The organism is Mycetocola sp. Y171, from assembly GCF_056713165.1.
The window spans coordinates 672,994-730,664 of record NZ_JBWYGX010000002.1 but is presented as its reverse complement, the minus strand read 5'-3'; the positions used below and the strand labels follow the sequence as shown (position 1 = coordinate 730,664).

At 65.1% G+C, this 57,671-nt stretch carries 46 protein-coding genes and 1 tRNA gene (1 of these 47 running past the window's edge); 11 read left to right on the top strand and 36 right to left on the bottom strand.

Annotated elements, in window-relative coordinates; genetic code table 11:
* Positions 1 to 137: 137 nt before the first annotated feature.
* The 10 genes from AC1M2K_RS13180 to AC1M2K_RS13135 form a co-directional block, all read right to left on the bottom strand.
* A complete protein-coding gene (locus AC1M2K_RS13180) occupies positions 138 to 1,403 on the bottom strand; it encodes a multidrug effflux MFS transporter (RefSeq protein ID WP_480241325.1) in 1,266 nt (421 codons plus the stop codon).
* Positions 1,404 to 1,556: 153 nt separating this feature from the next.
* Positions 1,557 to 3,893 carry a DUF4982 domain-containing protein gene (locus tag AC1M2K_RS13175; RefSeq protein WP_480241324.1) on the bottom strand — a complete coding sequence of 779 codons (2,337 nt, stop codon included), beginning with the start codon at positions 3,891 to 3,893 and terminating at the stop codon, positions 1,557 to 1,559.
* Between the two features lie 492 nt (positions 3,894 to 4,385).
* Positions 4,386 to 5,108, bottom strand: coding sequence for an aldo/keto reductase (locus AC1M2K_RS13170; RefSeq protein ID WP_480241323.1), 723 nt, complete (start codon positions 5,106 to 5,108; stop codon positions 4,386 to 4,388).
* Between the two features lie 184 nt (positions 5,109 to 5,292).
* The gene (locus tag AC1M2K_RS13165; RefSeq protein ID WP_480241322.1) at positions 5,293 to 7,677 is read right to left on the bottom strand and encodes a glycoside hydrolase family 3 N-terminal domain-containing protein; all 2,385 of its coding nucleotides are present in this window, start codon (positions 7,675 to 7,677) and stop codon (positions 5,293 to 5,295) included.
* A gap of 123 nt (positions 7,678 to 7,800) precedes the next feature.
* Entirely contained in the window at positions 7,801 to 9,327 is a 1,527-nt protein-coding gene (locus AC1M2K_RS13160) for a glycoside hydrolase family 43 protein (protein ID WP_480241321.1), read from the bottom strand.
* 6 nt (positions 9,328 to 9,333) lie between these two features.
* Positions 9,334 to 12,159: a family 78 glycoside hydrolase catalytic domain gene (locus tag AC1M2K_RS13155; protein WP_480241320.1), complete on the bottom strand. Its 2,826-nt coding sequence runs from the start codon at positions 12,157 to 12,159 to the stop codon at positions 9,334 to 9,336.
* A 40-nt stretch (positions 12,160 to 12,199) separates the two neighbouring features.
* Complete coding sequence (locus AC1M2K_RS13150) at positions 12,200 to 13,051, bottom strand: ABC transporter ATP-binding protein (RefSeq protein ID WP_480241319.1); 852 nt, start codon at positions 13,049 to 13,051, stop codon at positions 12,200 to 12,202.
* Entirely contained in the window at positions 13,044 to 14,837 is a 1,794-nt protein-coding gene (locus AC1M2K_RS13145) for a dipeptide/oligopeptide/nickel ABC transporter permease/ATP-binding protein (protein ID WP_480241318.1), read from the bottom strand. The genes AC1M2K_RS13150 and AC1M2K_RS13145 overlap by 8 nt, the downstream gene beginning before the upstream one ends.
* Positions 14,834 to 15,775: an ABC transporter permease gene (locus AC1M2K_RS13140; RefSeq protein ID WP_480241317.1), complete on the bottom strand. Its 942-nt coding sequence runs from the start codon at positions 15,773 to 15,775 to the stop codon at positions 14,834 to 14,836. Before AC1M2K_RS13140 ends, AC1M2K_RS13145 begins: the two co-directional genes overlap by 4 nt.
* 19 nt (positions 15,776 to 15,794) lie before the next feature.
* Positions 15,795 to 17,318, bottom strand: a complete 1,524-nt coding sequence (locus tag AC1M2K_RS13135; RefSeq protein WP_480241316.1) for an ABC transporter substrate-binding protein — start codon at positions 17,316 to 17,318, stop codon at positions 15,795 to 15,797.
* Between the two features lie 341 nt (positions 17,319 to 17,659).
* Between AC1M2K_RS13135 and AC1M2K_RS13130 the strand changes: the two genes are divergently transcribed.
* Positions 17,660 to 18,682: a LacI family DNA-binding transcriptional regulator gene (locus AC1M2K_RS13130; RefSeq protein WP_480241315.1), complete on the top strand. Its 1,023-nt coding sequence runs from the start codon at positions 17,660 to 17,662 to the stop codon at positions 18,680 to 18,682.
* 49 nt (positions 18,683 to 18,731) lie between these two features.
* Here the strand turns inward: AC1M2K_RS13130 and AC1M2K_RS13125 are convergent, their stop codons facing one another.
* The 13 genes from AC1M2K_RS13125 to rplU all read right to left on the bottom strand — a co-directional run bounded on the left by AC1M2K_RS13125 (position 18,732) and on the right by rplU (position 30,197).
* Positions 18,732 to 20,474, bottom strand: coding sequence for a DUF5605 domain-containing protein (locus AC1M2K_RS13125; RefSeq protein ID WP_480241314.1), 1,743 nt, complete (start codon positions 20,472 to 20,474; stop codon positions 18,732 to 18,734).
* A gap of 232 nt (positions 20,475 to 20,706) precedes the next feature.
* Positions 20,707 to 22,560: a PKD domain-containing protein gene (locus AC1M2K_RS13120; protein WP_480241313.1), complete on the bottom strand. Its 1,854-nt coding sequence runs from the start codon at positions 22,558 to 22,560 to the stop codon at positions 20,707 to 20,709.
* A 315-nt stretch (positions 22,561 to 22,875) separates the two neighbouring features.
* Complete coding sequence (locus AC1M2K_RS13115) at positions 22,876 to 23,082, bottom strand: helix-turn-helix transcriptional regulator (RefSeq protein WP_480241312.1); 207 nt, start codon at positions 23,080 to 23,082, stop codon at positions 22,876 to 22,878.
* 155 nt (positions 23,083 to 23,237) lie between these two features.
* Positions 23,238 to 23,313: transfer RNA gene (locus tag AC1M2K_RS13110), tRNA-Ala, on the bottom strand.
* A gap of 94 nt (positions 23,314 to 23,407) precedes the next feature.
* The gene (gene rsfS, locus AC1M2K_RS13105) at positions 23,408 to 23,785 is read right to left on the bottom strand and encodes a ribosome silencing factor (RefSeq protein WP_480236696.1); all 378 of its coding nucleotides are present in this window, start codon (positions 23,783 to 23,785) and stop codon (positions 23,408 to 23,410) included.
* A 22-nt stretch (positions 23,786 to 23,807) separates the two neighbouring features.
* Positions 23,808 to 24,965, bottom strand: coding sequence for a hypothetical protein (locus AC1M2K_RS13100; RefSeq protein WP_480241311.1), 1,158 nt, complete (start codon positions 24,963 to 24,965; stop codon positions 23,808 to 23,810).
* Positions 24,962 to 25,561, bottom strand: coding sequence for a nicotinate-nucleotide adenylyltransferase (gene nadD, locus AC1M2K_RS13095; protein WP_480236698.1), 600 nt, complete (start codon positions 25,559 to 25,561; stop codon positions 24,962 to 24,964). Before nadD ends, AC1M2K_RS13100 begins: the two co-directional genes overlap by 4 nt.
* A 6-nt stretch (positions 25,562 to 25,567) precedes the next feature.
* Positions 25,568 to 25,771 carry a hypothetical protein gene (locus AC1M2K_RS13090; protein ID WP_480236699.1) on the bottom strand — a complete coding sequence of 68 codons (204 nt, stop codon included), beginning with the start codon at positions 25,769 to 25,771 and terminating at the stop codon, positions 25,568 to 25,570.
* Between the two features lie 52 nt (positions 25,772 to 25,823).
* Positions 25,824 to 27,122: a glutamate-5-semialdehyde dehydrogenase gene (locus AC1M2K_RS13085; protein ID WP_480241310.1), complete on the bottom strand. Its 1,299-nt coding sequence runs from the start codon at positions 27,120 to 27,122 to the stop codon at positions 25,824 to 25,826.
* Between the two features lie 41 nt (positions 27,123 to 27,163).
* On the bottom strand, positions 27,164 to 27,952 hold the full coding sequence (gene proB / locus AC1M2K_RS13080) for a glutamate 5-kinase (protein WP_480236701.1): 789 nt from the start codon (positions 27,950 to 27,952) through the stop codon (positions 27,164 to 27,166).
* A 3-nt stretch (positions 27,953 to 27,955) separates the two neighbouring features.
* On the bottom strand, positions 27,956 to 29,509 hold the full coding sequence (gene obgE / locus AC1M2K_RS13075) for a GTPase ObgE (protein WP_480236702.1): 1,554 nt from the start codon (positions 29,507 to 29,509) through the stop codon (positions 27,956 to 27,958).
* A gap of 99 nt (positions 29,510 to 29,608) precedes the next feature.
* Positions 29,609 to 29,869, bottom strand: coding sequence for a 50S ribosomal protein L27 (gene rpmA, locus AC1M2K_RS13070; RefSeq protein ID WP_121672712.1), 261 nt, complete (start codon positions 29,867 to 29,869; stop codon positions 29,609 to 29,611).
* A 19-nt stretch (positions 29,870 to 29,888) separates the two neighbouring features.
* Positions 29,889 to 30,197 carry a 50S ribosomal protein L21 gene (rplU, locus tag AC1M2K_RS13065; RefSeq protein ID WP_480236703.1) on the bottom strand — a complete coding sequence of 103 codons (309 nt, stop codon included), beginning with the start codon at positions 30,195 to 30,197 and terminating at the stop codon, positions 29,889 to 29,891.
* Between the two features lie 220 nt (positions 30,198 to 30,417).
* Between rplU and AC1M2K_RS13060 the strand changes: the two genes are divergently transcribed.
* Positions 30,418 to 30,690, top strand: coding sequence for a DUF4031 domain-containing protein (locus AC1M2K_RS13060; RefSeq protein ID WP_480236704.1), 273 nt, complete (start codon positions 30,418 to 30,420; stop codon positions 30,688 to 30,690).
* Between the two features lie 50 nt (positions 30,691 to 30,740).
* On the opposite strand, the gene AC1M2K_RS13055 is transcribed toward AC1M2K_RS13060, so the two are convergent.
* A complete protein-coding gene (locus tag AC1M2K_RS13055) occupies positions 30,741 to 33,203 on the bottom strand; it encodes an Rne/Rng family ribonuclease (protein ID WP_480241309.1) in 2,463 nt (820 codons plus the stop codon).
* Positions 33,204 to 33,541: 338 nt separating this feature from the next.
* On the opposite strand from AC1M2K_RS13055, the gene AC1M2K_RS13050 reads away from it, so the two are divergent.
* The gene (locus AC1M2K_RS13050; RefSeq protein ID WP_480241308.1) at positions 33,542 to 34,141 is read left to right on the top strand and encodes a vitamin K epoxide reductase family protein; all 600 of its coding nucleotides are present in this window, start codon (positions 33,542 to 33,544) and stop codon (positions 34,139 to 34,141) included.
* 472 nt (positions 34,142 to 34,613) lie between these two features.
* Here the strand turns inward: AC1M2K_RS13050 and ndk are convergent, their stop codons facing one another.
* The 7 genes from ndk to AC1M2K_RS13015 all read right to left on the bottom strand — a co-directional run bounded on the left by ndk (position 34,614) and on the right by AC1M2K_RS13015 (position 42,456).
* On the bottom strand, positions 34,614 to 35,027 hold the full coding sequence (gene ndk / locus AC1M2K_RS13045) for a nucleoside-diphosphate kinase (protein WP_480236707.1): 414 nt from the start codon (positions 35,025 to 35,027) through the stop codon (positions 34,614 to 34,616).
* 5 nt (positions 35,028 to 35,032) lie between these two features.
* Complete coding sequence (locus AC1M2K_RS13040; protein WP_480236708.1) at positions 35,033 to 35,401, bottom strand: DUF4233 domain-containing protein; 369 nt, start codon at positions 35,399 to 35,401, stop codon at positions 35,033 to 35,035.
* Complete coding sequence (locus AC1M2K_RS13035; protein WP_480241307.1) at positions 35,389 to 36,747, bottom strand: bifunctional folylpolyglutamate synthase/dihydrofolate synthase; 1,359 nt, start codon at positions 36,745 to 36,747, stop codon at positions 35,389 to 35,391. Before AC1M2K_RS13035 ends, AC1M2K_RS13040 begins: the two co-directional genes overlap by 13 nt.
* Entirely contained in the window at positions 36,740 to 40,150 is a 3,411-nt protein-coding gene (gene ileS, locus AC1M2K_RS13030; RefSeq protein WP_480236710.1) for an isoleucine--tRNA ligase, read from the bottom strand. The genes AC1M2K_RS13035 and ileS overlap by 8 nt, the downstream gene beginning before the upstream one ends.
* 293 nt (positions 40,151 to 40,443) lie before the next feature.
* Positions 40,444 to 41,448, bottom strand: coding sequence for a DUF1648 domain-containing protein (locus AC1M2K_RS13025; protein WP_480241306.1), 1,005 nt, complete (start codon positions 41,446 to 41,448; stop codon positions 40,444 to 40,446).
* Positions 41,445 to 41,795 (bottom strand): GntR family transcriptional regulator, encoded by a 351-nt coding sequence (locus AC1M2K_RS13020; RefSeq protein WP_480236712.1) that lies wholly within the window; start codon positions 41,793 to 41,795, stop codon positions 41,445 to 41,447. The genes AC1M2K_RS13025 and AC1M2K_RS13020 overlap by 4 nt, the downstream gene beginning before the upstream one ends.
* Before the next feature lie 58 nt (positions 41,796 to 41,853).
* Positions 41,854 to 42,456, bottom strand: a complete 603-nt coding sequence (locus AC1M2K_RS13015) for a TetR family transcriptional regulator (RefSeq protein ID WP_480236713.1) — start codon at positions 42,454 to 42,456, stop codon at positions 41,854 to 41,856.
* Positions 42,457 to 42,586: 130 nt separating this feature from the next.
* Between AC1M2K_RS13015 and AC1M2K_RS13010 the strand changes: the two genes are divergently transcribed.
* The 7 genes from AC1M2K_RS13010 (at position 42,587) to AC1M2K_RS12980 (ending at position 51,127) form a co-directional block, all read left to right on the top strand.
* A complete protein-coding gene (locus AC1M2K_RS13010) occupies positions 42,587 to 44,239 on the top strand; it encodes an ABC transporter substrate-binding protein (RefSeq protein ID WP_480241305.1) in 1,653 nt (550 codons plus the stop codon).
* On the top strand, positions 44,217 to 45,206 hold the full coding sequence (locus AC1M2K_RS13005) for an ABC transporter permease (protein ID WP_480241304.1): 990 nt from the start codon (positions 44,217 to 44,219) through the stop codon (positions 45,204 to 45,206). Before AC1M2K_RS13010 ends, AC1M2K_RS13005 begins: the two co-directional genes overlap by 23 nt.
* A complete protein-coding gene (locus tag AC1M2K_RS13000) occupies positions 45,203 to 46,060 on the top strand; it encodes an ABC transporter permease (RefSeq protein ID WP_480241303.1) in 858 nt (285 codons plus the stop codon). The genes AC1M2K_RS13005 and AC1M2K_RS13000 overlap by 4 nt, the downstream gene beginning before the upstream one ends.
* Positions 46,061 to 47,704 (top strand): dipeptide ABC transporter ATP-binding protein, encoded by a 1,644-nt coding sequence (locus AC1M2K_RS12995; RefSeq protein WP_480241302.1) that lies wholly within the window; start codon positions 46,061 to 46,063, stop codon positions 47,702 to 47,704.
* A gap of 98 nt (positions 47,705 to 47,802) precedes the next feature.
* On the top strand, positions 47,803 to 50,400 hold the full coding sequence (gene valS / locus AC1M2K_RS12990) for a valine--tRNA ligase (RefSeq protein WP_480241301.1): 2,598 nt from the start codon (positions 47,803 to 47,805) through the stop codon (positions 50,398 to 50,400).
* 9 nt (positions 50,401 to 50,409) lie between these two features.
* Positions 50,410 to 50,856, top strand: coding sequence for an N-acetyltransferase family protein (locus tag AC1M2K_RS12985; protein WP_480241300.1), 447 nt, complete (start codon positions 50,410 to 50,412; stop codon positions 50,854 to 50,856).
* A gap of 10 nt (positions 50,857 to 50,866) precedes the next feature.
* Positions 50,867 to 51,127 (top strand): hypothetical protein, encoded by a 261-nt coding sequence (locus AC1M2K_RS12980; RefSeq protein ID WP_480241299.1) that lies wholly within the window; start codon positions 50,867 to 50,869, stop codon positions 51,125 to 51,127.
* A 25-nt stretch (positions 51,128 to 51,152) separates the two neighbouring features.
* Here the strand turns inward: AC1M2K_RS12980 and AC1M2K_RS12975 are convergent, their stop codons facing one another.
* Positions 51,153 to 51,959, bottom strand: a complete 807-nt coding sequence (locus AC1M2K_RS12975) for a class I SAM-dependent methyltransferase (protein ID WP_480241298.1) — start codon at positions 51,957 to 51,959, stop codon at positions 51,153 to 51,155.
* Between the two features lie 62 nt (positions 51,960 to 52,021).
* Between AC1M2K_RS12975 and AC1M2K_RS12970 the strand changes: the two genes are divergently transcribed.
* A complete protein-coding gene (locus AC1M2K_RS12970) occupies positions 52,022 to 54,070 on the top strand; it encodes a M3 family metallopeptidase (protein ID WP_480241297.1) in 2,049 nt (682 codons plus the stop codon).
* Between the two features lie 151 nt (positions 54,071 to 54,221).
* On the opposite strand, the gene clpX is transcribed toward AC1M2K_RS12970, so the two are convergent.
* The 4 genes from clpX to tig form a co-directional block, all read right to left on the bottom strand.
* Entirely contained in the window at positions 54,222 to 55,499 is a 1,278-nt protein-coding gene (gene clpX / locus AC1M2K_RS12965; protein WP_480236723.1) for an ATP-dependent Clp protease ATP-binding subunit ClpX, read from the bottom strand.
* Positions 55,500 to 55,681: 182 nt separating this feature from the next.
* Entirely contained in the window at positions 55,682 to 56,386 is a 705-nt protein-coding gene (locus AC1M2K_RS12960) for an ATP-dependent Clp protease proteolytic subunit (protein WP_480236724.1), read from the bottom strand.
* 28 nt (positions 56,387 to 56,414) lie between these two features.
* Positions 56,415 to 57,002 (bottom strand): ATP-dependent Clp protease proteolytic subunit, encoded by a 588-nt coding sequence (locus AC1M2K_RS12955; RefSeq protein WP_480236725.1) that lies wholly within the window; start codon positions 57,000 to 57,002, stop codon positions 56,415 to 56,417.
* 155 nt (positions 57,003 to 57,157) lie between these two features.
* Positions 57,158 to 57,671, bottom strand: partial view of a trigger factor gene (tig, locus tag AC1M2K_RS12950; protein ID WP_480241296.1) — the end only. Its footprint extends 836 nt past the window's final position; 514 of the gene's 1,350 nt are visible here — the last part of the coding sequence; its start codon lies beyond the right edge, outside the window — the gene reads right to left on this strand; the stop codon is at positions 57,158 to 57,160.

Genomic DNA, 57,671 nt, shown 5'->3' with positions numbered 1-57,671 from the left:
CGTCCGTAGCGGTGTCCGTTCAGAGTTCTCGATGGGTACTAGACGCGGTCCTCCGATTATTGAGGTCGCCTCTCATGCCGGAGGCACCTGGGTGCCGATAACGCCTCATATGTCTCAGATGGAAGGCCCATCGCCAGTTAATCCTTGGTCAGTTCAGGCACCGATGACGGCCGCACGACAGCAAGCAGCGCCACCAGCGCGATCACTGCGGCTCCCGCAACGACTACTCCGAGGGAGAACGCGCTCACCCCGCCGAGCAACGCCGGCATGAGTGAGAGAACACCGCCGACGAGGGAGTTCACGAAACCGCTGAGCGCAACGGCAGTTCCGCTCTGCTGCTGGTGGCGGGCGAGTATCAGCACGTTCAGGCATGGGCCGCAGAAGCCGTGAAGCGCGACTAGGAGTGATGCCGCGGCTACTGCCCATCCCCATCCACCCTCGAGAATCCCCACCGCGACGAAACCCAACCCGCTCAGCATCATTGCGGGGAGCGCGACAATGAGCAGGCTCGCCGGCCGATACCGTCGCATGAGACGCGCCGACGCCTGAGTCGCCACGAAAAGGCCGATGGCGTTGACAGCGAAGATGAACCCGAAGGCCTGTTCGGAGAATCCGTAGCCGTCCTGGAAGATAAAGGGCGACGCTGATAGGTAGCTGATGATCGCCGCGAAGATCATGGCGCCGACGATCACTGCGCCGATGTAGACCCGGTCTCGGGCAAGCACAGCAACACGATCCGTCCATCGTCGATCGTCGGCGCTGCGAACTGAGCGCGGCAACGTCTCGGGAAGCAGGATCAGGACTGCCGCGAAGACGAGCGCACCGTAGCCAGCCAATAGCCAGAAGACGCCGCGCCAATCTGTTACCAGGAGGAGCTGAGACCCAATGATCGGTGCCACGATCGGCGCGAGACCACTGATCAAGGCGATTCGGGCGCCCATCTTCACCAAGCGTTTTCCCCCGAACAAATCGCGGATCATCGCCGCGGCCACCACAGCGCCTGCCGCGGCACCGAAGCCTTGCCCGAATCGTGCGACCGCAACGATCTCGATGCTCGGGGCGATCGCGATGACCACACTTGAGGCGATATGCAGCCCCGTTGCGAAAGCCACCGGCACCTTCCGGCCGATCGAATCACTCAGTGGGCCGACTACGAGTTGGCCGAGGCCAAGGCCGATGGCCGTCGCGGTGAGCGAGACCTGAACCATTATCGCCGTGGTGTGCAGGTCCGTCTCGATCAGCGGAAAGGCCGGCAGGTAGAGGTCCATCGTGAACGGGCCGAGGGCGGTAAGACCGCCGAGCACGAGGATGAACACGATCGGGTGCAATGGTCGACCGGCAACCACTGTGAGTATCGAGGCGGTCGACGTGCGCTCGCGGCGTGCGGCAGCGGTCTCGGGCATATGGATCTCCATGATGACGATGCATCACCGAGGGGATCGCGCGTGGCGCCCAACGCGTGAAAAGGGTGGGATGAACGTGTCACATTCCAACAGGTGTGCGGCTTCGCGCGCAACTGCGTTGCGCAAAAGGCCTCGCAGCTCGCGTCGATTAGGCTATGGCGAAGCGAGCAGCCGGGTGATCGACGGCGCGCATCCGTCGCATGTCACGGTGACGACGATTTCGCCCGGGCCAGATGGGCGGATGATCGCGATAGCTCGACCGTCGAATGTCGTGCATGAAGACGAGTCAAAGGGCTCATCGGTGGCGGGCCGAGCGCTCCCCAGTGCCTGTAGCACTCCGTCACCTTCGACCGTCACCTGCACAACCCGGTCGCATGAGGTGTCGCGGACACCTTCGACGTCGGCGAACTCGATGCTGACATAGGCCAGGTCGCTGCCGTCACTGCGCAGAACCGACCGGTCGGCTGTGGCCGTCAGCACCGCACCCACGGCTGTGTGCAATGTGCTGGTCTCCTTCGCGACGCCGCCACGATATGACACGGCGACGAGCTCCCCGGGTTCGTACCCGACCTCAAACCGAGCGCGATATTCCTCAGATGCTCCCGCGGGCTGACGCCCAAGCGAGGCCCCGTTGAGGATCAGTTCGACCTCGTCTGCGTCGCTGTACACCTCGACTTCGACCGGGTCGCCAGCAGACGCCTGCCATGTCCAACTAGACACCGCATCGCTCCATGCCCACTGCATCTCCAGACGCCTCCGCCCGTGATGCTCGGGACGCAGCACCGCGATGTACGGATCCCTCCGCAGTCCGAAGACTATCTCCCGGTAGTACGACTGCGGCCGGCGGAATCCGGTGATGTCGATATCACCCGCCCACGCAGTCCGCCACGGGAACTCGGGGTCACCGCCGCCCTTCTGCTCCATGTCGTCGGTGTAGTCGGTGCGACCAAGCCCCACTTCGCCCAGATAGTCCCACCCGGCCCACGTGAACCCGCCGATAACGTGATCGTGTGCGACCGTCTCCTTCCAGGACTGTGCAGTCATCCGCGGGTTGGTCTCTGTGCCCAGCACCACACGATTCGGGAAAGTGCGAGCGTCCCGTTCATAGCGAGGTTCGGCATAGTTGAGGCCAGCGATATCGACGGCAGCGTGCGACTCAGCCGTCTTCACACCGACCACATCGGAAACTGTCACCTCATCGAAGAACTCGGTGAGCTCGTTCATCACGTCGTTCACGCCGCGCGCGACGGCGTCGTCTAACCGCGTCCGCAGGTCGTCGATAACATCGCCGGCGACCGCCCAAAACCCGCTCACGGCGGTAGTGGTAAATCTCGTCCCATCCTGGCTTCGGATTCGCTGTGCGATGTCACGGGCGGTGGCACCACCGAATCCAGACCCGTACTCGTGGATCTCGTTTCCGACGCAGTACAGGATGACGCTCGGGTGGTTGAAGTCCTTGCGCACCATCGCGTCGACGTCGCGCTGCCACCACTCTGAGAAGTCGAGGGTGTAGTCGTACGGCTTGTTCATCTCGGTCCACGCGTCGAACGTCTCGTCGAAGACCAGCACCCCGAGACGGTCACAAGCGTCCAGCATCGCTGGGCTCAGAGGGTTGTGAGCACTGCGGATCGCATTGAAACCGGCATCCTTCAGCAGCTCTATCCGCCGCTCTTCCGCGCGACGGAACGTCGCCGCGCCCAGCGGGCCGTTGTCGTGATGGATGCACGCACCGCGCAGTTTGACGGTCTCGTCATTGATCCGCAGGCCCCGCCATGGATCGATGCGTATGGTGCGGATGCCTAGGGGCACCGCCACATCGTCTGAATCGTCGGCCTCGGCGGGCAGTTCGGGATCACGCAGCCGAGCGACGACCGTATAAAGATATGGGCTGTCGCAGCTCCACCGCTGAGGATCGCGGACGTAGAGGCGGTTGTGTACAGTCGTGCTGCCCCCCGGTCGCATCGTCACAGGACTGCTGTCCTGAGCGACGAGACCGCCCGCATGGTCGCGCACTTCGACATCCAGGATGAGTCGCCTAGTGACCGCACCCTCGTTTGAGATCGGAACCGACGACTCGATCACCGCGCGCTCGTCGTCCACGTCCGGTGTCGTCAGTTTGATCTCGTCATCGACGATGTGTGCGAGCGGCGAGACAACAAGATGGACATCGCGATAGATGCCCAGACCGGAATACCACCGGGAATCTTGATGGGCCCGCGCCTCTACTCGGACGACGTTCTCGACGCCGTAGCGAAGATGAGCGTCGAGTCGCACCCGGAAGACGCTGTACCCGTACCGCCATTGCCCCGCGAATTCGTCGTTCACGTAAACCATCGCGTCGCGATACACGCCCTCGAACTCAAGAGCTACGCGCCTCTCGCGCCAATCGTCACTCACGTGGAACCGTTTCGTGTACTCGACCTCTCCGCCTGGGAAGAATGCGGCGGACGCGCCGCCCACCGCATCCGGCGAGCGCGTGAAGCTGATCATTGCGTCATGCGGGAGTGTGACGGGTTTCCACTCAGCGTCACCTAGGAGGTCGACAAAGCCGCTGATCTTGCGCCGAACGTTCCACTCCGCGTTGAACAGCGTCTTCGACATGGGTGTTCCAATCCGATCGACCACGCTCGGCTGTCTCATCGAAACAGTGCGCGGGCAGGGTACGAATCTACTCGGTGGGAAAGCGGGCAAAGCGGCATTTGCGCAAAAGAATCACCATCTCCCCGCCACGATCGCAGGCATTGGTACAGTCATCGCCAGGCCGTGTGGATGTCAAGCCGATCGAACATTGACTCCCACAGTTCGCTGGGTATCGCTATGGCCTCGTTGTGCTCGAGCGCGTCAACCCGCTCTGGCGTCGAGACCCCGACGACAGTCGTAGTGATCCGGGGATCGCGCGTGGAGAACTGCAGTGCCAGGGCGGCCAGCGGCAATTCGAATCGGGCGCACTCCGCGTGGAGCCATCTCGTAATCTCTATGATCTCAGCCGAGGGCCGGCCGTATTGGAACCGTGGGGCCTCGGTGGAACCGTGGGGCCTCGGCCAGAGACTTGGCGAACATCCCACTCGCATACGGTGCGGCGTTGAAGTAGTTCAGTCCGGCCGTGACCGCGTGGGCGATCAGGTCATTGGCGCTTCGATCGAGGAGGTTGTACTGGCTGTGGTTGAGCAGGATGTCGAACGCACCGGTGTCGACGTACCGGTACATCTGCGAAATGTCACCGCCTGCGACGCCGATGAGTCCCACCAACCCCTCTTCCTTGAGTTGCACCATGCCCTCGATAGCGCCACCGGGCGCGCACATCGACTCGAAGTCAAAGCGTTCCGGGTCGTGCAGGTGATACACGGGGATGTGCGTAACGCCGAGCCGCGCCACGCTCTCTTCGAAGGAGGCACGGACGCGATTCGCGTCAAAGGTCGTTGCGCCGCGCTCTGGGTCCGCCTTTGTGGCGATGAGAATTTCGCGAGCATCGGGTTCAGACTGGGCGAGAGCGACACCGATGCGCCGGTCGCTTTCGCCCCCGCTGTACTCGTTCGACGTATCGATGAGGTTCATCGCCGAGTGGACGAACCGCTTCACGGTCGCAATTGCTTGATCCGCGGCGACATTGTAGCCATATGCCTCTGGCATCCCGCCAAGAGGGCTGGTGCCCACAGAGACTACCGACACGCTCGGACCGGTCTGTGTGAGGTGGTTCCCCCGCATGGTTCCGCCTATCGTCGTGCCACCGAGACGACCTGGTGTGCTTTCTCGCGAAGTGTCATCTCGGCGAGTAAGGACGGCACCGCGCCTTCGGCGCTCGGGCGCTCGATGCGGTGCATGTTTCCATGGGCCATGCCGGACTTTCTTTCACTCTTTCGGATGGGGAGGCGCTGGGGATCGGCTCAGCTCAGTCGAGGATTGATGACGTCGAGAAGAACGCGCGCGAGTCCCGTTCGACAACGCGACTTGGTCCGGTGATCGTCACGCGACAAGAGTGAGCGCGGTCTTCGGCGTGCTGGCCGATGACGACGTCGAGCGTGCCCGGTTCCACTCGCAATTGCATGTCGACACCCGTCGCGGCGAGTTGCGTGGCATCCAGTTCGAACTGGACGCGCACCGATCCGCCGGCGTCGACCTCCACGTGCTGGAAACCTGCAAGCTTCTGGAACGGTCGCGTGATTCCGCTGACTCGATGGCGCAGATACAGCTGGATAACGGTCGCACCGTGGCGCTGACTCGTATTCATCACCCGCGCTGAGACCGTGAGGCGGTCGCTGGTGCTCACCTGCTCCGGTGCGATCAGGTCATCAATCGCGAAGGTCGAGTATCCAAGGCCGAAGCCGAACGGGTACTTCGGCGTAGTGGGGATGTCGAGGTAGTTGACCTCCGGATGATCCTCGCTCGACGCCGTCCCTCCGCTGCCGGTAGATCGGTGGTGGTAGATAGGGAGCTGTCCGGTGTGACGCGGTATCGAGTAGGGAAGCCGACCGGTCGGCTCCGCAACGCCGGACATCACGTCAACCAGCGCTCTGCCCGCGTGAGGCCCCGCGAACGACGTAACGATAACTGCCCTGGCCGCCCCTGCACTTTCGGGAAGCGGGTAAGGCCGTCCCTGCACGAGGACTATGACGAACGGGGTGCCCGTCGCGGCGATTGCGTCAACCAGTTTCGCTTGAGCCGCAGGCAGGGCGATATCGGCAGTGTCGCTCGCTTCACCTTCGGTGCGCTCTCCGCTGAACCAGAGGCTGGCGCCACCGACTGCAACGATCACGAGCTCGGCCCCCGCCGCGGCGTTGATGGCCTCGGTGATGGCGTCGTCGCCCAGATCTTCGGTCAGCCCCGAACCTCGGGCGACCGTTACGATCGCGCCCCGATCGGCCAGCTCGTCAGCGAATGTGGTGGTTCCATATCGCTCGCGCGAGAGCGACGTGGCACGGCCCGCCGGCAGATGGGCTTGGTGCCAGGCATCGGCATCGCTATCCACTCCCACCATGGTCATCTCGCCGCCAAAGTGAATTGCGTCGACGGCCAGGCGCCACGAGACATAGCTGTAGGCCGCGAACTGGAGGTCCGGTGCGTCAGCGTGAGGGCCCACCACAGCAATTCGCTTGCCCCGAGGCTCGAGGGGCAGAATCCCATCGTTTTCCAGGAGGGTGACGGATCGCTGCGCGAGGGTGCGCGACAACTCATCGCCGTCCGTTGCCATTCGCGCAAGATCGATGCGTTCGCGCGGGTAGGGATTTTCGAACAGTCCGACGCCGAACTTCGCCGCCAGCACGCGGTGAACTGACACATCGACCTCGTCGATCGGCACCCGCCCCGACTCGACTTCTTCGGCTAGACGTCGCCCGTATGCCATCGGCTTGGGAAACTCGACGTCGAGACCTGCCGCGAGTGCCAAACGGCCAGCCTCACTGATGTCGCGGGCGACACCCTGCCGAGTCACGAGTTGTTCGATGCTGCTGTAGTCGGCAGAGACGAATCCCGTGAACCCGAATACTCCGCGCAGCAGGTCGCTCAGGAGTTCGCGCGAGGCTGCAACCGGGATTCCGTCGATCTCGCCGTAGGAGTTCATGATCGAGCCCAGACCCGCCTCTCTGATGGCGGCCTCAAACGGAAAGCCGAACAGGTCGCGGACGCGCCTCGGCCCAGCCGGCACCGTCGATGAGTTCAGCCCGGCTTCGGAGGCGGCATATCCGAGGAAATGTTTTCCCGTGGCAATGACGCCCTGCAGCAGGTCCGTGCCCTGCATCCCCTTCGTATAAGCAACCGAGTGACTGGCGACAAGATAAGGGTCCTCGCCGTAGGTCTCGTGCACTCGACCCCAACGCGGATCCAGCGCGACATCCATCACGGGGGAAAGTACGTGACGAATACCAAGATCGATGAGTTGTTCACGCATGATCGCAGCCATCTCGCCGACCAGGTCGGGTCGCCACGTCGCGGAGAGAGCGATAGGAGTGGGGAACGCCATATGGCCGCCGGCCAAAAGTCCGTTCAGCGCCTCTGCGTGAAACAACGCAGGGATACCCAAGCGAGTTCGCTCCACGAACGTGCGTTGGATGCTGCCGAGGGTTTCGGCCAACAGCTGGGGATTGTCACGGATGAGCTGGGCCACGTGACCAGGCGGGCCGGCGAGGACTTCCGCAATATCGGAGACGTCGGTTCCGTCGGGCTCGAGGATCTGCCAAGCCATCACTCCAGTCAATTGGTTGACCTTCTCAGGCAGGGTCATCCTCGAGAGAAGCTCCGTCGCGCGCTCCTCGGGGCTCAGTTGTTCAGGCCTGGGCATTTGTGGCTCCCATCAAGTTGGTCACGGATCGCCTATGCGAGCCGGGTTCGCTTCGCACCGGCCTCGAAGCTGACGCCACGGCCGTGGGCGGCTTTAGCGGCAGGCAACAATGCAGGCAAGTCGTCAGACCTCCTTGGAGAGCGACGGCCGGTATGTGACGGACAGGAGACGACCGTCGCTGCGCGGAGATCCGAACGCGAGCATTCGGCCGGTGAAACCCGCCGCCACTTCAGTCGAGAAATAGCGCCCGTCGAGCCGCGCAAGCTCCGTGTATCCTGTTCCGTCGTTCACAGAGAGTGCGATGTCGTCGGGCCCGGCATACCCGAATGGCACCGGTGCCGACCGCGGTGGGGTTGCCTCGAGCCGCAACGTGACGGTGGAGTTCGCGGTCGTCATCGTGTTGACTTCGTGCCGGATGTCACCGATTTGAACCATGACGCGCACCCGTCCGTCCTCAAAGATGAGAGCGCACCAGTGCCGATCGTCGAGGCGTAAACGGAACTCTCCGGCGAACTCGATCCGGGCGTCAGCGGCCCAGGCAAAGTCCCTGACGCGAGCGCAGAGCAGGTCTTTCGCGCGTCCGGACGAGCGGAATGTCAATCCACCGGCTGGGTGGCGTTTGATCACGGCTTCCGGTTCCCCGTCGGGAACGACCCAACGAGCATCGAGTATTTGTGAATCGAACGAGTCGGTGAATGCGGTGTCAGGTTCGGGGATTTCAAAACGGGTTTCGTCGAACACGGGCCAGCCGTCGACCCAGTCGATACCCGCGATGAAGGTTTCGCGCCCGAGCACGTGGAAACCTGGTGTGGAGCCGCGCGGGCGGGAGCCGAGATAGACAACGGCCCATCGCCCGTCCGGGCCCTCGACAAGATCCGCGTGGCCGACGCTTTGAACCGGGTGCGAGCTGCTTCGGTGAGTGAACACCGGGTTCCAGGGGCACGGTTCGTACGGTCCTTCGGGAGTGGACGCACGGGCGGCGGTGACGCAGTGCCCGCGTTCGGTCCCTCCCTCGGCCAGGAGGATGTACCAGAAGTCACCGATCCGATAAAGGTGCGGACCCTCCGCGGCAGTCATTCCACTGCCCGGCCAGACGGGGTACGAATCTGCCGTCAGCCGTCCGGTGGCGAGATCGATCGGTGCTTGCCTGATGCCCTGCCCGCCGACCGAGAAGTCGAGGAGATGCCAGGTGAGGTAGCACTGGCCATCGTCGTCCCAGCAAAGGTCCGGGTCGATACCGACTGCCTCCGGCACGAATACCGGATCGCTCCACGGACCGGCCGGGTCGTCGGCGTGGACAATCACCTGCCCTGCGTCGAACTCGCTCACGTTTGTCGTAATGAACCAGAACCGGCCGTCGTGATGCCGGAGCGTCGACCCGTACACGCCGGTGGACGGGCCTGTGGTTTCTTTGCGGAATTGTTCCCGGCTGGTGAGGATGTTGCCGATCTGCGTCCAGGTCACGAGGTCCCGGCTGTGGAAGATGGGTGCGCCGGGGAAGTATTCGAAGCTCGAGGTGGCGAGATAGTAGTCGTCGCCCACCCGGCAGACGGTGGGGTCGGGGTAGAAGCCGGGGATGATGGGCTGGACGGCGCCGCTCGAGGTGCGTACAACTTCTGTGGTCTCGATCGTGCTTGTCGGGTCAAACATGCTCGTTCACCGCCTCCGGGCTGCGTCGTCGATGGAGAAGGCAGCGCGCGAGGCCGCCACGACGGCGGCCAGCGCAGCCTTTGTCGTATCCGAGGGCCAGCCTTTCGTCCAAACCCCTTCGGGTAGTTCGTCAATCGCATGGTCGAAGTACGGTGCCAGAAGCTGCGCGATCCGCGTCTCCGCGGGTGAAACGCCGCTGGAGATCGCGGCCTCCACAAATTGGTCCCAGCGCTTTTCATCGTCGACCAGGTCCCTCACCGTGACGATGGGTGACCTGGCAACAGGGGGTTCGGTGACCTGCCAGCTATGGTCTCCGTGTCCAACGGTTTCCGATCCGGAATCCCAGGGCAAATCCACATTGGCGCGGACGCCGACGGGCACTCGAACGGAGAGAGTGAGAGTCCCCTCCGATCGTGACCAGGACACGGATGCCTCGCCATATGGCGTGTCATGTCGCGCGCTCGCGTGGTCGAGCTGAGGCATCGGAAAGGGCCGCACGGAGATCGTTTTGTACCCAGGCGATGACGGGGCTAGTCCAACCACGCGCCGGTGAACCCAATCAACGACACTGCCGAGGGCGTAGTGGTTGAACGAGGTCATGCCGCTCGGGTTGATGGTGCCGTCGGGGAGAAGACTGTCCCAGCGCTCCCACACCGTGGTCGCGCCCATCGTCACCGGGTAAAGCCACGACGGCGCTTCGGTCTGCAGCAGCAGCCGGAAAGCAACATGCGCGTATCCGGCGTTCATCAGCGCATCACAGATGATGGGTGTGCCCACGAAACCGGTAGCGATCCGGAATCCTGCGCCACGCACCAGATCGGCGAGGCGCCGGCCGGCTTCTTCTCTCTGGGAGGCGCTCTCAAGGAGCCCCCACTCCAGTCCGATCGCATAGACGGTCTGGGCGTCGGAGAGGATTCGGCCCGATGGCGTTACGAAGGCGCTCTGGAAGGCGCGACGCACGCGGTCGGCGAGGTCGCGGTAGTGCGTGGCCTGAGCGTGCTGGCCGATCACTTCAGCGGCACGGGCAACAAGATCTGCGGACCGGTAGAAGTGAGCAGTGGCCACGACGTCGGGGTCGGCCTTCGCCGCCGCGGCGTCGTCGTGCGGTGCCGTCGGGTCCAGCCAGTCGCCGTATTGGAACCCTCCCCTCCAGATGAGGTCGCCGCCGGCGACGGACTGCACTTTGTCGACCCATCCGCGCATGCTCTCGAATTGACGGCGCAGGATACCGACGTCGCCGGTGCGCTCCCACAACGTCCACGGGACGATTACGGCTGCGTCACCCCAGGCTGCGGCGGGCGCCGAGGTCAGGGGGGTGCGGAGGATGTCTGGGACGACATGGGGAACGCTGCCGTCGGGTTCCTGCTCTGCGGCGAGGTCCGCGAGCCAGGAGGCGAGGAAACCGGACGAGTCGAACAGGTACGTCGCGGTCGGCGCGAAGATCTGGATGTCTCCGGTCCACCCGAGTCGTTCGTCGCGCTGGGGGCAGTCGGTGGGCACGTCGAGGAAGTTGCCCCTCATCCCCCACACGACGTTCTCGTGGAATCTATTGAGCAGGTCATGTGAGGACGTGAACCATCCGGTGCGTTCCAGATCGCTGCCGATGACGATGGCTTCGAGGTCTGACGGAACGAGGCCGTCGGACCCTGAGATTTCGGCGTAACGGAATCCATGGAAGGTGAGGGACGGCTCGAGCGTTTCGCCCTCGTCGCCGCAAACGAAATAGACGTCGGTCGCGCGGGCGCTCCGCAGCGGCTCAATGCCGAGTTCGCCGGCCTCGAGCACTTCGGCGTGGCGCACGGCGATTTCTGTACCCGGAACGGCGGCACGCGAGCGAAGCCGGACCCAGCCGACCACGTTCTGGCCGAAATCCGCCAGTGTCTTGCCGCTCGGCGACTGCCACACTCGGAGGGCCGGGATCGTCTCCGTCACGCGCATCGGCGGACCGTCCTCGCCGACCAGTTTCTCGAGATCGGCGACTACCTCCTCGACGGGCGCATCAAACCGTGCGTCAGGGTCGCCGCGCATGTCGGTTGTCTGGCCGTCATAGATGTCATCGGCGAGGATGCCGGTCGGTCGCGCATGCCAGGTCTTGTCGGTTGACAGAAGGTAGACAGCACCGTCGGTTGTTGTGACTTCCAGCTGGGCGAGCAGGGCAAGTCGATCGCCGTAGATGGCGCGTTTGCCGAGGAATCCGAAGCGGCCCCGCCACCACCCATTCCCCAGGACGACGTCTAACCGGTTTGTGCCTTCGTGGACGAGGTGGGTGACATCGTAGGCGCGGAAGCGAAGGCGGTGCTGGTACGCGGTCCATCCGGGCGCCAGGACCGTGTCATCGACCGGGCTGCCATTCAGTTGTGCTGTGAAGATTCCGTGGGCGGTCGCGTAGAGCCGAGCGCGCGCGATCGTGCCGGGAACGTCGAGCGTCCCGCGCAGTTCTGGTGCGGCCTGGCGTACTCCCCCGATCCCTACCGGGCTGACGAACCGTGCAGACCAGTCATCGGCCGACAGCAGACCGGCCTCGACAACCGATGGTTCACTCCATGGGCCCCACTCGTCGCCGCGGCGGACCCTCACCCGGACGGACGCCTTTTCACGGGAGCGCAGGGGCTCATCCGGCCAGGGCACGAGGACCTGCTCATCAGACTCGACGGCAATGGTCGTCGTCTCGCCCCCGCGCCTGATTTCCAGTTCGTATCCGTGCTGAACGTACTCGGCGGGTGCGGTCGGGATCGACCAGGAAAGACGCGGGGTCGGCTCGGTGAGACCGAGAGCGGCACCCGGCGCACGATGTTCGAAGCGCACAGGCGTTGGGGCAGAGGAGAGCGTCATATGTTTCCAGACGGGGATAGTGAGATCGGTGGGCGCTGAGTCAGGCGGTCTGCGAATCCAGGGGGGCGGCGGACGCCGCTTCGGCGGCAAGGACGCGGAGTCGCTCGGCTCGGCGAGCACGCTGTCGGGGCGGATCTGCGATCGGCGCCGACATCTGGAGGCGGCGCGTGTACGGATGCTGCGGGTTCGTCGCGACCTGATGTGCGTCGCCGAGCTCGACGATGCGACCGTCCTTCAGGACCGCAATCCGGTCGCTGATGGCGTGCACGACACCGAGATCGTGGCTGATGAAGAGGTAAGCCACACCGGTCGCCTTCTGGAGATCGCTGAGCAGGGCAAGAACACGGGACTGAGTGGTGACGTCGAGTGCGCTGGTGGGCTCGTCACAGACGATGACGGACGGGTTCATCGCCAGAGCACGCGCGATGGCGATGCGCTGACGCTGGCCGCCGGAGAATTCTCTCGGATAACGTGTGCCTGAGTCCGACGGCATGCCGACGGCATCCAGCAGTTCCCGTACCCTCGTTCGCCCCTCACTGACGCCTGCCGCGCGAAGCGGTTCGACAAGAATGCTCTCCACCGTCATGGACGGGTTCAACGACGAGTAGGGGTCCTGGAAGATCACCTGGATTTCTCGCGCGATCTGGCGTCGTCGGGCGCGCGTGATGTTGCTGATCTCCTGTCCCCGGAACGAGATTGTGCCGCCGGTGACCGGAGCGAGACCGAGAATGGCGCGTCCGATCGTGGTCTTGCCTGATCCGGATTCCCCGACCAGGCTGACCGTCTCACCGGCTTTCAGGTCGAGTGACACGTTCTCGATGACGGTCTTGCCGCCTCGCCGGCCCCCGTAACGCACGACAAGATCCTTGATCTGCAGGAGTTGTTCACTCATTGCCGGCCTCCATCAGTTCCACCTTGCGTGATGAGACCAGAAGGTCTCGGGTGTATGAGTTCTGCGGTGATGCGAACAGAGTGTCGACGTCGTTGTGTTCTACGATGCGGCCGTCTTTCATCACACTGACGGAGTCGCAAATGTCGGCGACCACCCCCAGGTTGTGGGTGACGATGATCATGGCGAGGCCGCGTTCGGCGCTGAGTTCGCGGAGCAACTCAAGAACTTCGGCCTGCACGGTTACGTCAAGAGCTGTAGTGGGCTCGTCGGCCACGATAAGTTCCGGCTCTGCAGCGACCGCGCCGCAGATGAGGACGCGCTGCGCCATGCCGCCGGAAATCTCGTGCGGATAGAGCCGCATCACCCGTTGCGGATCGTCGATGCCAACCCGCTCGAGAAGACCGAGGAGTTGCTTCTGAGCGACAGATTTCGAGACGCCGGTCGCGGCGCGCAGGCCATAAGTGAGTTGTGCGCCAATCGTGAACGACGGGTCCAGGTTCGACATAGGTTCCTGCGGAACGTAGGCAATTCGACGACCGCGAGCCTTGCGCATGCGTGCGGTGTCTGCCAGCAGATCACGCCCTTCGAAGAAGACGCTCCCGCCAAGGATCACGGCCTCTCGGGGAAGAATGCCGAGAACAGAAAAGGCGAGCTGCGACTTGCCGGATCCTGACTCGCCCACGAGCCCGTGGATCTCACCTCTGCGCACGTCAAGGTCGACGCCGTGGACGACGGGGCGCACATCCTCTGCAGACGTCGGGTACCCGATGCGCAGATTTCGAATCGAGAGGACGATGTCCTGGGCGGGGGTGAGGTCGTTGACCCCGGCGACTCGTTCGTCCTGAGCGGCGCTGGCGAGTGCTCGTCGCCGAGACGGTTTGAGTGCCGCGCTCCGATTGGATGCCTGCAGGGTGTCACGCAGAGCATTGCCCAATAAGACGAAAGCAAGAATCGTCAGGGAGATCAGCAGTGACGGCCAGATGACGTTTGCGGGGTTCACGTAGATGTTCTCGAATGCATCTCTGAGCACTCGTCCCCATGAGGGCTGGGACGGGTCTCCGAGCCCAAGGAAATCGATTCCGGCGAGGATGGCTACCGCGGTCGCCAGAACGAAGGAACTCTGCACAACGACGGGAGCCCGGACGGCTGAGAGGACGTGCCGCCCGACGATGCGTGCGTCAGACAGCCCGACGACTTTTGCCGCATCGATGTACAGCTCTGAGCGGACTGCTATCACCACCGATCGCACAAGGCGATAGAAAGATGGTGCGACGATGACGCCGAACACGGTCATCGACGCCGTGACATTCGGGCCAGTGAGTGCGTACAGCGCGATCAGCATGACGATGCCGGGAAGGGACATGGTCACATCTGCCACGAAGTTAGAGATGGCCTCGAGACGACCGCGGTAGAAGCCGGCCAGCAAGCCGAAAGTCAATCCGAGAATCACGGACACGCCCAACACCAGAACGCAGGCGATGAGTGTTTGCTGTGTGCCCCACATCAACCGCGACAGAATGTCACGGCCCGATGCATCTGCGCCGAGAAGGTGCCCCTCACTGAACGGCGGCGCGTTCGTCGCTGCAAGGTCTGTAGCGTTCGGCGGGTAAGGCGCAAGCCACGGGGTGACGATAGCGACAATCACGATGAAGAGCAGAAAGACGAGACCAAAGACGGCCAGCGGATTCTTCAGCAACGACCGGAAGGTCGAACGTCGCACGCCGCGGCGGGTCAGTGCGGCCGTGCCGTCGGCGTCCGGGTCGAGTTCGTGCTGGTCGATGGTCATCGGATCCTCGATTTCGGGTTGAGCAGACCGGCGACGAAGTCCGCCAGGAAGTTGACGATAAGGACGAGGACAATCGTGAAGATCACGGTGCCCATAACCATCGGTACGTCCCCAGCCAGAGCCGACAGGATGGCGAGCTGTCCCACGCCCGGCAGCGCGAAAGCGTCTTCGACGAAAAGTGCGCCGCCGAGTAGTCCCAGGGTGGTGAGGCTCAGCACAACGAGCCCGGGGCCGGCTGCGTTTCGAAGGACGTGGCGGAAGAGGAGTTGCCACTCTGGAATTCCGCGGGCACGGAGGGTGCGGACGTAGTCCTGTGAAAGGGCGTCTAGCACCGACCCGCGGAACTGGGCGGAGGCGTTTGCGATTGCTCCGATAAGAAGGGCGGTCACAGGGAGTGTCAGCGACCAAATCCACCCCTGGGGATCGTCCGTAGCCCGGATGTACCCGGTGGCGGGGTAGAGCGGCACCGCGATGGCGAATGCGAAGATGAGGCCAATCGCGAGGATGAACGGTGGCACCGCAGCGCCGAGGACGGCGATGAACTGCACGACGCGGTCGAACCATCCCCCATAGAGTGCCGCGGTCACTCCGAGGACAACGCTGATGACAGTTGTGAGAATCATTGTCAGGATGATTAGCGACAAGGTCACCGGCACCCGAGACGACAGCGCGTCCGTGACGGGCTGGCCTGTCGCAAATGACGCGCCGAGGTCGCCCTGGACGACGCCGGCGAGCCAGTTGGAGTATTGAACGATGAGGGGTTGATCGAGCCCCAGCTCTGTAGCGTACGCTGCCACCTGCTCGTCAGTGGCGGTGACTCCGAGGACCGTGCGAGCGATCCCGGTGCCGTCGCTATACATGAGGCAGAAGGTGAGGAAGCTCACGACGAGCAGCACACCGACGGCGCGGACGAGGTTGATAAGAAGAGTGCGTAACATTGCTGGGGCCCGTCAGTGGTTATTTCTGGAAGTCCCGCAGAAGCGGGTGGAGAGCCGCGAAGTCAGACATGGTGGGGACCTTGACATCCGGGTTGTGTGCGTAGAAGCCGTCCGGGTATGCCATCGGGACAAACCAGGCCTGGTCGATCACGTACTGGTTGATCTCACGCTCAGCTGCGATTCGCTCATCACCGCTGGTGGTGAGGACCGTCTGCCAGAGGGCATCGATGGTCGGGTCCGGCTGGTGTGAGACATTCCAGATACCGTCGGTGAGGATGTAGTCCTTGATGTCCTGCAGCGACTCGCCGTAGTTGCCCAGCTGCCAGAGCGGTACGGGGTATTTGCCGCTGAGCAGGTTGGTGATGGCGTCGGGTCCGGTCAGGTTCACCTGCTCAACTTGGATGTTGAGCTGAGCGAGCTGCTCTGTGATGTATGGGAAGAGGAGGTCGTGGTTCTGGCCTTCCATGAACGGGATTTGCAGGGTGAAACCATCTGCAAAGCCGGCCTCTTCCATCAATGCTTTCGCGCCCTCGACGTCGTACGCGTAGGGGTCCTCCGTGATGTCTTCGAGGTAAGCGTCGCTGCCCACTCGGAAGATCTGGTAGGCCGGGTCAGCGAATCCACGATACAGCTCCTTGGCGATCGAATCTCGGTCGAAGACCATGTTCATCGCCTGTCGCACCCGGACGTCGCCGAGCGCAGGGATCTTCTCACCGTTGTGGTCGGTGATGAGGAGACGAGTCGTGACCCCGCGAAGCGTCACGACGTCCTGCCCTGACTTCTGAGCTTCCTCGACATTCGAGGCGTCCGCGAGGGTCCCATCGATCTGACCCGTCTTCAGCGCATTGAGGCCAGCAGTCGAGTCCTTGAACACCTTGAGCTCGAGCGTGTCGTACGGGTACGTGTCCGCGTCCCAGTAGTCGGGGTTCTTCGTCAGCTTGTACGTCGAGCCCTGGGTGCTCGCCTTGGCGTCGTAGATGTACGGTCCCGATCCGACGACCTCTGTGTCGAGCTTGCCTCCCTCGTACGCCTCGGACGACGAGATGTTGGCCTCGCACAGTTGGAGATCCATTGTCGGGACGGGTGCAGGGAACGTGATCGTGATGTTGTTCGCATCCGATGACTCGAATGTCAGGCCCTCGAATCGCGCGTTCACTTCAGCAGCAGCAGTGAGTGCGGCCTCTACGTCGGCTGCGTCGAATTCGCTGCCATCAGAGAACTTCACTCCCTCGCGAAGCTTCAGCGTCGCGGACGTGTAGTCATCGCTGTACTCCCATTCCTCGGCGAGCTGAGGCGAAGGTTTGCCGAACTCATCGCAGATCAGCAGTGTGTCCCACACCGCATCGGCGAACCATCCCTGGTAGCTCGGCTGGATGGTGACGCTCAGTCCCTGCAGGTCAGCTGTCATGCCGAGAACGAGATTGCTCTTTTCCGCGTTTCCGTCGGAACCGGAACGGCCTGCAGGCGCGCAGGCGCTGAGGACCGTGACTGCAGCAAGTGGGATCGCCATTGCGGCGAGCGCGTGCCGTCTGGTGAAACTCATTTCAACTCCTTTGTTGTGACTCTCTTGGTCGGGCGTGCTGTGCCCGGACGAACAATCCGGATTCGAGTGTGGAACGTTCTGGCTTGAGATTAGGCACGGTCAATCCGATAACCAACGGCGACGCCAATTTTTGCGCAACTGCGCCCAGCAGTGCTCGCTCCAGAAGTCTCGCAGTTGAGTCGGTTCCCGTCTGTCCCTGAGTAGGGAATCGCGTTCGCGGTCCCCAAATTTCGCCCTCTGCGCCGCTAATCCCTCTTCCTCGGGCGAGTGTCGGCGGGACGATGGATGGGTTAGCTTGGGGCTGTCGGATTTGCGCAAAAGATTCAAAGGCGGTCGAAGCGATGAGCACTCGAGATGTAAACGTCACCCTCCGCGAGGTCGCCGAGGCGGCCGGAGTTTCCGTGGCGACGGCCTCGCGGGCGCTCTCGGGTCGAGGTGATCTGTCGCGGTCGACTCGAGAGCGTGTCGTCTCGGCCGCCGAGTCGTTGAAGTACGACCGCGGCTCCGTTTCGCGTGGGCGCCCCACAACCCTGGATCCGCGGCTGATCGAGTTCGTTTTGGGAAGCTTCGATGACGCGTGGACGGATGCGATGACGACCGGCGCACGGGAGGCGGCCTTCCGGCTGGGTTTCGACCTGGTTCTGACGCTCGAGCGCTCCGACCCGAGCGACGATTGGCCGACGCGCGTTGCAACTCGCCGGCCCTCCGGCGTCGTGATCGGCATCATCCGTCCGACAACTCGGCAGCTGGACGAAATTCGGGGCCTTCAGATTCCCATTGTCCTCCTCGAGCCCCGCTCCGACCCGGAAGGGGCGCTGGTCAGCGTGGGGACGACGGACTGGCAGGGAGGTTACGACGCCGGTCGCCATCTCGCGGCCTCCGATGTCTCGCGATTCGTTGTGGTGACTGGGGTCCCCCATTATCGCTTTGGGCGCGCACGCGAACAGGGGTTCCGTCAAGCGATCAAGGAGCACCGGCCCGGCGCGGACGTGATACGCGTCGACTCAGAGTGGACACACGCACCACTGACGGAGCAACTTATGCGTTCACTCACGATCGACCCGACGCCGGTCGGGATTTTCGCATGCAATGACGAGATGGCCCTGGCGGTGTACCGCGCGGCGGCCCGGCTGGGTCGACGCATCCCTGATGACGTCAGTGTGATCGGCTTCAACGATGAACCCCGGGCGGCGGCCGCAAACCCGCCGTTGACATCGGTGCGTCAACCGCTACGGGCGATGGCCGCCCGGGCGGTGGAACTGGTCCATGAGCTCCGCCTGCACGACGACAACCGCCATGAGCGCGTCGAGCTTCCGAGCGAACTCATCGTGCGCGGCTCCACGTTGCCGGCTTCCAAGCGGTAGGGAGCCGTGGGGCTGAACCTATGGACGTCCGATTTCAGCGGGCTGGCGATCAAGCCTCCGACGATGTGACGACGCGGATTGCCGTGTAGGCGCGCGCGGGCAAGTCCACCCGGACAACGCCAGAGTGTGTTCCGGGCACCCGGTCGATCGTCATTGCCCAGGTGTCGATCACGTCGATAACCGCCGTCTGCCCGGCCGTGACACGTATGTCCCGGTATCGCGGGCGATGGCCTCCGTAGTAGGTCACGACATAGCCGTCGGCGCCGCCCGACGGGAAGTCCCAGTCGCTCGGGAGCGGGTCAATCCGTCCCGTCGGTGACGCGTCGACGATCTCGCGGAGGAACGCCAGCCGCGGGAGGCTGTCGCCCTGCAGCGTTCCTCCTTTGGACCACCACAAGATGTCGTCCTCGGAGTAGTAGGTTTCGCCGTGGGTGAGGTATCCCCCGTACATGGTCGCGTCCCAGAATCGTCGGACCATCTCCTCAGCCGGGAGGTTCCCCCAGCCCTGGTCGATGTCGCCTTCGTAGCCGGATTCGTCGATGACAACGGGCTTCCCCCACTGGCGCTTCCAGCGTGCGACGGACTTGCCGATCGTGTAATCGCCGCGCTGGATGCTGCAATGTGTCGCCCAGTCGGCGGAGTAGTCGAAGAGGTCCACCCAGTTGTGGATCGACAGGGGGTGGCCGCTCGGATCGTTCGCGCGGACCAGCCGCGCGAGGCGGTCCCAGTCGTCCCGGTTCTTAGTGGTGATCAAGTCGTACTCGTTGGCCATCGACCACCAGACGTTCGGGAACGCCGAGAGGCGCCGCGTGACGTAGGTGACGTAGCGGTCATCCGCGGTGGCGCCCAGGGTGGCGAAGCCCCACCGGTCGTAGGGGTGGAACAGGATCAGGTCCGCTTCGATGCCGAGCTCGTCGAGTTGATCGATGCGCCGTTCCAAGTTGGCGAAGTAGTCCAGGTCGAACCGCGTCGTATCCCATGTCCCCGACTCGTCCCTGGGAAAGACAAAACGGTCGGGTTCGTTCGCGTTGAACATGAACGATTTGGGGAACAGACCCATGCGGATCTTATTGAACGGTGCGTCGGCGAGTGACTTGAGGGTCTGATCCTGGAGTGTGTCCTCCTGGTGTGTCCAGGCGTACGCGGTGGTCCCGACCGGGATGTGTGGCGTGCCGTCCGCGTAGGCGAAGTGGCCACTCTCAACGACACGGACAGGACCCCGCGTCGACGATGGCCCAATGTCGACCCCGCCCGTTACCCCATCGAGCGAACGCGCATTGGATGCCGTCGTGAACTCCCAGTGTCCCGGTACGGGTGGGAGGAAGCGCAGGCGGTATCTGCCGTCGCCGTCGTAGAAGCCGCCCACGGTCATCGCGTCGTCGCCAAGGCGGAAGGTGGCGCTCAGGTCCACGTCGACGAACGGGTTGCCGTGCGACGGGCCGTGCAAAACGACTTCGGCGCGACGGTGCAGCGGCGTCTCGGCTACCGGCGTGACGACGGCACTGCCACGGGCGATCGTTTCGGGCTCGTAGTCGTCGGCCGGCACGATGACCGGCTCCACCACGGGTCGAGGACTGAGATCCTCGTATCCGACGACCGCGTCCATAATCTGCTGCACGCGCGGGTCATCGTCACCGAGGATGAGCGAAAGAATCGGCGCGGACGGGAAGTCTGCGAGATTGACCACCATCGGCGAGTCAAGCACCTCCGGCGCGATGGAGCGCAAAACGGCAACAGCATCGCCGTGTGCGAGCACGGCAGAGATGGGTGTGGATCGCTCGATCGTGCGCAAGGGGATACTCCTCGGGTGTGGGTCATTTCTTCGCCGCCCGGGCCGGACGTCATCGTTCTGTCCAAGGCTGTCAAACGCGCGGGCTGGTCGCCACTGCTTGCGCAAAAAGCGTCATCGGCCGCCGATCGCCCACGATCCGCTCTTCTGCGGACTCCCGTGGGAGCTCGACGCCCGCGAACCGCGGATGGACAAACGCCTCGCGGTGAGACATCCGTCCATCCGTCGTCAGCGACTACTGAGTTACAACGACCCGCACACGGTCGATGTTCTGCAGCAGCGCGTAGTCCGCGTCTACGTCGCCGTTGCGCTCCGCCGTCACCCTGACGCCCACGAAGTAGGTGCCAGGCTCGGTGAAGGTGTGTTTCGTCGACACGGTCGCGTTCTTCTTCGGCTTCACGGCCGCACCCGTGACGTACGAGCCGTCACTCTCGAAGTCCCACTCCGCCGCGGTGATCTGGCCGCCACCCTCCGGGGTGCGCGCGGCCGCGACGAGCGGTACCGCCCGACCGACCTTCGCCGAGATCACCTCGCCCCCGCCCGAGGTGATGTCGACCGACGGCTGGAGGCCGTCACGCTTCTGCGCCTTGTCGGTGATGACGATCTGGGAGTCCTTGATCGTATATGCGGTGGACGCCGGTGCCGGCACGCCCTCCTCGACCCACGCCGCGACATCACGCAGCGCCTGCTCGACCATGCCGTACCAGTCGACCAGGTACGTCGCTCGTTCACCGGCGGGTATAGCGTCCTGATGGTCGGCATGGTCGGTGAAGTAGACGCGGTATGCGTCGGACGCCGCCGAGCCCAGACTGGCCTCGACCTGCTTGCGGTACCAGTCGGTGTGGATTGGCAACGCGTCCGTGTCGTAGAGGTTCGAAACGGCGATTACCTTGCCGTTGACCGATCCGTCGAAGGCTGCGAAACCCGAGACGAAGCCAGAGAAGCCGGGCTCGCTGACTGGGCGCTGCGGGTAGATCGGGGTTCCGTCGGCGTTGCGGAACTGGTCGAGCGCGATCCATCCCGTGCCGTCCGCCGGCAGTTGGTACCGGTAAGCGAAGCGCTTGGCGATGTTCCAGCGATGTCCGACGGTGTCGCCCATTTCGGCGAGCTCAGCGCGCACGCGCTCGCCGAGCGGAGTGTCCTCGGTGCCGAGGTAGCCGGGAGTGTTCCAGAAGTCGTCGACGTAGGTCGGGTCGTAGGACAGCGGTTGATCGTTGTTGAGCCCGGCGGTGCCGTAGAACTGCTTGTCATAGCCGAGCAGGTAGTCCGGGTTCTCCCAGGCTTTGACGGGGACGCCGAGTTTCGATACTTCGGTGAAGGCTGCGCTCTCGGCCTCATCGAGAACCGCGTAGGGGTTTCCGGTCCCGCCGGGCATCAGCGCGTCGCGGATGGCGTCAGCCTTGTCGGCGAGAATGAGCTCCGCGACGGCCCGTCCGTTGAAGTTGTAGCTGTTCGGCGTGGGCACGGCCTGCACCATCGGCACGAAGCCCTGCCACACACCGTCGGTGTTCTCAGCCGCGCCGACTGTCTGGAAGGACCCGCCACTCGGGCCGTAGAGGTAGCCGAAGATCTCGCCATCGCTGCCGTAGTACTCCGCCGCGACGGTCTCGGCGAATTTCGCCGCCGCTGCCGCATGACGATAGCCAAGCGAAAGCGAGGTGTTGCCGGCCTGCACGGCGTAGCCACCGCTGCCGAGCGCGAAACCGATCGCCCGGTCGGTCGCCTCGGCCAGGTTCACGCCCGGTGTAAAGACGGCCGGGTAGGTGTATTGGAAGAACCTTCCGTCCCACTCGGCCTTATCCGCCTCGGCGTGGAGGTAAATCGTAAATTGGATGTTGGTTCCCTCGAAGTGGCCGGACACCCTGCGGTGGGGCACCGGCGAGGTCTGGTCAGTCTCAGCGTCGATGACCGGGTGCGCGTAGGTGGGGTCGACGCAATCAGCGGTCACCTGCATCGGTTTGCCGAAGCCGGGGTCGGTGCACGTTGCCGGCTGAGCCATGGCAGGGACGGCGGGCAGCAGCGCGGCCGAAAGCGCAAGGGCGGCGCCGAACGCGATCGGCGCGCGGCGCATGAGGTGGGTTTTGGGCACGGGGGCTCCTCCAGCATCTTTGATGGTTGGCCGCCACGCATTCGTTGGCGGCAGGTCCCGGCATCCCGACTGCTTCGAAGAGATGCCGAACAGCGACCGACACTATGGGCGGCGCGATGGCGAAGCAATGAAAAGGCGGCCTTTTGCGCAACACCGAGGCGCTGGCACAGACGGCAGGCAGCGCGAACGGTTGCCGTGTTCGAAAGGTGATCTTGCCGTGTGAGCCCAGCTCTATCTTGCTTCGTACCAGGGGATCGTCCTCAGTCCGAGGAACAGGGCACAGCCGACCGGGTCACCGTCGGTCTGTTCGCGACTTCAACCAGGCTTCGACGTTCGCTCGGCTGTAGCGCAAGTGCTTGCCAAGCTGGTCGCCTTCGGGCCGGTGCCCTCGAGACGCCAGTGATAGATCGTCTCCGTGGACAGCTGCAGATACTCTGCGAGCTCGTCGACGGTGAGATAGTCCCCGAGCCTCTCGATGAACCGAGCGGGCGGATACGTGGTCGGAACTGATGAGGTGCTCATATTCTTTATGAGTGCGGCACGAACCCTGGTTCGCCGCTGTCCGACATGATCGCGTGTGGATCGCTGTGGATCGCGGGGGGATTTCAAAAAAGGCCCCAAAAAGGCCCCAAAATTGAAGAAAAAACCCCTGAGAACTTTAGGTTCATCAGGGGTTTTGGTGGATCTGAGGGGATTCGAACCCCTGACCCCCTGCATGCCATGCAGGTGCGCTACCAGCTGCGCCACAGACCCATTCGGTTGCTCTGATCTCTCGGAGCAACCTGATTAGATTACTACAAAATCCGCCCGGTCACGAATCGGCACTGCCGATCGGCGAGCCGTGTCGCTATTCCGCTACGGCGGGCGCTGCGACCGCGATCGGAACGACGGGGCAGTCCTTCCAGAGGCGTTCGAGCGAGTAGTACAGGCGCTCTTCCTCGTGGAAGACATGCACGACGAGGTCGCCAAAATCGAGGAGGATCCAGCGGCCTTCGGAACGTCCTTCACGGCGGAGAGTCTTGTGCCCGGCCTCGTTGAGCTTGTCTTCGATCTCACCGGCGACGGCGACGACGTTGCGCTCGCTCCGGCCTGTGGCGATGAGGAAGATGTCGACGAAGGGCAGTGGCCCTGACACATCGAGGGCGACGAGATCTTCTGCGCTCTTGTCCAGGGCTGCTGATGCAGCGATGTTGAGCTGCTCGATGGTTGATTCGCGTGCTGTCACGTGATGGATACCTTTCCGTTGATTATCGCGACTGGAATGCGCCGGCCGCGATACCGACGATGATGACAGCCAGCACTGCGACGGCGAGGACGCCGGCGGTGATGGCCAGGATGAGGAGCAGCCTGTTGCTGCGCGCTGGAGCCGGAGGCGTGATGACGTCACGCGTCGCGGTGTGGGTGCTGACCGCCTTGCTGGCCGAAACCGGGGTTCCGGCGGTGGCAGGACGAGCCTCGTCTTCGGCGTCGAACATCGCATCGATGTCGCTCTTGTCGAAGTGGTCGGGATGACCGCCGTTGGATCCCATCCCCGACGGCAGATCGATGGAACCGGTCACGACGACGTTCCCGTTCGCCGAGAGCGGGCCGGTCAACGGGTGCGAGTTGGGCATGATCGGGAGGATGATCGAGCTCGTGCTGACGCCGCTTCCGGCCTCCTCGAGCCCGCGTGCGATGATCTGGTCGAACGGTTCGTCCGTGCGCGGCGCTGCCGTCTCGGCCGGAGCGACACCGTCGAGAACGCCCTGTCCGAAGTTGCTGGCCAGCTGCGGCGCGTCGTCGTCCTTCTTCGACGCCTGCGCTGTCACCGCGGGGCCGAAGGCGGATTCGGGGTGAGGGGCGAGAATGAGGTCGATCGGTTCCTGCGCCGGGCCGTGGTCATCGCCCGGAACGACCTCCGCGTCGACGATTTCAGGTTCCGCGACGGCTTTCTGCGCCGACGACGGTACGAATGAAGGCATTCGGCTGACCGACGGCGTCTGGCCGCCGTTCTTTCTACCCTGTCGTGGGGTCGCAGGCTGGGTCGCCTCGGTGATTCCTGCGTCGGCCTCAGGATCCTGCTCGACGGTCTCGTTCACGGCCGGTTCCGCCGCGGCATCCGACTCAGGGCTTTCCGGGGTGATGACGCCGACGGATGCCGTTCGCACGCGCTCGAGGTCTCGCGCCTGGCGGCGCGTGAGCGGCCTGCCCTCCGCCTCGGCTTCTTCGAGCGCGGCGACCTCGCGGGTCGACAAGCCCGGTTCCGGCGGTGCCGGGTTGACCTCGGGAATGTCTCCCCCGGCGACCGGGGACGTCGTCGACACACGCCTGGAGCGCGTCTCGGTGGGTGCACTGGGCTCGGTCGTTCGCTGCTGCTCACGCAGCTGGCGACGAGAGAGCGGTTGCTCGTCGGGCAGCGGGGTCATGCATTACTCCGATATAGGTGGTGTTTGGTGATGTACTGAACGACACCGTCGGGAACCAAATACCAGACCGGGAATCCCCGGCTCACCCGGCTCCGACAGTCTGTGGACGAAATCGCCAGGGCCGGAACTTCCAACAAGCTTACGTCCTGCTTCGGCAATCCTGAAACGCTCAAGGCGTGTCCCGGACGACTCACAGCCACGAAATGGGCGAGGGACCAGAGCTCCTCGACGTCTTTCCAGCTGAGGATCTGTTCGATGGCGTCCGCACCGGTGATGAAGAAGAGCTCGGCGTCCGGCCTCGCCTGGTGCAGGTCGCGCAGCGTGTCGATCGTGTATGTCGTTCCCTGCCGGTCGACGTCGACCCTGCTGACGGTGAACCTGGGGTTCGATGCCGTGGCGATGACGGTCATCAGGTAACGGTGTTCTGCCGAGGTCACGACGTTCTTGTGCCAGGGCTGGCCGGTGGGCACGAAGAGGACCTCGTCGAGGTCGAACGACTGCGCCACTTCGCTGGCTGCCACGAGGTGGCCGTGGTGGATGGGATCGAAGGTACCGCCCATCACTCCCACCCGAGGTGGGCGCGGCAGATCTGCCATTGGGGGCTAGTGGCCGGTTCCTCGGGTGGAGCCGGTACGCTCGCGCGCGGCAACACGGCCGCCGTGGCGGTTCGCGACATCACGGTAGCTGAAGGTCGCCACGCCCAGGAACAGGAAGACGATGAGCGCGATCACACCGAACATCCAGGCCGGCATCGGCAGTTCCGCGTGCTGCGTCGCTTCGGCGATCAGGATTGTCGCAAACGACATGTGTACTCCATTCGGTTCTCTGCGCTCGTCGGCGCCATGACAAGTCTACCGACTATGCACGTACCTGGCCTGTACCCCGAACGGTCCACTTCGTACTTGTCAGCTCGGAAACACCCATCGGACCCCGCGCATGCAGTTTCTGCGTCGAGATCCCGACCTCAGCGCCAAACCCGAACTCACCCCCGTCAGTGAACCGCGTGGACGCGTTCACCATCACGACGGCTGAATCGACCTCGGCCAGGAACCGCTCGGCTGTTGCGACGTCCTCGGTGATGATCGACTCGGTGTGCCCGGTCGAGTACCGGCGGATGTGGTTGAGGGCGTCGTCGAGTCCGTCGACGACGCGTACCGAGATGTCGAGGCTCATGTGCTCGGTCGACCAGTCGTCGTCTGTCGCGGGGACGGTCCCTGCGACGAGACCGGCTGCCGCATCGTCGGCGTGGATCGTGACACCGGATGCCGCGAGCCGGCCGAGCACGGACGGCAGCAGCCGTTCGGCGGCGGCGCGGTGCACAAGCACGGTCTCGACCGCGTTGCAGACGCTGGGGCGTTGCACCTTCGCGTTGTGCACGATTTCGGTGGCCCAGTCGAGTCTGGCGGATTCGTCCAGGTAGATGTGGACGACGCCGGCGCCGGTCTCGATCACAGGAACCTTCGACTCGGTGACGACGGCCTGGATGAGGGATGCACTCCCGCGTGGCACGAGTACGTCGACGAGACCGCGAGCCTGCATGAGCTGTGTCGCACCTTCTCGCCCGAAATCATCCACGGTCTGTACGGCGTCGGCAGGCAGCCCGACGGCCTCGAGTGCGTCGCGGATGACCGCGATGAGCTCACGGTTGGTGTTCTCTGCCGCCGTACCGCCGCGGAGGACGACGGAGTTGCCGCTCTTCAGCGCGAGTGCTGCGATGTCGATGGTGACGTTCGGCCGGGCTTCGTAGATCGCGCCGACGACACCGAACGGAACCCGTACCTGGTCGATCTTGACGCCGTTGGGGAGCTTCGATCCCCGGACAGTCTGCCCGATCGGGTCGGTCAGGGCGGAGATCTCCCGCACAGCGGCGGCCAGCGCCGCCACTCTGGCTTCGTCGAGGCGCAGTCGGTCGAGCAGTCCGGGTGCGAGTCCTGACTGCTGGCCGTTCTCCAGGTCGACGGCGTTCGCGGCGAGAACACGCCCTGTTGCGGCGACGACGCCGACGGCGAGTGCTTCGAGCGCGGCGTTCTTGAGGTCGCCATTCGCTGTCGCAAGGGCTCGGGACGCAACCCGTGCGCGTTCCAGTCGCGCCCGGACGCCGGCGGCGACGTCGCCAGGAGTGGTCGAGGCGGGCGATGACGGCAGAGTTGTGGTCATGCCTTCGATTTTAGCCAGCGCCGCGCGCGAAGCGTGACCGGTCAGCCTCGAGGGGTGGGCTCGAACCAGGTTCCGATGTCGTCACCGTTGAGGGCGCGGGCGACCAGGCCTGTAGACGTGATCAGCACACCGGCTCCCGCTTCGGCGGCGAGCCGCGCAGCAGACACCTTGGTCGACGCTCCCCCGGTGCCGACCCCTGCAGCGCCGATGTCGCCGAAGGTGACCTGACTGAGGGCGTCACCGGCGGCGACCGTCGGGATCAGTTCGGCCCCGGGTTCGGACGGAGGTTTCGTGTACAGGGCGTCGACGTCGCTCAGCAGTACAAGAGCATCGGCGCCGACGAGGACCGAGACGAGCGCGGCGAGCCTGTCGTTGTCGCCGAAGCGGATCTCATGCGTCGCGACCGTGTCGTTCTCATTGACGATGGGCAGGATGCGCAGGGCGAGAAGACGTTCCATCGCACGCTGCGCGTTGCTCCTGTGCGCGTCGATCTCGAGGTCACCGGCCGTGAGGAGCACCTGCCCGGCGACGATGTCGAACCGGTCGAGGCTGTCCTGGTAGCGGTAGATCAGCACGTTCTGCCCCACCGCCGCAGCGGCCTGCTGCGTGGCGAGGTCGACCGGCCGTGAGGTCAGCTGAAGATACGGCATCCCGATCGCGATCGCACCGGATGACACGAGGATGATCTCAGTGCCACGCCCATGCGCCTCGGCGAGAGCGTCGACGAGGTGGGTGATCTGACCGGCGTTCTTCCCGCTGATCGACGACGAACCCACCTTGACGACGACACGACGTGCTGAACGGATGCCGTCACGACCGGTGAGCGCCATGTCCTACTTTTCCTCGTCAGCGCCTGCTGCTGCGGCGGCCTGCTCGTCTGCCTCGTACTGGTCCCGCCACAGCCCGGCTTCGCGCTCGCGGACGAGCTCGGCCCTGGCTTCGGTCTTCGCATCCATGCGCTCGAAGTACTCCTCGCGGCGCTGGTTGCGCGTGGGACGGTTGTTGGCGTCGAGCCTGGCGTCCAGACCACGCGGTGTGGTGATGAGCTCCGCAGACGACGTGAGAGTCGGCTCCCAGTCGAAGACGACGCCGTTGTCCCGGCCGATGATGACCGTCGAACCGCCGACGGCGCCCGCCTTGAACAGGCCGTCCTCGACGCCGAGCTTCGCGAGCCGGTCGGCGAGGAAGCCGATGGCTTCTTCGTTGGTGAAGTCGGTCTGCTGAACCCAGCGCTCCGGCTTGGCACCGAGCACGCGGTAGATGTTGCCGTAGCTTCCACCCTCGACGAGGACAGTGAACTTCGACTCGTCGACGGCCTTCGGGCGAATGACGATGCGCGGACGCTCGGCGGCTTCGACGCGGCGCGCCTCACGCTCGGTGGCGACAAGGTCGCCGAGGGCGTAGGAGAGCTGGCGGAGGCCTTCGTGGCTCACAGTGGAGATCTCGAAGACGCGGTACCCGCGCGCCTCGAGGTCTGGTTTCACGAGCTCAGCGAGCTCACGTCCCTCAGGGACGTCGATCTTGTTGAGGGCGACGAACTGCGGCCGATCGAGCAGGGGCAACTGGCCCTCGGGGACCGGGTAAGCGCCGAGCTCGCCGAGGATGATGTCGAGGTCGGTGAGCGGATCGCGACCGGACTCGAGGGTTGCACAGTCCAGGACGTGGACGAGGGCGGAGCAGCGCTCGACGTGGCGGAGGAACTCGAGGCCGAGTCCCTTGCCTTCGCTCGCGCCTTCGATCAGGCCGGGAACGTCAGCGACGGTGTACCGGTTGTCGCCGGCCTGGACCACGCCGAGGTTCGGGTGGAGGGTCGTGAACGGGTAGTCGGCGATCTTCGGCTTCGCGGCGGACATCGCGGCGATGAGGCTGGACTTTCCTGCGGACGGGTAGCCCACGAGAGCGACGTCTGCCACGACCTTGAGTTCGAGGGTGACATCACCCTCCCAGCCGAGCGTTCCGAGAAGCGCGAACCCGGGCGCCTTGCGCTTCGTGGTGGACAGCGCGGCGTTGCCGAGTCCGCCCTGCCCGGCCTGGCCGACGACGTATCTGACGCCAGGTTCGGTGAAGTCGATGAGTTCGTTGCCGTCGGCATCCTTGACGACGGTCCCGACGGGGACGGGGAGTTCGAGCTCTTCACCGGTCGTACCGCTGCGGTGGTCGCCCATGCCCGGGCCGCCGTTCTGCGAGCTGCGGTGCGGCGAACGGTGGTAGTTGAGGAGCGTGGTGACCTGAGCGTCGGAGACGAGGACGATGTCGCCACCGTTGCCTCCATTGCCGCCATCAGGACCGGCCAGCGGCTTGAACTTCTCTCGACGAACAGACACACATCCGTTACCGCCGTTTCCAGCACGCAGGTGCAGTGTCACCTGATCGACGAATGTGGCCACGAGAGCCCTCCAAATACCTTGTACTTCACGAAAATCGCTGCTTGATAAAAAACTCAGGGGCGAGCCGAAGCTCGCCCCTGAGATGAAACCAACGGATGCCTATTCGGCAGCTGCCGTCACAATGTTGATGACCTTGCGGCCGCCCTTGGCGCCGAACTCGACCGAACCGGCCGAGAGAGCGAACAGGGTGTCGTCGCCGCCGCGTCCGACGTTGACGCCGGGGTGGAAGTGCGTGCCGCGCTGACGGACGATGATCTCGCCCGCAGAGACAACCTGACCACCGAAGCGCTTCACGCCGAGGCGCTGTGCGTTCGAGTCGCGACCGTTGCGAGTGGAACTCGCGCCCTTTTTGTGTGCCATGTCTGTTCTCCCTCAGGCTCTACTTGATGCCGGTGATCTTGACGCGGGTGAGCTCCTGGCGGTGCCCCTGACGCTTCTTGTAACCGGTCTTGTTCTTGAACTTCTGGATGTGGATCTTGGGGCCGCGCAGGTTCTCGATGAACTCGGCGGTGACCTTGACCTTCGCAAGCTTCTCGGCGTCGGTGGTGATGTTGTCACCGTCGACGAGCAGGACGGCAGCCAGCTGGACCTTGCCGTCCTTGATGTTCTTGACCCGGTCCATCGTCACAATGGTGCCGACCTCAACCTTTTCCTGCCGACCACCGGCGCGCACTACTGCGTAAACCACTTCACGTACTCACTTCTCTGGGGAGCTCTCGCTCCGAGCTCAATCTGTCAAAGGAAAATTCACTGTGCGGTAGACCCCAGCGGGAAGGGAGGTCAAGCTGACAGAAAACCATGGGCAAAACGCGGGATAAGCCAACGTGCACCAACAGGCAACTTTACTTCATCCCACCCAATCCCACAAATGCAGCGGATGCCGTGTCGCGCCTTCCTAGAATTCTCCCATGACAGTCCTCATCGACCCGCCACGCTGGCCGGCCCACGACACTCTCTGGAGCCACCTGGTCAGCGACGCGTCGCTCGAGGAACTGCATGATTTCGCCGGTGCCAATGCGATCCCCGAACGTGGATTCGACCTCGACCACTATGACGTCCCGGCCTCACGGTACGACGCTCTGGTCGCCGCGGGGGCTGTCCCGGTCGACGGCCATGAACTCGTTCGGCGCCTGATCCGGAGCGGACTTCGCGTCACGGCCAGGGAGCGACGGTCGTTGTGATGCAGAACGACGGCCGCCCCGTCCAGGAGCGGCCGCCGTTCGTGTGAGTGCTACTCGCCCTGTGAGCGGTTCGCGTCCGCGTCGTACGCGACAGGAGTTCCGGTCAGCGCAGCCGTCGTCACACGACGGCGACGTGCCCGGCCCTTGCCTGGCTGCTTGGGCTCGGGGAGCGCGTCCAGCACCGAGCCGAGAAGGTCCTCGGCTGCGCGGGCGGTGACCCGCTGCTGCGGCTGGCGGGCCGGTTCGATCGGGATGTCCAGGATCGCGAGCGACGGGGCATCCGTCGACTCGGTGCGCTCAGGAGTCTCCGTCTGCTGGTCGGCCGTTTGTGCCGGCTGCCCCTGCTGGGACTTCTGCGACCGGCGACGATCGTTGCGACGGTCGTTGCGCGACTCGTTCCTGTCGTTCCTGTCGTTGCGCGAATCGTTGCGTGAATCATTGCGGCGTTCGGCGGCGGGAGCGACCGGTGCCTCTGCGGCCACCTCGTCGTCGACGTGGTGAGCGATAGTCGACGCAGCGATCTTGGCCAGCGCGTTCTTCGCGTCATCCGTGATGGCGTGCGTGGGGACCTTCGGCGCGTTCGAGTTTCCGTTCGACCCATTTCCGTTCGACCCGGATGAGTTCCTGGAGTCTCCGCCGCCTGAGGCCTTGCCCCGGCGTTTGGTCTCCGGCTGCGGGCTCTGGCGGTGCTTCACGACCGGGTCGTGGTGGATCACGACGCCGCGACCTGCACAGACCTCACACGGCTCGCTGAAGGATTCGAGCAGGCCGAGGCCGAGCTTCTTCCTGGTCATCTGCACGAGACCGAGAGAGGTGACCTCTGCCACCTGGTGCTTCGTCCTGTCGCGGCTGAGGCACTCGATCAGGCGTCGAAGCACGAGGTCGCGGTTGGATTCGAGCACCATGTCGATGAAGTCGACGACGATGATCCCTCCGATGTCGCGCAACCGGAGCTGACGGACGATCTCTTCTGCGGACTCGAGGTTGTTCTTCGTGACGGTCTCTTCGAGGTTTCCGCCGGAACCGACGAACTTGCCGGTGTTGACGTCGACCACGGTCATGGCCTCTGTGCGGTCGATGACGAGGGAACCACCGGACGGCAGCCAGACCTTGCGGTCCAGCGCCTTCTCGATCTGCTCGGTGATGCGGTACTCGTCGAACGCGTCTCGCGTTCCCTCGTACCGTTCGACCCGTTCGAGCAGGTCGGGGGCGACACTGCGGAGGTAGCTCTCGATGACTTCCTGGGCCTCGTCGCCTGCGATCAGCATCTTCTGGAAGTCTTCGTTGAAGACGTCACGGACGATCTTGATCAACAGGTCCGGCTCGCTGTGCAGCAGTGCGGGCGCCTGGACGCTCTCCATCTGCTTGCTGATCTCGGCCCACTGGCTGATCAGGCGGTTCACGTCGAGCGTGAGCTGCTCTTCGGTCGCACCCTCAGCAGCGGTACGCACGATGACGCCGACGTTGTCCGGGAGGACTTCCTTGAGGATCTTCTTCAGGCGGGCACGCTCGGTGTCGGGAAGCTTGCGTGAGATCCCGTTCATCGAGCCGTTCGGCACGTAGACCAGGTAGCGGCCAGGAAGCGAGACCTGGCTCGTGAGGCGTGCACCCTTGTGGCCGATCGGGTCCTTGGTGACCTGGACGAGAACGCGGTCGCCCGGCTTGAGCGCCAGTTCGATCCGGCGGGGCTGGTTGCCGGTCTCGGCGGCATCCCAGTCGACCTCGCCTGAGTACAGCACGGCGTTACGGCCACGGCCGATGTCGACGAACGCGGCTTCCATGCTCGGGAGCACGTTCTGCACGCGACCGAGGTACACGTTGCCGATGAGCGAAGCTTCCTGGTTGCGGGCGACGTAGTGCTCGACGAGGACACCGTCTTCGAGGACGCCGATCTGGATGCGCCCGTTCTTGGAACGGACGACCATCTTGCGGTCGACGGACTCGCGTCGGGCGAGGAACTCGGCCTCGGTGACGACGGGACGGCGGCGGCCGGCATCGCGACCGTCACGGCGGCGCTGCTTTTTGGCCTCGAGCCGAGTCGAACCCTTGATCCGCTGCGGTTCTGTGATCAGTTCCGCTTCGCGCGGCTCGCGCGGCTGGCGTACCTTGACGACGGTGTTGGCCGGGTCGTTCTGGTTCGAGCGGCGGTCGTCGTTGGATCGGCGACGGGCACGACGGCGGACCGTCGAAGGCTCATCGGCGTCCTCGTCCTCGTCGTCTTCGTCGTCCTGCCGTGCGCGGGGCGGGAGCGGCTTGACGTCGGGGGCCTGGAAGAAGAGGGCCGTGGTCGGGGCGCCGGTGAAGACCGGGAGGGCCGGTTCGGCCGGGGTCTCTTCGGCGGCCTGCTCAGCGGCATCCGTGTCGTCAGCAGGCGTCGCATCCGAAGACGGCGCCTCAGTGGTCTCGACGGCTTCTGCAGCCGTGTCTGGAGTGTCAGCACCGGTTCCGGTGGTCACCGGCTCCGTCTCGTCTGTCACCTGGTCATTGTTGCTGTCTGAATTTTTATTCACCATTTCTGGTGGACTCCTCATCCGGCGGGGCGACCGCGCCGCCCTTCCGGGAATTATCGAGCGGATGGCCGCTTCCGCGTGCCTCCCGCAAATCCTGTATGTGAGCGGCCGGCCCTCTGGCTCTAGCCCCACACCTTCTGTGTCGATCGTTCTGATCGACGAAACACTGTTTCCATCGAACACCGGTTCTGTGCCGTTTCGTTACGAGCACTGACCCGATAAGCCTTCTGTTGTACGAGCCCAGGGCGCGGCCCTGTCCTCGTCCTGCCATTATCGCACGGACCGGCCGTCGGGGCGCGACCACGCGCTCGACACGAACGGTGTCGTGCGATAATCCGAGGGTGAGCCCCCGTGAAACCGCACAACGCCCCGTGGGCCTCGGGATCTTCCTCATCGTCGCCGGCGTCATCGGCTGGATGGCCGCATTCGCGCTCACCATGGAGAAGTTCCACCTCCTCGAATTCCCGGATGCGTCACTGTCGTGCGATTTCAGCGTGCTGGTGCAGTGTGGTGCGAACCTCGCCTCCTGGCAGGGTTCTGTCTTCGGGTTCCCCAACCCGATCCTCGGACTCACCGGCTGGGTGGCGCCCATCGTCGTGGGGGCGGCGCTCCTCGCCGGCGCCCGTTTCGATCGCTGGTTCTGGCTCCTGTTCAACGCCGGAGTGGCGGCGGCGCTCGTGTTCGTGATCTGGCTGATCTCGCAGAGCATCTTCGTGCTCGGGACGCTGTGCCCGTGGTGCATGGTCACCTGGGCCGTGACGATTCCCGTGTTCTGGGCGGTGACGCTGCGGAACCTTGCCGCGGGGACTATCCCGGCTTCGCGGCGGATTCGGCGGGCCGCCAGCGCCCTCAACGGCTGGATCGTCATCCTCACGCTCGCCTGCTACGTCGTCGTCGCCGTGCTCGCGCAGCTGCGGCTGGACGTGCTCGCGACCCTCTGACGCCGGCTCGCCGCGTGTGTGGGCCGCCGCCGGCATCCGGTCGTTGGGCGCGACGATTCATCCGTCGCGTGTGCAGACTTTCCACCCACGAAACCGACAAACGCGACGGATGAAACGGATGCAACCAGCCGGCCGCGCGGTTCATCCGTCGCATGTGCAGGGTTTTCGCACCAGAAACCGACAAACGCGACGGATGAACCCTCGGTGGCTTCTAGCCGATCGTTCGCTGCACGCAAAGTGCGGATTCGCGACCGCATGCCGTCCGTTTGTGACACGCGAACCGCATGCCGTCCGTTTGTGACACACGAACGGATGCCGCGACGCCGCATCCCCACTGCTTCATCCGTCGCGTATGCAGGGTTTTCGAGAACGAATCCGACATACGCGACGGACGAACGGGGCCAGCCGGAGCATAAACGCAAACGGCGGCACCCGGAAAACTCCGGATGCCGCCGTCGGAAAAGCGTGGACGCTACTTGAACCAGAGCGAGAGCTCGCGCGCCGCTGACTCGGGGCTGTCCGAGCCGTGCACGAGGTTCTGCTGAACCTTGAGGCCCCAGTCCCTGCCGAAGTCTCCGCGGATGGTCCCCGGGGCGGCCAGCGTCGGGTCTGTGGTGCCTGCGAGCACACGGAAGCCCTCGATGACACGATTCCCAGCGACACGGATCGCGACGATCGGCCCGGAGAGCATGAACTCGACGAGGGGCTCGTAGAACGGCTTGCCCTCGTGCTCCGCGTAGTGCTCGGCGAGAACCGAGCGATCGGGCTGGACGAGGCGGATGTCGACGAGCGAGTATCCCTTCGCCTCGATGCGCCGGAGGATTTCACCGGTGAGATTGCGTGCGACGCCGTCCGGCTTGATCAGGACGAGTGTTTCTTCAACCATGTGTTCTAACTTCCCATTTCTTCTGCGGCGGCTTTCTGGCGGTCGATCCGGCCCCCGACGACCATGCAGTACACCCACATGCCGGCGAAGATGAGGCCGATGACCCACATCACCGGGACGAAGATGCCCGTGGCAACGATAACGCCTTGCAGCACCCAGCCGAGCGCGAAGCTCCACTCGTAGCGCAGAAGAGCGAGGGTGGCGAGGAGCGCGAGGCAGATCACTCCCCCACCGATCAGCGCGACGGGACCCGGTTGAACCTTGAGTCCGAACGCGACGAGGGAGGCGAGGAACACGACGATGACCTCGAAGGCCAGCACGATCGACGCGAGGGACTGCCGGACGCTCCGTTTGCCGCCCCTCACTTCTTCCACCCGCTCTCCTCGGCCAGTTCGACTACTTCGCCGGCAAGAACCACTGACCCGGTGACGACGACGAGCCTGCTCTCGCCCTCGTTGGCCCACTCCCGAGCCTCGAAGACGGCATCCTCGAGGCTGTCGTAGCTGTGCACAAGCCCGGGCTCGACCGTCGCTCTCGCACGGTCGGCGAGCTCATCGACCGGCACCGAACGTGACGACGTCGACGCCGTGAGGTGGATGCGAGCGGCCAGCGGCGCGAGGACGGAGAGGATGCCTTCGGCATCCTTGTCACCCAGCACGCCGAGGACGAAGACGATCTCCTGGAAATCGAAGTACTTGCCGAGAGCCGCCGCGAGCGACCGGGCGCCGTGCGGGTTGTGCGCGGCGTCGACGAGCACGGTCGGCTCGATGCCGACCAGCTGGAGCCTGCCGGGCGATTCGACCTCGGTCAGCCCCTCGGTGAGCGGATCGGTCGACAGGCGCTGCAGTCCGTTACCCAGGAACGTCTCGACGGCAGCGATCGCCACCGCCGCGTTCTGGCCCTGGTGGTCGCCGTACAACGGCAGGTAGAGGTCGGAGTACTCCCCGGCACGTCCCCGCACGCTGATCACCTGACCGCCGACGGCGACGACATCGCTCGTGAGCGCGAAGTCGACGCCCTGCGCGATCACAGGCGCCTCGGAGAGCTCGGCGGCGTGAACGAGAGCCGCCATGGCATCCGGATGCTGTGCAGCGGTCACGACAGTGGCCGCCGGCTTGATGATCCCGGCCTTGGTCCGCGCGATCTCGGCGATGGTCTTGCCGAGGCGGTTGGTGTGGTCGAGGTCGATCGGCGTGAAGACGGCGATCTGCGCATCGGCGACGTTCGTGGAATCCCACTCGCCGCCCATACCCACCTCGACGACCGCGACGTCCACAGGCGCGTCGGCGAAGACGGCGAACCCGAGGACTGTCAGCACTTCGAAGAAGGTGAGCGTCGGCTCGCCCGCGTCCTCGAGCTCGAGGTCGACCATGTTCACGTACGGCTGGATGTCGTCCCAGTTGCGCACGAGGGTCTCGTTGGAGATCGGTTCTCCGTCGACGACGATCCGCTCGTTGAAGTGCACGAGGTGCGGGCTCGTGAACAATCCGGTCCTCAGGCCGTATGACCGAAGGATGCCCTCGATCATCCGGCTGGTGCTCGTCTTGCCGTTCGTCCCGGCGAGCTGGATGATCGGAAACGCCCTCTGGGGGTCGCCGAGCAGGTCGAGCGCGCGCCGTGTCGGTTCGAGACGCGGCTGTGGCGCCCCTTCGCCGGTGCGGGACAGCAGCGCCTCATAGACGGCGCGACCCTGCTCGCTGAATTCGTCGTTCTCAGACATCGATTCTCCTGGTTGCGCGGCTCACGGCCACGATGAACGATCCGGTGTTGGCGAACGCGCCTGCGGCGAACTCCTGGTAGAACTCGACGGGTCCGCCGAACAGGCCCGGCAGCCACTCGGACGGCGTGCCGGCGCGCGTGGCCTCGCTGACCTCGTCGAGCACGTGGATGGACGAGCTTGTCGCGAGGGTCTCTGCGGCGATGTCGACGTCGGTGACGAACGACACGGCATCCGCGTCACCTGCGTCTGAGAAGACGAGGCCGAGCACGATCCGGTCGCTGACGTCGAAGCCGGCGGCCTTGCGGGTGTCCTGCACCGACCGGACGACGTCCCGTGCGAGCCCTTCGGCTTCGAGTGCGGGCGTGGTCGCCGTGTCGAGAAGGACGAATCCACCCCCGGCGAGGAGCGCCAGGGCCGTGTCCGACCCGCCCTCGGCCGCGGCGGTTTCGAGCACGAGCTCGTATTCGCCTTCCTCCAGCGGGATCCCGCCTGCGGTGACGACGCCGCCCTGCTCGGACCAATCCCCTGCGCGGGCCGCCTTGATGACGGTCTGCACGTTCTTGCCGAGGCGCGGACCGGCGGCGCGGGCGTTGACGGTGAGGCGTGAGGTGATTCCATAGTCGGCTGCGCTCGACTCCGACAGCTGTACGAACCTCACCTCCTTGACGTTGAGCTCGTCGCGGAGGATGTCCTCGAACGGCGCGAGCACAGCAGGGTCCGGCGCCACGACGGTGAGACTCGCCAGAGGGAGACGGACCCGGCGTCCGGCCTGCTTGCGCAGCGACAACACGGTGGAACTGATCACGCGGATCGAGTCCATCGCGGTGACGAGGACGTCGTCCTCGGGGAACTCGGCAGCATCGGGCCAGTCGGCGAGGTGGATGCTGCGCCCGCCGGTGAGGTCCTTCCAGATCCGCTCGGAGACGAGCGGGAGGAGTGGCGCAGCGGCGCGGGTCAGCGTCTCGAGGACCGTGTAGAGCGTGTCGAACGCTTCGCTGCCGCTTCCGTCGTCGGCAACGCCGACCCAGAAGCGGTCGCGGGATCGCCGGACGTACCAGTTGGTGAGCACGTCGGCGAAGTCACGCAGCGTCGCCGCTGCGAGGGTCGAGTCGAGCGCCTCGAGGTGCGCGGTGACCTCGGTGAGCATGACCCGGCTCTTGGCGAGGATGTAGCGGTCGAGGACGTCTGTGGAGTCGGTGCGACGGGTCGCGTCGTACCCGCCGTCGCGCGCCGAGTTGGCGTAAAGGCTGAAGAAGTACCAGGTGTTCCAGAGTGGCAGCAGCATCTGGCGGACGCCCTCGCGGATGCCTTCCTCGGTGACGACGAGGTTGCCACCGCGGAGGACGGAACTCGACATGAGGAACCAGCGCATGGCATCCGAGCCGTCACGGTCGAAGACCTCGTTGACGTCCGGGTAGTTGCGCAGTGACTTCGACATCTTCTGTCCGTCGCTGCCGAGGACGATGCCATGGCTGACCACGTTCTTGAACGCCGGGCGGTCGAACAACGCCGTCGACAGGACGTGCAGGGTGTAGAACCAGCCGCGCGTCTGGCCGATGTACTCGACGATGAAGTCGGCCGGGTTGTGGGAGTCGAACCATTCGCGGTTCTCGAACGGGTAGTGCACCTGGGCGAACGGCATCGACCCGGAGTCGAACCACACGTCGAGGACGTCGGTGATGCGGCGCATCGTCGACGCTCCTGTGGGGTCGTCAGGGTTCGGCCGGGTGAGCTCGTCGATGAACGGACGGTGCAGGTCGGTCGGGCGCACGCCGAAGTCGCGTTCGAGCTCGTCGAGTGAGCCGTAGACGTCGACACGCGGGTAGTCGGGGTTGTCGCTCTTCCACACCGGGATCGGTGAGCCCCAGTAGCGGTTGCGGCTGATCGACCAGTCGCGCGCGTTGCCGATCCATTTGCCGAACTGGCCGTGCTTGACGTTCTCGGGCACCCAGTTGATCTGTTCGTTGAGGTCGACCATGGAGTCGCGGAACTCGGGCACGCGGATGAACCAGCTGGAGACGGCCTTGTAGATCAGCGGGTTGCGGCAGCGCCAGCAGTGCGGGTACGAGTGCTCGTAGCTCGCCTGCCGGAGCAGACGTCCCTCCTCGCGGATCAGCTGGGTCAGCGGCTTGTTCGCCTCAGACCAGAGCAGGCCGGCCACATCGGTCACCTCGGGGAGGAATTTGCCGCCGTCGTCGACCGAGATGACGACGGGGATGCCGGCCGCCTCACAGATCTTTTGGTCCTCTTCACCGTACGCGGGTGCCTGGTGCACGATCCCCGTGCCGTCCTCGAGCGTGACGTAATCGGCGACGAGGACACGCCAGGCATCCTGCAGACCGAACTCGTCGACGTCCGAGTAGTAGTCGAACAGGCGGTCGTATGTGACGTCCTGGAGCTCGGCGCCGAGCACAGTGCGGGAAACCGCCGCGAGAGCGTCGGCCGCGGACTCGTAGCCCAGGTCCTTGGCGTAGTTGCCGACGAGCGCCGTCGCGAGCAGGTATTCCCCACCGAGCACCTCGGTGGTTCCACCGCCGCCGTGCTTCTCGCGCAGCACGGTGGCATCCGGAGTGCCGTTCGGTCCGGCGGGGACGACGGCGTACTCGATGTCGGGGCCGACAGCCAGGGCAAAGTTGGTCGGGAGGGTCCACGGTGTGGTCGTCCAGGCGAGGGCACGGACGGCGGTGAGACCGAGCGACTCCGCCTTCGCGCCTGTGAGCGGGAAGGTGACGGTGACGGTCTGGTCCTGACGCATCTTGTAGACGTCGTCGTCCATCCGCAGTTCATGGTTGGAGAGTGGAGTCTGGTCGCGCCAGCAGTACGGCAGCACCCGGTAGCCCTCGTAGGCGAGGCCCTTCGAGTGCAGCTGCTTGAACGCCCAGATGACGCTCTCCATGAAGGTGATGTCGAGGGTCTTGTAGTCGTTCTCGAAGTCGACCCAGCGGGCCTGGCGCGTGACGTAACGCTCCCAGTCCTCGGTGTACTTGAGGACGGAGTCCTTCGCTGCCTGGTTGAAGGCCGCGATCCCCATCTCTTCGATCTGGCTCTTGTCGGTGATGCCGAGCTGACGTTCGGCCTCGAGCTCTGCCGGGAGACCGTGGGTGTCCCACCCGAAGCGGCGGTGCACCTGCTTGCCGCGCATTGTCTGGAACCGCGGGAACACGTCCTTGGCATAGCCGGTGAGGAGATGTCCGTAGTGCGGAAGGCCGTTGGCGAAGGGCGGGCCGTCGTAGAACACCCACTCGTCAGCGCCTTCGCGCTGCGAGACGGATGTCTCGAAGGTCGCGTCGTCCTTCCAGAACGCCAGGACGTCCTGTTCGATCGCCGGGAACTTCGGCGACGGCGTCACGCCGAACGCGGCTCCTGACTGGAGCGAGTCGTCATGGGACTTGGGGTACGGCATATTTCTCCCGGCAGGTTTCAGTGATCACCTGCGAGGGCGGATCAGGTTCGATCCGCGGTACCACCTCGCTTGCCGCACGCGTCGGCCGCTCGTTCTTTGGCTGTGACGGGCCAGACCCGCCCGGTTCTACTGGGCGACACAGGTTCATGTCGCTGTTCTTCCGGAGACTCCCCGGTGATGGCCGGATCGATGTCGTTGTTACAAGGATAGCGTCTCGACCGGAGTCAGGCGTCGAGTTGCCAGGATCGACGGGTTCGCGGAGCGCGACACCCACCGATCCGGGCAACTCACCATCAGGATGCCGCGGCGCGGCTCGTGAGCGTCTTGATCACGCCGGCGCCGGTTTCCGCATCGTCGACGGTGACGACGAGCCGCCGGCCATCCGTCCGGGTGATCTCGATTCCGGGTCCGCGACGCATGATGATTCCGGTGCGACGGCCGGATGCCATCCGCCAGCCCCAGCCGCCGAAGTCCGCCGTCGGGTTCACCTCGATGACACGCACCTCGGCGATGTCCGTGTTCGGGATGCTCACCCGCGGCCAGCCGAGTGCGCCCCTCACGAGGAATCCCCGGCGGTCAGCCCTCACTCGCCAGAACGACATCCCGATCGTCAGCACGATCACGAAGCCCGCGATGGCCGCGGCGAACGGCACGGCTGTGGCCGAACTCAGAGACGCAAGGATGGCGACACCCACCGAGAAGACGAGGATGACGACGATCAACGTGACGACCGCCCCCGAGATGTGGACCGTACGCTCCCAGAACACGCGTTCGCCGGGGGCGAGGTCGATCGGTCTGGCTTCCGCGGCGTCCTCAAAGCGCGCCGGAACGGCTTTCGGAAGGATGAACCACACCGCGGCAGCGAGCAGGACACCGCCGATGGCGCCGACGAACAGCTGACCGGCGATGTCCGGAGCGTCGTGCGCGTCATCGAGACCGCGCTGAACGGCGAGCGAGCCGATCGTCCCCACTGTCAGCAGGACGCTGAGGAAGTGACGAGTGACGATCAGGATCTTGTCGTTGATCGTCAGGGTTCCGCTGCGTCTCGCCTCAGTGAGGGCGAGGCCGGTGATGACCGTGAAGACAACGGTGATCCCGACGGGAATGAGGATCAGCGTCCAGGCGCTGCCGAAGCCGTCTGCGCCGCCCCTCCCCCAATGGATCGCTACAGGATCAGGGAGGTCGGGCAGCCAGGTGATTGCGAGAGCGGCGCCGACGAGGGTGAGCAGGATGGGCAGCACGGTACCGATGAGCAAGTACCGTCTCCGGCCGGGAACCCGTGTCTGGTTGTCGATCATTTGAATGCCTCCCGGAGTAGTGAGTTGACCGTGTCCGGCCCGATGCCGAGGGTCTTCGCCTCGGCGACGACCGTGTCGATGGCCGCGCTGAGCTGGGCGTAGCGCCCGGCTGTGTTCGTGATGATCGCTCCCCTACCCCGGCGCAATTCGACCAGCCCTTCGTCGCGCAGCACCTGGTAGGCACGGAGCACCGTGTGGACATTGACGTCGAGTGACTCTGCGAGGTCACGGGCGGTCGGCAGTCGTTCCCCCGCCTTCACACCGCCGGCGATCACCGCGCCCCTGATGCTCCCGGCCAGCTGGTCGAACAGCGGAACCGGTGAGCCTGGGTCGATTCGGAGGAGCATGCCCCGATTCTATAGTTCTAGTTCAACTAGAACAAGTAGCGATCATGAACATCACCGATCAGAGCGCGCGGGCGAATCCGTCACAGACCGGCGTGATCGCCTCGGCCACGTACGCGTCGAGCGGACGCCTGTTCACGCCGGCCCGCGCCCACTCCCCTGCCGCGGCAGCCGCGGCCGCGAGGACCGCGAAAGCGATGGCCTGGGGCGGCACTGAGCGGCTCGGGGGCAACCGCTTCGCCAGGAACGCTTCGAGGACGGCACTCTGTTTCATGAATCGTGCCAGCCCTGACGCCTGGAGTTCGTCCCTCGTTCCCATGAGCTCGTACTGGGTCAGCGCCCACGGGACACTGCCCGACGGGTGGGATGCCGCGACGGCCGTGATCGCCTGCCTCACGGCATCCATCGGCGCCATCCCGGAATCGATGGCGTCGAGTTCCCCGCCGAGCCTGGCCATCGTCTCGTCGAAGTCGACCCAGAGGAGATCGCTCTTGGCCGGAAAGTAGTTGAAGAAGGTGTTGCGGCTGACGCCCGCGCGCGCGGCGATCTGGTCGATCGTCGTCCCTGCGTAGGTCTGCTCGAGGAACAACTCGGCAGCGGCCTCCTCCAGGATGCGCTGCGAGGATCTCCGTGGTCTCCCGACCGCACCGGCCACGTCGTTCATGCCGCCCCTTCCGTCTCCCTGAAGCGTAGCGACCGCACGGCTTCCGGGAATTCATTCCCGCATTCGCTCGTTAGTAGACTCAGACCAGATATTCCTGCCTCCCGCTTTCACCGGAAGAACTTTCGCCCCCATGCACTCAGCACCCTCTCGTCGCACGCGCGGTCTTGCCGCCGTCGGCGGTATCGCCATCGCGACCTTCGCACTCACCGCCTGCCAGGCTCCGACGCCGACCCCGCAGGACACACCCGTCTCGGGTGGAACACTCACTTATGCCAGCGGCGACGCCGAGCCGACCTGCCTCGATCCGCACGTCGGCGGGAACTACCCGCAGGCACTCCTCGCCGGCCAGGTCTTCGACTCGCTCGTGTCCCGGAACGACGACGGCGAGATCATCCCGTGGCTCGCCAGCGAGTGGGCGGTCGCCGACGACGGCCTCAGCTGGGAATTCACGCTGCGTGACGATGTCACCTTCACGGACGGAACGCCGTTCGACGCCGAAGCCGTGAAGGTGAACATGGAGCACCTCCAGGACCCGGCGACCGAGTCGTCGACCGGATACCTCGCACTCGGCAAGGTGAGCGCCGTCGAGGCCGTGTCGGACACGGTCGCCCGGTTCGAGCTGACCGAGCCGGACAGCGCCCTGCTCGAGTCGCTCGCCCAGCCGTGGCTGGCGATCGAATCCCCCGCAGGAATCGCCCGCGGGATGGACGAGAACTGCGCGTCACCGATCGGAACAGGTCCGTTCATCATCGACGAGTGGGTGAAGCAGGATCACGTGAGCCTCGTCCGCAACGATGACTACAACTCACCCCCCGCCGATGCCGCACACGAAGGACCCGCCTACCTCGACGGGATTGAATGGCGTTTCATCCCTGATTCCGCGTCACGGTATGCCGCGCTGCAGGGTGGCCAGGTCGACGTCATCGACAACGCCCAGCCGGACACGCTCTCCGCTGCGACGAAGAACGACAGCCTCACAGAAATCGACGCTCCGAGGCCAGGCGCATCGAACCGGATCGAACTGAACTCGGGCAAGGCGCCCTTCGACGACGTGAAGGTACGTGAAGCGTTCATCCGCGCCGTCGACGTCAACGACGGCATCGACTCCCTGTTCTTCGGAACCGCCACCCGGTCGTACTCGCCGCTCTCCAGCGCCGAGACCGCCGCGTACTCCGACGACACACTGTTCGGCGTCGACCTCGATGCCGCCAACGAGCTTCTCGACGACGCCGGATGGACCGATCGGGATGCCGACGGTTACCGCGTGAAGGACGGCGAGCGCCTCAGCCTCGACTTCCCGGTCTCCACGAACCAGTCGATCCCCGCGGAGCAGTCCCTGTTCGAGCAGGTGCAGGCGACGGCGAAGGAGGCGGGTTTCGACGTGAAGATCAGCCTGCTCGACCTCTCCGGCTGGTACACCGCACTCGGTGAGAACAACTACGACATCGTCAGCGCCCCGTACACCAAGCTCGGCCCGGACGTGCTTCGGATCCTGTTCCACTCCTCGGGCATCACTCCGGCGCCGAGCGGCTACTTCGCCAACCACGCACAGGTGAACATCCCTGAACTGGACGACCTGCTCACGCGAGCCTCCCAGATCACCGATGAGGGAGAACGCACCGACCTCTACGCCGATGCGCAGCGGATTATCCTCGAGGGGTTCTACATCCTCCCGCTGTACGACCAGCAGAATCACTTCCTCCTCGGCCCGGACGTCTCCGGCGCCCGTGCGTTGCCCACGGTCTCCACGCCAACGTTCTATGACGCCTGGCTCACAGACTGATCAGCCGGCCCAGGCGACGAGGAGCGGCGGCACCGCCCGCTGGTTCCTCGCTCGCCTGGCCGGATCGGTCTTCGTGCTCTGGGCGGTGGCGACGCTCACCTTCTTCGCCATCAGGCTCATCCCCGGCGACCCGGCGGAAGCCGTGCTCGGCGGACCAGGATCGCAGGCGTCCGAGGAGACGCTCGAACAGGTCAGGCAGGAGTACGGCCTCGACCAGCCGCTCCTCGCCCAGTACGTCGCCGCTCTCGGCAGACTGGTGACCGGCGACCTCGGAACCTCATACGCCCTCAAGGTGCCCGTCGCCGACCTGATCGGCCAGCAGATCGTCGGCACTCTCACCCTCGCCGTCTCCGCCCTGGCCCTCGCGTGGCTGATCGCCATCTCCTTGTCGCTCTGGTCCACAGGGGGCGGTCGGGTCGCCGCAGCGGTCGGGCAGGGAATCGAGCTGACGAGCGCCGCCCTTCCTCACTTCTGGCTCGCCACCGTCCTCATCGCCGTCTTCAGCACGACCTTGGGCTGGTTCCCTCCTGTCTCCACCGGTGACGTCTCCGGCCTCGTGCTCCCCGTCGTGACGCTCGCCATCCCCCTCGCCGGCTTCCTTGCCCAGGTGATGCGGGAAACCCTCCTCGACACGCTCGACTCCCCCTTCATCCTCTCCGCTCGGGCGCGCGGAGAGAGCGAAACCGGCATCCGCCTGCGTCATGCTCTCCGCCACGCGGCGATCCCCGGCATCAGCCTCTCCGGGTGGGCTCTCGGCTTCCTCATCTCCGGCGCCGTCGTCGTCGAGACGATCTTCGCCAGGCCGGGTCTCGGGCGAACACTGCTGCAGGCGGTGACCTTGCGGGACGTTCCCGTCGTGACCGGCGTCGTCCTCGTCGTCGCGGTCGCATACATCCTGATGACCTTTCTCACGGATGCCGCTTCCCGGGTAGCCGACCCGCGCCTTCGCCAGGCGGACACCCGGTGAGCGAACTCGAAGTCAGGACCGCGGCCGTCACGGCGCCGCCGGGAAAGCGACGCCGACGCTTCGGTGTCGGAGAGCTTCTGGCCGCCGCCTTCGTCGTCTTCCTCCTGGTCGCGACCGTCGCACCCGACATCGTCAGCACCGCGGATCCGAACCAGATCGACCCGAGGAACGCCTTCAGCCCGCCGACGGCGTCCCACTGGTTCGGCACGGACGAATCCGGCAGGGACGTCTACAGCAGGGTCGTCGCAGGCACCGCCCCCTCCCTCCTCATCGGTGTGACGGCGACGGCCATCGGCCTGGCACTCGGCCTCGCCCTCGGCGTTCTCGCCGGCTTCGGCGGCCGCGCCCTCGACTTCACCGTCAACCGGGCGGTCGAAGTGCTGTTCGCGTTCCCCGGGCTGCTTCTGGCCCTCCTCGTCATCGTCATCGCGGGCCCCGGCCCTGTGTCCGCGACCATTGCGGTCGGGCTGTCGACAGCTCCCGGATACGCCCGCATCATCCGGGGGCAGCTCGTGGCCATCCGTTCATCGGCGTGGGTGGAATCTGCCCGGGTCCTCGGCCACAGCCCCGGACGGATCCTCACGCGACACATCCTCCCGAACGCCCTCACTCCGCTCGTCGTGCTCGCCACCCTCGGCATCGGCCAGGCTGTCGTCTGGGCTGCGGCGCTCAGCTACCTCGGGCTCGGGGCGCAGCCGCCCTCCGCCGAGTGGGGTGCCATGCTGTCCGCCGGCCGTACCTACATCGGAACGGCGTGGTGGCTGACGGTCTTTCCCGGCCTGATGATCGTGCTGACCACGATCGTCTCGACCGTTCTCGGCCGGGGCATCACGCGTCGATCGAAGGGAGCCTGAATGTCCGGACTTCTCGATGTGCAGGGCCTCACCGTGTCGTTCGGCGCCGGCTCATCGGCTCGCACAGTGGTGGAGAACATGTCGTTCACCGTCGCCGCCGGGGAATGCGTGGCCATCGTGGGTGAATCCGGCTCAGGCAAGAGTGTCACGGCACGCTCGCTGCTCGGGCTGGCGGGCACGGGTTCCACCGTCACAGCCGACGTTCTCACCCTCAACGGCCGTGATCGCCGGCGAGCCACCGACCGCGAGTGGCGAGGCGTCCGGGGACGTGACGTCGGTCTCATCCTGCAGGATGCCCTCGTCTCACTGGATCCGCTCCGCCCCATCGGACGCGAGATCACCGACACGATCCGACTGCACGGCCGGATGCCTGCGGCCGCCGCCACCGCCAGGGTCGTCGAGCTGCTCGAGAAGGTCGGCATGCCCGACCCGGCCAACGCGGCACGTCAGCGCTCGGGGGAACTCAGCGGCGGGCTGCGGCAACGGGCTCTCATCGCGTCGGCCATCGCGCTCGACCCACCCCTCCTCATCGCCGACGAGCCCACGACCGCTCTCGACGTGACCATCCAGTCGCGGATCCTCGACCTCATGGCCGCGTTGAAGGCCCAGGGCACGGGCATCCTCCTGATCAGCCACGACCTCGCCGTCGTCAGCGCGATCGCAGACAGGGTTCTCGTGATGCGGAACGGCCGAGTCGTCGAGACGGGCACGACCGCACAAATTCTCGCCGCACCGATCACCGGCTACACCCGGGAGCTCATCGCTGCCGTCCCTGCCGGGCGACCGCGGGGACTGCCCCTCCTCCCTGCGGCGAACCCGTCCGTGAACGGGCCCACGGCTCCGGCCGCTCAGCCACTTCCCCGCACTGCTTCAGCCATCAGCGAGGCCGTCATCCTCTCCGGGTCGCATCTCGTCAAGAGCTATCCATCGCCGTCAGGACGGTTCCGTGCGGTCGACGACGTCTCGTTCGAGATCCGCCGGGGTGAGACCCTCGGCCTCGTCGGCGAATCGGGGTCAGGAAAAACGACGGTGGCCCGGCTGGCCCTCGCCCTGACAGCCGCGGACTCCGGCACGGTGCAGCTCGACGGCGGCGACTGGCTCGACCTCCCCGAGAAGGCGAGGCGACCGCTTCGGACACGGATCGGCGCGATCTACCAGGATGCGCTGAGCTCGTTTGACCCGCGGTGGACCGTCAGGCAGATCCTCGAGGACGCGATAAGCACGACCGGGTCGGCCGAATCCGTGGCCGAGCTCCTCGATTCGGTGGGGTTGCCCGCCGATATCGGGCCGACGCGCCCACTGTTCCTTTCCGGCGGCCAGCGCCAGCGGGTGGCGATCGCCCGCGCCCTCGCCGCCCAACCTGACGTGCTCATTTGCGACGAGCCCGTCTCTGCCCTCGACGTGACCATCCAGGCGCAGGTCCTCGACCTGCTCAACCGGCTCCAGCGGGAGCGTGGCCTCGGTTACCTGTTCATCTCCCACGATCTCGGCGTCATCCGACACATGAGCGACCGCGTCGCCGTCATGCAGCGCGGCCGCATCGTCGAGACCGGCGATGCCGCGACCGTGTTCGACGACCCGCAGCATCCGTACACCGCCCAGCTCGTTCGGGACACGCCGAGGCTGGCTCCGGCGACCGAGTAGGCAGTTCCCGTCGACGCCCCTCCGGTACGATGGACGGCGGACCACAGACACTCAGGCACGTTCACACGGTGCCGCCTATATCGAAACCGGAGTTCCCCATGACCGCGCACGTTCCAGACAAGCCGGCACTCGAAGGCCTCGAAGCCAAATGGGGGCAGGTCTGGGAAGACCAGGGCACCTACCGGTTCGACCGCCCGGCGGCCGTCGCCGCAGGCAAGGACTGCGTCTACTCGATCGACACTCCCCCACCGACCGCGTCAGGGTCGCTCCACATCGGACACGTCTTCAGCTACACCCACACCGATGTCGTCGCGCGCTTCCAGCGGATGCGCGGCAAGCAGGTGTTCTACCCGATGGGTTGGGACGACAACGGACTGCCCACCGAACGCCGCGTGCAGAACTACTACGGTGTCCGCTGCGATCCGACGCTGCCGTACGACACCGAATTCGTTCCTCCGTTCGAGGGCGGAGACGGCAAGAGCTCCAAGGCCGCCGATCAGAAGCCCATCTCACGCCGCAACTTCATCGAGCTGTGTGAGCGCCTCACCGCAGAGGACGAGAAGCAGTTCGAAGCGCTGTGGCGCACCCTCGGCCTGTCTGTCGACTGGTCTCAGTCGTACCGCACCATCGGCGAGGACTCCATCCGCGCCAGCCAGCTCGCCTTCCTCCGGAACATCGAGCGCGGTGAGGCCTACCAGGCCATGGCGCCGACACTGTGGGATGTCACCTTCCGCACCGCGGTCGCGCAGGCCGAGCTCGAGGACAAGGAACAGACCGCTTCGTACCACCGTGTGGCGTTCCACAAGCCGGACGGCGGCACGATCGAGATCGAGACCACGCGGCCTGAGCTCCTGCCCGCATGCGTTGCCCTCGTCGCCCACCCGGACGACGAGCGTTTCAAGCCCTACTTCGGCACCACGGTGACCACCCCGGTGTTCGGCGTCGAGGTTCCCGTGCTCGCCCACCACCTGGCCCAGCCGGACAAGGGCGCAGGCATCGCGATGATCTGTACCTTCGGCGACGTGACCGACGTGGTCTGGTGGCGCGAACTCGACCTCCCGAACCGCACGATCATGGGCCGCGACGGTCGCATCATCCACGAAGCGCCGGATGTCATCACCTCGGAGTCCGGACTGGTCGCCTACCGTGAGCTGGCAGGCAAGACGGTGTTCAGCGCCAAGCAGGCAATCGTGCAGCTGCTGAAGGACTCCGGTGACCTCATCGGCGACCCGAAGCCGACCACCCACCAGGTGAAGTACTACGAGAAGGGTGACAAGCCACTCGAGATCGTGTCCACCCGCCAGTGGTACATCAGGAACGGCGCCCGCGACGAAGAGCTCCGTGCCCGCCTGATCGAACTCGGCCAGGAGCTCCAGTGGCACCCTGACTTCATGCGGGTGCGTTACGAGAACTGGGTCGGCGGTCTCACCGGAGACTGGCTCATCTCCCGCCAGCGGTTCTTCGGCGTGCCGATCCCGCTGTGGTACCCCCTCGACGGCCATGGCGAACCGATCTACGAGTCGCCGATCCTTCCGGATGCCGCGTCCCTCCCTGTCGACCCGTCCAGCGACACCGCACCCGGTTATGACGCGTCTCAGCGCAACGTCCCCGGCGGCTTCGCGGGCGAACTCGACATCATGGACACCTGGGCGACGTCGTCGCTGACCCCGCAGCTCGCCGGCGGCTGGGAGCGGGATCCCGAACTCTGGAACCTCGTCTTCCCGTATTCCATGCGGCCACAGGGCCAGGACATCATCCGTACCTGGCTGTTCTCCACGATGCTCCGCTCCGCGCTCGAGTACAACGAGAAGCCGTGGGAGCACGCCGCCCTCTCCGGCTGGATCCTCGACCCCGACCGCAAGAAGATGTCGAAGTCGAAGGGCAACGTCATCACGCCGGCCGACATCCTCGAGAAGCACGGTTCGGACGCAGTCAGGTACTGGGCGGCGTCGAGCCGGCTCGGAACCGACGCCGGTTTCGACCCGCAGAACCCGACCCAGATCAAGATCGGTCGCCGCCTCGCCATCAAGGTGCTCAACGCGTCGAAGTTCATCCTCAGTTTCGAGTCGGCGGCAGATGCGCCGGTGACCGAGCCGATCGACCTCAGCATGCTGGCAACCCTGCGCACCGTCGTCGCCGACGCCACAGCGGCATTCGACGCATATGACCACGCCCGCGCCCTGGAGACGACCGAGTCGTTCTTCTGGACCTTCTGCGACGACTACCTCGAGCTCGTCAAGGAGCGTGCATACGACGCGGAGCACCCCGGCCAGGCCTCGGCGGTCGCCGCCCTCCGTGAGGCGCTCAGCATCCTGCTGCGGCTCTTCGCGCCGTTCATCCCATTCGCGGCCGACGAGTCCTGGTCCTGGTGGAACGACGGATCCGTGCACGCCGCCGCCTGGCCGACCGTCGACGAGCTGCCATCCACCGGTGAACCTGAGCTCCTCGTCCTCACCGGACAGGCGCTCACGAGCATCCGCAGGGCGAAGACCGATGCGAAGGCATCGCAGAAGGCGACCCTGACCGAGGCAACCGTCACCGGAAGCCCGGATCAGATCACACTTCTGGCTCACGCGGAAGGGGATCTCAAGGCGGTGGGTCGTATCGTTAGACTCAGGTTCACCCCGGGCGACGAGTTGACCGTGACCGGTGTCGAGTTCGCCCCGGTCGACGACCCTACGCCGACCAACAGTTGAGGAGAAACAATGACGTTTGAGATCCGTCCCGTCCGCGACGGCGACTTCTTTAACTGGCTACCGCTGTTCGCTGACTACGGCGACTTCTACGGCACACCCGTCCCGGACGAAAAAGCACTCCTCGTCTGGAGCTGGCTGACCGCCGGCACCCACGGGCTTTCCGCTTTCGTCGCGCAGAAGGACGACGGCAGCCTGGTGGGCCTCGCCCACTACCGCACCTTCGCGCGCCCGCTCGCCGGCGGGACCGGCCTATACCTGGACGACCTCTTCGTCGCCCAGGACGAACGCGGCAACGGGATCGGCACGGCGCTGATCGGCCGGGTCAAGGACGTCGCGGCCGAGCAGCACTCCGGCATCGTCCGCTGGGTGACCGCACCTGACAACGAAGAGGCCCAGGTTCTGTACGACAAGCTCGCCGAGCGCACGTCGTGGGTCACATACGACCTCACCGTCTGACGGAGCGATCATGCAGCTGGGCACGCGCTGGAGCGTCGGCGACACACCGCCGACCGGGCTCCCCGAGGTCGTCGTCGCCGCCGTTCGGACCGTCGAAGACGAACTGAAAGCCGACGATGTCGACGCTCGCGGCTGGCGGTGGACGCTGACCTGGCTGGAACGGATGCCGATCATCGAACTGGATGACGGCACCGTCGTGACGTACAATCCGGTCGCAGACACGGCGACCATCCGCCAGCACGACGAAGGCGCGACGGACGACGACGCCTGAACTCCCGGCGGACATCTGCCGTCGGTTACTTGCGGGCGAGGATCTCGCCGTGGGGCATGGCGTACCAGCCGCGCTCGTCTGCGACCCACTCGGACCAGGCGGCGGAGATCTCCTCGAGGTCGTCCTGCGTCGCTGAGCCGCTCTCGAGCGACTGAGGTGCGAAGCTCGACTTGAGCGCGCGTTCTGCCCAGGCGCTCCCCCACCAGTCGCGGTCGTCGGCGTTGGAGAAGCACCAGATCGACGCGCTGCTCTCGACGTCGGTGAACCCCGCGTCGAAAGCCCAGGACTTCAGAGATCGACCGGCATCCGGTTCGCCACGGTTCGAGCGGGCGACGGCCTGGTAGACGCGCATCCAGGTCTCGAGGCCGGGGATCAACGGATACCACGCGGCGGCTCCGTAGATGACGTCACGCGCAGCGACGATGCCCCCCGGTTTCACGACCCGACGCATCTCCTTGAGCACCGCAACAGGGTCCGCCACGTGCTGGAGCACCTGGTGCGCGTGCACGACGTCGAACGAGTCGTCCGGGAAGTCGAGCGCGTAGGCATCCCCTGCCATGAAGTCGACGTTGAGCACCTCGCTGTCGCGGGCAAGCGTCGACGCCTGGATACAGACCTCCGCTGACGCGTCCAAACCGACGACGGCTCCCGGCTGGACGCGGGTCGCGATGTCGATGGTGATGGTCCCTGGACCGCTGCCGACGTCGAGAACGCTCACCCCCGGGGTGAGGTACGGGGCCAGGTAGGCGGCGGAATTGTCTACGGTGCGCCAGCTGTGGGTGCGAAGTACGCTTGCGTGGTGCCCGTGCGTGTAGCGCTCGGTTGTTGCCATGCATCCAGCCTAGGCGTGCGCCGAGGGAGCGCCGTGCAAGATGTCACCCATAAGGTGGTGGGATGTCTGACGCATCGAATCCGTTCCTCAGCCCGAGTCCACTGCCGTATCAGCTGCCTCCGTTCGCCGACATCCGCGACGAGCATTTCCGGCCCGCATTCGAACTGGGAATGGCCGAACAACGGACCGAAGTGTCTGCAATCGCCGGGTCAGCCGAGGCTCCGACTTTCGAGAACACGATGATTCCGCTGGAGCGCTCCGGCCAGACCCTCGACAGGCTCAGCCACGTGTTCTTCAACAAGAGCTCAGCGGATTCGAATCCGGTCACCACCGCGCTGGAGGAGGAGATCGCGCCGCTGTTGTCTGCCCACCACGACGCCATCCGTCTCGACCCGGACCTGTACGCGCGTATCGCCGATCTGCACGCGCGACTGGACACCCTGGAACTGGATGCCGAGTCCCGCTACCTCGTCGAGCGCTACTACACCGAGTTCACGCTGGCCGGCGCCGGCCTGAGGAAGGACGACAAGGGAGCACTCCGTGCCCTCAACAGCACCCTCTCGACCCTGACCACCCGGTTTGAAAAGAACCTCCTCGCCGATACGAACGACCTTGCCGTCGTCATCGACGATGTCAGCGAACTCGATGGCCTCACGGCAGGTGAGATATCCGCGGCGGCCGAAGCGGCCAGAGAGCGTGGACTCGACGGCCGCTACCTGATCGCTCTCGTGCTCCCGACCGGTCATCCCGCCCTGGCAAGCCTCACCAACCGCGAGGTGCGCGAACGGATCATGCGCGCCTCACGCGCCAGGGGCATCCGTGGCGGAGACTTCGACAACCGGGACCTGGTGCTCGAAATCAGCGCGCTCCGTGCGAGGCGGGCCCGCCTGCTCGGTTTCGATTCGCACGCTGCGTTCGTCACGGCGGACCAGACGGCGAAGAACCCGGCGAACGTCGCCGACATGCTGGGGTCGCTCGCCCCGGCCGCAGCAGCCAACGCCCGCGCCGAGCAAGCCGATCTGCAGGCCGTGGCCGACGCAGCAGACACAGCGTTCACGGTCGCGAGCTGGGACTGGGCCTTTCTCACGGAACAGGTGCGCACCGCCCGCTTCGCCGTCGACACGGCCGCGATGCGGCCCTTTTTCGAAGCAGAACGAGTGCTCAGGGACGGCATCTTCTTTGCCGCCGAACGCCTCTACGGTGTGCGATTCACGGAGCGGACCGACCTGGTCGCCTATCATCCCGACGTCAGGGTCTTCGAGGTCAACGATGAGGACGGGACCGCGGTCGGCCTGTACCTTCTCGACCTGTACACCCGTGACTCGAAGCGCGGCGGCGCGTGGATGAACCCGCTTGTCTCGCAGAACCGCCTCCTCGATCAGCCCACCGTCGTCGTCAACAACCTCAACGTGCCCAAACCTGCCGCCGGTCAGCCGACGCTGTTGAGCTTCGACGAGGTCACCACGTTCTTCCACGAGTTCGGCCACGCGTTGCATGGGCTGTTCGCCCGGGTCACCTATCCGCGGTTCGCTGGCACGAATGTGTTCCGGGACTTCGTGGAATTCCCCAGCCAGGTCAACGAGATGTGGATGCTCTGGCCCGAGGTCCTCGCGAACTATGCGGTGCACCACGAGACGGGCGAACGGATGCCGCAGGACCTCGTCGACAACCTGCTCAGCTCCGCCTCGTTCAATGAAGGCTTCCTCACGAGCGAATACCTGGCTGCTACGATCCTGGACCAGGCCTGGCACCGCATCGGCGCCGAAACGACCGTCGCCGACGTGGCCGCGTTCGAGGCGGATGCCCTCGCGGAGGCCGGGCTCGACAACCCGGCCGTGCCGACCCGATACTCCAGCACCTATTTCGCGCACACCTTCTCCGGGGGCTACGACGCCGGCTACTACTCCTACATCTGGAGTGAGGTGCTCGACGCGGATGCCGTGGAGTGGTTCACAGAGAACGGCGGCCTGACGCGCGAGAACGGCGACCGCTTCCGGTCGCTCCTTCTCGGGGTCGGCGGCAGCAAGGACCCGCTCGAGGCGTACCGGGACTTCCGCGGGCGCGACGCCCGCATCGAGCCGCTGCTCGCCCGCCGCGGACTCGCCGGGTAGGGCGCGAGTTCCCGCGCCTCTGCCGTCTCCCGATTCGCCCCACAAGGTCGTTACGGCGCGGGTTGAACAGCCCTTTGGGGCAATTCGGCTGCAAGCCGGCGAGCACTCCAAACGGCGCCCACACGCGGGCGGCGGCGGCGGCGGACCGACGTTACGCCGACTTCTCCTGGCGACGCGCCTTGTGAGGAACAATCGTCGGCGCAGCGTTCTCGAGCACGGACGCACGGGTGATCACCACGCGGGCGACCTCCTCGGTCGACGGCACCTCGAACATGACCGGGCCGAGGACCTCTTCGAGGATCGCACGGAGGCCGCGTGCACCGGTCTTGCGGAGCACCGCGAGGTCGGCGATCGCCTCGAGCGCACTCTGCTCGAACTCGAGCTCGACACCGTCGATCTCGAACATGCGCTGGTACTGGCGCACGAGGGCGTTCTTCGGGACGGTGAGGATCTCCATCAGCGCGTGCTGGTCGAGTGGCGTGACGGTGGTGACGACGGGAAGGCGCCCGATGAACTCGGGGATGAGTCCGAACTTGTGCAGGTCTTCGGGCAGAACCTCGCTGAACAGGTTCATGTCGTCACCCTTGGAGTGCAGAGGGGCGCCGAAGCCGATCCCCTTCTTGCCCGCGCGGGACGAGATGATCTCTTCGAGGCCGGCGAAGGCACCGGCGACGATGAACAGCACGTTCGTCGTGTCGATCTGTATGAACTCCTGGTGCGGATGCTTGCGCCCGCCCTGAGGGGGAACGGACGCGACCGTGCCCTCGAGGATCTTCAGCAGCGCCTGCTGCACGCCCTCGCCGGAGACGTCGCGGGTGATCGACGGGTTCTCGGCCTTGCGGGCGATCTTGTCGACCTCGTCGATGTAGATGATGCCGGTCTCCGCACGCTTGACGTCGTAGTCAGCGGCCTGGATGAGCTTGAGCAGGATGTTCTCGACGTCTTCTCCGACGTAACCGGCCTCGGTCAGCGCCGTGGCGTCCGCGACCGCGAACGGAACGTTGAGCCGTTTCGCGAGCGTCTGGGCCAGATAGGTCTTGCCGCAACCCGTCGGACCGATGAGCAGGATGTTGCTCTTCGCGATCTCGATGTCGTCTGAGATCGAATCGGCGCTGGTGAGCGACGTGCGTGCGCGGGTCCGCTTGTAGTGGTTGTAGACGGCGACAGAGAGGGCCTTCTTGGCTGCCTCCTGGCCGATGACGTACTCCTCGAGGAAGTTGAAGATCTCTTTGGGCTTCGGCAGCTCGAAATCGGGAGCGGCGGCTTCGCCTGCTTCGGCGAGGCGCTCCTCGATGATCTCGTTGCACAGCTCGACGCACTCGTCGCAGATGTACACGCCAGGCCCCGCAATGAGCTGCTGAACCTGCTTCTGGCTCTTTCCGCAGAAGGAGCACTTGAGCAGGTCGGCGCTCTCACCGATTCGAGCCATCAGTCCACACTCCTCTTGCTGGCCGTTTGCCTGACTTGAGCCTAACCCGAACCGGTGTCATCGCGTCGCAAGCGGGTCACCGGGTGTCGGAAACCCCCCGTGGGTTTCGCTCTGGGCATACTCCGCACGGGACACAAAAACGGAGCCGGGGTCTCCCCCGGCTCCGTGTCGCTCAGCTTCGATCAGGAGGACGCAATGGCTCCTGCTGCCGTCTTGTTGAGGGTCGGCAGGTGCTTGCGGCTGGTGAGGACCTGGTCGATCAGTCCGTACTCCAGTGCCTGCTCCGCCGACAGGATCTTGTCGCGGTCGATGTCCTTGTTGACCTGCTCGACGCTCCGGTTGGAGTGAGCGGACAGGGTCTCCTCGAGCCACACGCGCATGCGCAGGATCTCGGCAGCCTGGATCTCGATGTCGGATGCCTGGCCCTGGCCGGCCTCGCCGACGGCGGGCTGGTGGATCAGGATACGGGCGTTCGGCAGCGCGAGGCGCTTGCCAGGGGTTCCCGCAGCCGTGAGGACGGCAGCGGCTGAAGCCGCCTGGCCGAGCACGACGGTCTGGATGTGCGGGCGGATGTACTGCATCGTGTCGTAGATCGCCGTCATCGCGGTGAACGAGCCACCCGGTGAGTTGATGTACATGACGATGTCGCGGTCGGGGTCCATGCTCTCGAGCACGAGGAGCTGCGCCATCACGTCGTCGGCAGATGCGTCGTCGACCTGGACACCCAGGAAGATGATGCGGTCCTCGAACAGCTTGGCGTAGGGGTCCTGGCGCTTGTAGCCGTAGGCGGTGCGCTCTTCGAAGCTCGGCAGGATGTAGCGCGAGTTCGGCATGGCAGCCGCGGTGGCTGCGAAGTTGCCTGCGGCGCGGAAGGTCGGGGTTTCCATATGTTCTGTCCTCTTGATCTCTCGACGCTTAGTCTGCGTCGGTTCCGCCGCCGCCGGCGACGTCAGTGGCCGACTCGCGGATGTGGTCGACGAAACCGTACTCGAGGGCTTCCTGCGCGCTGAACCAGCGGTCACGGTCGCCATCGGCGTTGATCTGCTCGACGGTCTTGCCCGTCTGCGCAGCGGTGATCTCTGCCAGGCGGCGCTTCATGTCGAGGATGAGCTGCGCCTGGGTCTGGATGTCGCTGGACGTTCCGCCGAAGCCGCCGTGCGGCTGGTGCAGCAGGACGCGGGCGTTGGGGGTGATGTATCGCTTGCCCTTCGTGCCTGCGGTCAGCAGGAGCTGACCCATGGATGCCGCCATGCCGATACCGACGGTGACGATGTCGTTCGGGACGAACTGCATGGTGTCGTAGATCGCCATGCCGGCCGTGATCGAGCCACCGGGTGAGTTGATGTACAGGTAGATGTCCCGCTTGGAATCTTCAGCCGCGAGCAGCAACAGCTTCGCAGCAATCTCGTTCGCATTCTCATCGCGGACCTCTGCGCCGAGCCAGATGATGCGATCCTTCAGCAGTCGGTCAAAAACACTGTTGGGCAGTGTCAGTTCGGCCATGTCGCGCTCCATTTCAGTTGTTGCGTGTAATCGAATCTATCGGAGCCAACGCACCGGAACTGCTCTGTTCGCCGTGGGCAGATAACGTGCCGCCGTGTCCGTTAACGACGGATGCCCCGGAGTCGTCCCCGGGGCATCCGTGCGTGTGAAAAAGGTTACTTCTCGGTCGAGCTCTCGTCGGCGTTGTCAGCGGCGGCCTCGTCGGTCGCTGCCTCGTCTGCGTCGTCTTCCTCGGTCGGCACGAAGCCGGTCAGGTCGACGGCCTTGCCTGCGGTGTCCACGACGGTGGTCTTGGCGAGGACGACGGCGAGTGCCTTGTTACGGGCGACCTCTCCGACCATCGCCGGGATCTGACCGTTCTCGTCGAGCACCTTGATGAACTCGCCCGGCTCCATGTTGTACTGCGCAGCGCCCTGGATCAGGTACTGGGTGAGCTCGTCCTGGCTGACCTGGACGTTCTCGGCCTCTGCGATGGTGTCGAGGAGCAACTGCTGCTTGAACGTGGCCTCGCTGGAGGTGGTGACCTCCGCGCGGTGCTCGTCGTCTTCGAGGCGACCTTCGCCCTCGAGGTGACGGTGGACCTCGTCTTCGACAAGCTTCTCCGGAACGGGGATCTCGACGAGCTCGACGAGCTTCTCGAGCAGCTTGGTGCGAGCGGCGGTGCCCTGG

Bases quoted from the DNA above. Each gene is read 5' to 3' on its own strand.
- AC1M2K_RS13130 (WP_480241315.1), top strand. From the start codon at position 17,660: ATGAGCACTCGAGATGTAAACGTCACCCTCCGCGAGGTCGCCGAGGCG.
- AC1M2K_RS12955 (WP_480236725.1), bottom strand. From the start codon at position 57,002: ATGGCCGAACTGACACTGCCCAACAGTGTTTTTGACCGACTGCTGAAG.
- AC1M2K_RS13140 (WP_480241317.1), bottom strand. From the start codon at position 15,775: ATGTTACGCACTCTTCTTATCAACCTCGTCCGCGCCGTCGGTGTGCTG.
- AC1M2K_RS13010 (WP_480241305.1), top strand. From the start codon at position 42,587: ATGCACTCAGCACCCTCTCGTCGCACGCGCGGTCTTGCCGCCGTCGGC.
- AC1M2K_RS13115 (WP_480241312.1), bottom strand. From the start codon at position 23,082: ATGAGCACCTCATCAGTTCCGACCACGTATCCGCCCGCTCGGTTCATC.
- proB (WP_480236701.1), bottom strand. From the start codon at position 27,952: ATGGCGCTCACCGGTCGTGACGGCATCCGTTCAGCACGTCGTGTCGTC.
- AC1M2K_RS13055 (WP_480241309.1), bottom strand. From the start codon at position 33,203: ATGGTGAATAAAAATTCAGACAGCAACAATGACCAGGTGACAGACGAG.
- AC1M2K_RS13035 (WP_480241307.1), bottom strand. From the start codon at position 36,747: ATGTCTGAGAACGACGAATTCAGCGAGCAGGGTCGCGCCGTCTATGAG.
- AC1M2K_RS13175 (WP_480241324.1), bottom strand. From the start codon at position 3,893: ATGATCAGCTTCACGCGCTCGCCGGATGCGGTGGGCGGCGCGTCCGCC.
- AC1M2K_RS13020 (WP_480236712.1), bottom strand. From the start codon at position 41,795: ATGCTCCTCCGAATCGACCCAGGCTCACCGGTTCCGCTGTTCGACCAG.
- AC1M2K_RS12970 (WP_480241297.1), top strand. From the start codon at position 52,022: ATGTCTGACGCATCGAATCCGTTCCTCAGCCCGAGTCCACTGCCGTAT.
- AC1M2K_RS12975 (WP_480241298.1), bottom strand. From the start codon at position 51,959: ATGGCAACAACCGAGCGCTACACGCACGGGCACCACGCAAGCGTACTT.
- AC1M2K_RS13145 (WP_480241318.1), bottom strand. From the start codon at position 14,837: ATGACCATCGACCAGCACGAACTCGACCCGGACGCCGACGGCACGGCC.
- AC1M2K_RS13170 (WP_480241323.1), bottom strand. From the start codon at position 5,108: ATGCGGGGGAACCACCTCACACAGACCGGTCCGAGCGTGTCGGTAGTC.
- AC1M2K_RS13100 (WP_480241311.1), bottom strand. From the start codon at position 24,965: ATGACCCCGCTGCCCGACGAGCAACCGCTCTCTCGTCGCCAGCTGCGT.
- clpX (WP_480236723.1), bottom strand. From the start codon at position 55,499: ATGGCTCGAATCGGTGAGAGCGCCGACCTGCTCAAGTGCTCCTTCTGC.
- AC1M2K_RS13005 (WP_480241304.1), top strand. From the start codon at position 44,217: ATGACGCCTGGCTCACAGACTGATCAGCCGGCCCAGGCGACGAGGAGC.
- AC1M2K_RS13150 (WP_480241319.1), bottom strand. From the start codon at position 13,051: ATGAGTGAACAACTCCTGCAGATCAAGGATCTTGTCGTGCGTTACGGG.
- AC1M2K_RS13180 (WP_480241325.1), bottom strand. From the start codon at position 1,403: ATGCCCGAGACCGCTGCCGCACGCCGCGAGCGCACGTCGACCGCCTCG.
- AC1M2K_RS13160 (WP_480241321.1), bottom strand. From the start codon at position 9,327: ATGTTTGACCCGACAAGCACGATCGAGACCACAGAAGTTGTACGCACC.
- AC1M2K_RS13025 (WP_480241306.1), bottom strand. From the start codon at position 41,448: ATGATCGACAACCAGACACGGGTTCCCGGCCGGAGACGGTACTTGCTC.
- AC1M2K_RS12985 (WP_480241300.1), top strand. From the start codon at position 50,410: ATGACGTTTGAGATCCGTCCCGTCCGCGACGGCGACTTCTTTAACTGG.
- AC1M2K_RS13165 (WP_480241322.1), bottom strand. From the start codon at position 7,677: ATGCCCAGGCCTGAACAACTGAGCCCCGAGGAGCGCGCGACGGAGCTT.
- AC1M2K_RS12960 (WP_480236724.1), bottom strand. From the start codon at position 56,386: ATGGAAACCCCGACCTTCCGCGCCGCAGGCAACTTCGCAGCCACCGCG.
- AC1M2K_RS13090 (WP_480236699.1), bottom strand. From the start codon at position 25,771: ATGTCGTTTGCGACAATCCTGATCGCCGAAGCGACGCAGCACGCGGAA.
- ndk (WP_480236707.1), bottom strand. From the start codon at position 35,027: ATGGTTGAAGAAACACTCGTCCTGATCAAGCCGGACGGCGTCGCACGC.
- AC1M2K_RS12980 (WP_480241299.1), top strand. From the start codon at position 50,867: ATGCAGCTGGGCACGCGCTGGAGCGTCGGCGACACACCGCCGACCGGG.
- AC1M2K_RS13085 (WP_480241310.1), bottom strand. From the start codon at position 27,122: ATGACCACAACTCTGCCGTCATCGCCCGCCTCGACCACTCCTGGCGAC.
- ileS (WP_480236710.1), bottom strand. From the start codon at position 40,150: ATGCCGTACCCCAAGTCCCATGACGACTCGCTCCAGTCAGGAGCCGCG.
- rpmA (WP_121672712.1), bottom strand. From the start codon at position 29,869: ATGGCACACAAAAAGGGCGCGAGTTCCACTCGCAACGGTCGCGACTCG.
- AC1M2K_RS13135 (WP_480241316.1), bottom strand. From the start codon at position 17,318: ATGAGTTTCACCAGACGGCACGCGCTCGCCGCAATGGCGATCCCACTT.
- AC1M2K_RS13060 (WP_480236704.1), top strand. From the start codon at position 30,418: ATGACAGTCCTCATCGACCCGCCACGCTGGCCGGCCCACGACACTCTC.
- valS (WP_480241301.1), top strand. From the start codon at position 47,803: ATGACCGCGCACGTTCCAGACAAGCCGGCACTCGAAGGCCTCGAAGCC.
- nadD (WP_480236698.1), bottom strand. From the start codon at position 25,561: ATGGCAGATCTGCCGCGCCCACCTCGGGTGGGAGTGATGGGCGGTACC.
- AC1M2K_RS13155 (WP_480241320.1), bottom strand. From the start codon at position 12,159: ATGACGCTCTCCTCTGCCCCAACGCCTGTGCGCTTCGAACATCGTGCG.
- AC1M2K_RS12995 (WP_480241302.1), top strand. From the start codon at position 46,061: ATGTCCGGACTTCTCGATGTGCAGGGCCTCACCGTGTCGTTCGGCGCC.
- AC1M2K_RS13015 (WP_480236713.1), bottom strand. From the start codon at position 42,456: ATGAACGACGTGGCCGGTGCGGTCGGGAGACCACGGAGATCCTCGCAG.